At 49.8% G+C, this 57671-nt stretch carries 57 protein-coding genes (1 of these 57 running past the window's edge); 24 read left to right on the forward strand and 33 right to left on the reverse strand.

The genetic code is table 11. The features are described from left to right. Together I4W93_RS18715 and I4W93_RS18720 are read left to right on the forward strand one after the other, a co-directional pair. Positions 1-608: integron integrase (locus I4W93_RS18715; RefSeq protein WP_224673561.1), on the forward strand; the 608-nt coding region annotated here is incomplete at its 5' end. Between the two features lie 81 nt (positions 609-689). After that, on the forward strand, positions 690-1526 hold the full coding sequence (locus I4W93_RS18720) for an ion transporter (RefSeq protein ID WP_205313434.1): 837 nt from the start codon (positions 690-692) through the stop codon (positions 1524-1526). On the opposite strand, the gene I4W93_RS18725 is transcribed toward I4W93_RS18720, so the two are convergent. After that, positions 1513-2220 (reverse strand): VC0807 family protein, encoded by a 708-nt coding sequence (locus I4W93_RS18725; RefSeq protein WP_205313431.1) that lies wholly within the window; start codon positions 2218-2220, stop codon positions 1513-1515. The two genes, I4W93_RS18720 and I4W93_RS18725, sit on opposite strands and share 14 nt — an antisense overlap. Before the next feature lie 203 nt (positions 2221-2423). Between I4W93_RS18725 and ppc the strand changes: the two genes are divergently transcribed. Continuing rightward, entirely contained in the window at positions 2424-5054 is a 2631-nt protein-coding gene (gene ppc / locus I4W93_RS18730; protein WP_205313428.1) for a phosphoenolpyruvate carboxylase, read from the forward strand. Positions 5055-5319: 265 nt separating this feature from the next. Further along, positions 5320-6207, forward strand: a complete 888-nt coding sequence (locus tag I4W93_RS18735) for a DMT family transporter (protein ID WP_205313420.1) — start codon at positions 5320-5322, stop codon at positions 6205-6207. Positions 6208-6212: 5 nt separating this feature from the next. Here I4W93_RS18735 and msrA read toward each other — a convergent pair whose 3' ends face one another. From msrA to I4W93_RS18750, 3 genes are all read right to left on the reverse strand, one after another. After that, entirely contained in the window at positions 6213-7484 is a 1272-nt protein-coding gene (msrA, locus tag I4W93_RS18740) for a peptide-methionine (S)-S-oxide reductase MsrA (protein ID WP_205313417.1), read from the reverse strand. Between the two features lie 77 nt (positions 7485-7561). Then, positions 7562-8647, reverse strand: a complete 1086-nt coding sequence (gene ltaE, locus I4W93_RS18745) for a low-specificity L-threonine aldolase (RefSeq protein WP_205313409.1) — start codon at positions 8645-8647, stop codon at positions 7562-7564. A 136-nt stretch (positions 8648-8783) separates the two neighbouring features. After that, positions 8784-11024 (reverse strand): TonB-dependent receptor, encoded by a 2241-nt coding sequence (locus I4W93_RS18750; protein ID WP_205313401.1) that lies wholly within the window; start codon positions 11022-11024, stop codon positions 8784-8786. A 223-nt stretch (positions 11025-11247) separates the two neighbouring features. Here I4W93_RS18750 and I4W93_RS18755 point away from each other — a divergent pair, with 223 nt between their 5' ends. Continuing rightward, entirely contained in the window at positions 11248-13326 is a 2079-nt protein-coding gene (locus tag I4W93_RS18755; RefSeq protein ID WP_205313394.1) for a protein-disulfide reductase DsbD family protein, read from the forward strand. Between the two features lie 36 nt (positions 13327-13362). Then, complete coding sequence (locus I4W93_RS18760) at positions 13363-13962, forward strand: redoxin domain-containing protein (protein WP_205313388.1); 600 nt, start codon at positions 13363-13365, stop codon at positions 13960-13962. 48 nt (positions 13963-14010) lie between these two features. Here I4W93_RS18760 and I4W93_RS18765 read toward each other — a convergent pair whose 3' ends face one another. From I4W93_RS18765 to mtnK, 6 genes are all read right to left on the reverse strand, one after another. After that, positions 14011-15246: an ABC transporter permease gene (locus tag I4W93_RS18765; RefSeq protein ID WP_205313385.1), complete on the reverse strand. Its 1236-nt coding sequence runs from the start codon at positions 15244-15246 to the stop codon at positions 14011-14013. After that, positions 15246-16439, reverse strand: coding sequence for an efflux RND transporter periplasmic adaptor subunit (locus tag I4W93_RS18770; RefSeq protein WP_205313376.1), 1194 nt, complete (start codon positions 16437-16439; stop codon positions 15246-15248). Before I4W93_RS18770 ends, I4W93_RS18765 begins: the two co-directional genes overlap by 1 nt. Continuing rightward, a complete protein-coding gene (locus I4W93_RS18775; RefSeq protein WP_224673563.1) occupies positions 16429-17346 on the reverse strand; it encodes an HlyD family secretion protein in 918 nt (305 codons plus the stop codon). The genes I4W93_RS18770 and I4W93_RS18775 overlap by 11 nt, the downstream gene beginning before the upstream one ends. Positions 17347-17441: 95 nt before the next feature. Continuing rightward, positions 17442-18386 carry an HlyD family secretion protein gene (locus I4W93_RS18780; protein WP_205313358.1) on the reverse strand — a complete coding sequence of 315 codons (945 nt, stop codon included), beginning with the start codon at positions 18384-18386 and terminating at the stop codon, positions 17442-17444. After that, positions 18380-19054: an ABC transporter ATP-binding protein gene (locus I4W93_RS18785; RefSeq protein WP_205313354.1), complete on the reverse strand. Its 675-nt coding sequence runs from the start codon at positions 19052-19054 to the stop codon at positions 18380-18382. The genes I4W93_RS18780 and I4W93_RS18785 overlap by 7 nt, the downstream gene beginning before the upstream one ends. 119 nt (positions 19055-19173) lie before the next feature. Continuing rightward, on the reverse strand, positions 19174-20376 hold the full coding sequence (mtnK, locus tag I4W93_RS18790) for an S-methyl-5-thioribose kinase (protein ID WP_205313350.1): 1203 nt from the start codon (positions 20374-20376) through the stop codon (positions 19174-19176). Positions 20377-20462: 86 nt separating this feature from the next. Here mtnK and mtnA point away from each other — a divergent pair, with 86 nt between their 5' ends. Beyond that, entirely contained in the window at positions 20463-21491 is a 1029-nt protein-coding gene (mtnA, locus tag I4W93_RS18795; RefSeq protein ID WP_205313342.1) for an S-methyl-5-thioribose-1-phosphate isomerase, read from the forward strand. 327 nt (positions 21492-21818) lie between these two features. Here the strand turns inward: mtnA and I4W93_RS18800 are convergent, their stop codons facing one another. The 5 genes from I4W93_RS18800 to I4W93_RS18820 form a co-directional block, all read right to left on the reverse strand. Then, positions 21819-22346: a hypothetical protein gene (locus I4W93_RS18800; RefSeq protein ID WP_205313332.1), complete on the reverse strand. Its 528-nt coding sequence runs from the start codon at positions 22344-22346 to the stop codon at positions 21819-21821. A gap of 160 nt (positions 22347-22506) precedes the next feature. Further along, positions 22507-23394 (reverse strand): LysR family transcriptional regulator, encoded by an 888-nt coding sequence (locus tag I4W93_RS18805; protein ID WP_205313325.1) that lies wholly within the window; start codon positions 23392-23394, stop codon positions 22507-22509. Between the two features lie 184 nt (positions 23395-23578). Beyond that, on the reverse strand, positions 23579-24121 hold the full coding sequence (locus tag I4W93_RS18810; RefSeq protein WP_205313322.1) for a 1,2-dihydroxy-3-keto-5-methylthiopentene dioxygenase: 543 nt from the start codon (positions 24119-24121) through the stop codon (positions 23579-23581). Then, positions 24118-24801, reverse strand: coding sequence for an acireductone synthase (mtnC, locus tag I4W93_RS18815; protein ID WP_205313319.1), 684 nt, complete (start codon positions 24799-24801; stop codon positions 24118-24120). Before mtnC ends, I4W93_RS18810 begins: the two co-directional genes overlap by 4 nt. Before the next feature lie 3 nt (positions 24802-24804). After that, entirely contained in the window at positions 24805-25437 is a 633-nt protein-coding gene (locus I4W93_RS18820; RefSeq protein WP_205313317.1) for a methylthioribulose 1-phosphate dehydratase, read from the reverse strand. Positions 25438-25570: 133 nt separating this feature from the next. Here I4W93_RS18820 and I4W93_RS18825 point away from each other — a divergent pair, with 133 nt between their 5' ends. Both I4W93_RS18825 and I4W93_RS18830 read left to right on the forward strand, forming a co-directional pair. Continuing rightward, positions 25571-26689, forward strand: coding sequence for a methionine aminotransferase (locus tag I4W93_RS18825; RefSeq protein ID WP_368735637.1), 1119 nt, complete (start codon positions 25571-25573; stop codon positions 26687-26689). After that, positions 26677-27462, forward strand: a complete 786-nt coding sequence (locus I4W93_RS18830; protein ID WP_205313305.1) for an amidohydrolase — start codon at positions 26677-26679, stop codon at positions 27460-27462. Before I4W93_RS18825 ends, I4W93_RS18830 begins: the two co-directional genes overlap by 13 nt. Here the strand turns inward: I4W93_RS18830 and I4W93_RS18835 are convergent. Next, positions 27459-27962, reverse strand: a complete 504-nt coding sequence (locus tag I4W93_RS18835; protein ID WP_205313304.1) for a YgjP-like metallopeptidase domain-containing protein — start codon at positions 27960-27962, stop codon at positions 27459-27461. The genes I4W93_RS18830 and I4W93_RS18835 overlap by 4 nt on opposite strands. Before the next feature lie 147 nt (positions 27963-28109). On the opposite strand from I4W93_RS18835, the gene I4W93_RS18840 reads away from it, so the two are divergent. From I4W93_RS18840 to I4W93_RS18850, 3 genes are read left to right on the forward strand one after another with little or no spacing between them, the layout of a single operon-like run. Then, positions 28110-28535 (forward strand): cytidine deaminase, encoded by a 426-nt coding sequence (locus I4W93_RS18840; protein ID WP_205313302.1) that lies wholly within the window; start codon positions 28110-28112, stop codon positions 28533-28535. 3 nt (positions 28536-28538) lie between these two features. Next, complete coding sequence (gene deoA / locus I4W93_RS18845; RefSeq protein WP_205313299.1) at positions 28539-29849, forward strand: thymidine phosphorylase; 1311 nt, start codon at positions 28539-28541, stop codon at positions 29847-29849. Between the two features lie 25 nt (positions 29850-29874). Beyond that, entirely contained in the window at positions 29875-30738 is an 864-nt protein-coding gene (locus I4W93_RS18850) for a hypothetical protein (RefSeq protein WP_224673566.1), read from the forward strand. Positions 30739-30768: 30 nt separating this feature from the next. Here I4W93_RS18850 and rho read toward each other — a convergent pair whose 3' ends face one another. Further along, on the reverse strand, positions 30769-32034 hold the full coding sequence (rho, locus tag I4W93_RS18855) for a transcription termination factor Rho (protein ID WP_205313286.1): 1266 nt from the start codon (positions 32032-32034) through the stop codon (positions 30769-30771). 193 nt (positions 32035-32227) lie between these two features. Continuing rightward, a complete protein-coding gene (gene trxA, locus I4W93_RS18860) occupies positions 32228-32554 on the reverse strand; it encodes a thioredoxin TrxA (RefSeq protein WP_205313283.1) in 327 nt (108 codons plus the stop codon). A gap of 102 nt (positions 32555-32656) precedes the next feature. On the opposite strand from trxA, the gene rhlB reads away from it, so the two are divergent. Both rhlB and gppA read left to right on the forward strand, forming a co-directional pair. Beyond that, the gene (rhlB, locus tag I4W93_RS18865) at positions 32657-33943 is read left to right on the forward strand and encodes an ATP-dependent RNA helicase RhlB (protein WP_205313281.1); all 1287 of its coding nucleotides are present in this window, start codon (positions 32657-32659) and stop codon (positions 33941-33943) included. Further along, positions 33909-35450: a guanosine-5'-triphosphate,3'-diphosphate diphosphatase gene (gppA, locus tag I4W93_RS18870; RefSeq protein ID WP_205313274.1), complete on the forward strand. Its 1542-nt coding sequence runs from the start codon at positions 33909-33911 to the stop codon at positions 35448-35450. Before rhlB ends, gppA begins: the two co-directional genes overlap by 35 nt. Before the next feature lies 1 nt (position 35451). Here gppA and hemB read toward each other — a convergent pair whose 3' ends face one another. The 11 genes from hemB to I4W93_RS18925 form a co-directional block, all read right to left on the reverse strand. Then, on the reverse strand, positions 35452-36459 hold the full coding sequence (gene hemB / locus I4W93_RS18875) for a porphobilinogen synthase (protein ID WP_205313271.1): 1008 nt from the start codon (positions 36457-36459) through the stop codon (positions 35452-35454). Next, a complete protein-coding gene (locus I4W93_RS18880) occupies positions 36449-37195 on the reverse strand; it encodes a GGDEF domain-containing protein (protein ID WP_205313268.1) in 747 nt (248 codons plus the stop codon). The genes hemB and I4W93_RS18880 overlap by 11 nt, the downstream gene beginning before the upstream one ends. Further along, complete coding sequence (locus I4W93_RS18885; RefSeq protein ID WP_205313266.1) at positions 37188-37994, reverse strand: TatD family hydrolase; 807 nt, start codon at positions 37992-37994, stop codon at positions 37188-37190. The genes I4W93_RS18880 and I4W93_RS18885 overlap by 8 nt, the downstream gene beginning before the upstream one ends. A 1-nt stretch (position 37995) precedes the next feature. Next, a complete protein-coding gene (locus I4W93_RS18890) occupies positions 37996-38469 on the reverse strand; it encodes a hypothetical protein (protein ID WP_205313264.1) in 474 nt (157 codons plus the stop codon). Further along, entirely contained in the window at positions 38469-39224 is a 756-nt protein-coding gene (tatC, locus tag I4W93_RS18895; RefSeq protein WP_205313260.1) for a twin-arginine translocase subunit TatC, read from the reverse strand. The genes I4W93_RS18890 and tatC overlap by 1 nt, the downstream gene beginning before the upstream one ends. Further along, a complete protein-coding gene (gene tatB / locus I4W93_RS18900) occupies positions 39208-39534 on the reverse strand; it encodes a Sec-independent protein translocase protein TatB (RefSeq protein ID WP_205313258.1) in 327 nt (108 codons plus the stop codon). The genes tatC and tatB overlap by 17 nt, the downstream gene beginning before the upstream one ends. Next, on the reverse strand, positions 39535-39780 hold the full coding sequence (gene tatA / locus I4W93_RS18905; RefSeq protein WP_205313255.1) for a twin-arginine translocase TatA/TatE family subunit: 246 nt from the start codon (positions 39778-39780) through the stop codon (positions 39535-39537). A gap of 77 nt (positions 39781-39857) precedes the next feature. Beyond that, complete coding sequence (gene ubiB / locus I4W93_RS18910; protein ID WP_205313253.1) at positions 39858-41483, reverse strand: ubiquinone biosynthesis regulatory protein kinase UbiB; 1626 nt, start codon at positions 41481-41483, stop codon at positions 39858-39860. Then, positions 41483-42091: a ubiquinone biosynthesis accessory factor UbiJ gene (locus I4W93_RS18915; RefSeq protein WP_205313244.1), complete on the reverse strand. Its 609-nt coding sequence runs from the start codon at positions 42089-42091 to the stop codon at positions 41483-41485. The genes ubiB and I4W93_RS18915 overlap by 1 nt, the downstream gene beginning before the upstream one ends. Continuing rightward, positions 42091-42846: a bifunctional demethylmenaquinone methyltransferase/2-methoxy-6-polyprenyl-1,4-benzoquinol methylase UbiE gene (ubiE, locus tag I4W93_RS18920; RefSeq protein WP_205313233.1), complete on the reverse strand. Its 756-nt coding sequence runs from the start codon at positions 42844-42846 to the stop codon at positions 42091-42093. Before ubiE ends, I4W93_RS18915 begins: the two co-directional genes overlap by 1 nt. Positions 42847-42933: 87 nt before the next feature. Then, on the reverse strand, positions 42934-43956 hold the full coding sequence (locus tag I4W93_RS18925) for a GGDEF domain-containing protein (RefSeq protein WP_205313230.1): 1023 nt from the start codon (positions 43954-43956) through the stop codon (positions 42934-42936). Between the two features lie 296 nt (positions 43957-44252). Here I4W93_RS18925 and I4W93_RS18930 point away from each other — a divergent pair, with 296 nt between their 5' ends. Beyond that, positions 44253-46004, forward strand: coding sequence for a DUF885 domain-containing protein (locus I4W93_RS18930; RefSeq protein ID WP_205313228.1), 1752 nt, complete (start codon positions 44253-44255; stop codon positions 46002-46004). 66 nt (positions 46005-46070) lie between these two features. Here the strand turns inward: I4W93_RS18930 and I4W93_RS18935 are convergent, their stop codons facing one another. Beyond that, the gene (locus I4W93_RS18935) at positions 46071-46307 is read right to left on the reverse strand and encodes a hypothetical protein (protein WP_224673568.1); all 237 of its coding nucleotides are present in this window, start codon (positions 46305-46307) and stop codon (positions 46071-46073) included. Between the two features lie 54 nt (positions 46308-46361). Further along, complete coding sequence (locus I4W93_RS18940) at positions 46362-46820, reverse strand: EVE domain-containing protein (RefSeq protein ID WP_205313226.1); 459 nt, start codon at positions 46818-46820, stop codon at positions 46362-46364. A gap of 70 nt (positions 46821-46890) precedes the next feature. Between I4W93_RS18940 and tesB the strand changes: the two genes are divergently transcribed. Further along, positions 46891-47760, forward strand: a complete 870-nt coding sequence (gene tesB, locus I4W93_RS18945; RefSeq protein WP_205313218.1) for an acyl-CoA thioesterase II — start codon at positions 46891-46893, stop codon at positions 47758-47760. On the opposite strand, the gene plsB is transcribed toward tesB, so the two are convergent. Beyond that, positions 47757-50234: a glycerol-3-phosphate 1-O-acyltransferase PlsB gene (plsB, locus tag I4W93_RS18950; RefSeq protein ID WP_369408129.1), complete on the reverse strand. Its 2478-nt coding sequence runs from the start codon at positions 50232-50234 to the stop codon at positions 47757-47759. The genes tesB and plsB overlap by 4 nt on opposite strands. 103 nt (positions 50235-50337) lie before the next feature. On the opposite strand from plsB, the gene lexA reads away from it, so the two are divergent. The 5 genes from lexA to I4W93_RS18975 all read left to right on the forward strand — a co-directional run bounded on the left by lexA (position 50338) and on the right by I4W93_RS18975 (position 55450). Next, a complete protein-coding gene (gene lexA / locus I4W93_RS18955; protein ID WP_205313216.1) occupies positions 50338-50955 on the forward strand; it encodes a transcriptional repressor LexA in 618 nt (205 codons plus the stop codon). Between the two features lie 306 nt (positions 50956-51261). Continuing rightward, on the forward strand, positions 51262-52404 hold the full coding sequence (gene coxB, locus I4W93_RS18960; RefSeq protein ID WP_368735636.1) for a cytochrome c oxidase subunit II: 1143 nt from the start codon (positions 51262-51264) through the stop codon (positions 52402-52404). A gap of 3 nt (positions 52405-52407) precedes the next feature. Continuing rightward, positions 52408-53997 carry a cytochrome c oxidase subunit I gene (ctaD, locus tag I4W93_RS18965; RefSeq protein WP_205313214.1) on the forward strand — a complete coding sequence of 530 codons (1590 nt, stop codon included), beginning with the start codon at positions 52408-52410 and terminating at the stop codon, positions 53995-53997. A gap of 9 nt (positions 53998-54006) precedes the next feature. Further along, entirely contained in the window at positions 54007-54567 is a 561-nt protein-coding gene (locus I4W93_RS18970) for a cytochrome c oxidase assembly protein (RefSeq protein WP_205313205.1), read from the forward strand. A gap of 1 nt (position 54568) precedes the next feature. Further along, positions 54569-55450, forward strand: coding sequence for a cytochrome c oxidase subunit 3 (locus tag I4W93_RS18975; protein WP_205313203.1), 882 nt, complete (start codon positions 54569-54571; stop codon positions 55448-55450). Positions 55451-55452: 2 nt separating this feature from the next. Here I4W93_RS18975 and I4W93_RS18980 read toward each other — a convergent pair whose 3' ends face one another. Next, the gene (locus I4W93_RS18980; protein ID WP_205313200.1) at positions 55453-55662 is read right to left on the reverse strand and encodes a DUF2909 domain-containing protein; all 210 of its coding nucleotides are present in this window, start codon (positions 55660-55662) and stop codon (positions 55453-55455) included. A 26-nt stretch (positions 55663-55688) separates the two neighbouring features. On the opposite strand from I4W93_RS18980, the gene I4W93_RS18985 reads away from it, so the two are divergent. The 3 genes in view from I4W93_RS18985 to I4W93_RS18995 are tightly spaced (each overlapping or abutting the next) and all read left to right on the forward strand, a layout consistent with a single transcriptional unit that may run on beyond the window. Further along, positions 55689-56420 (forward strand): SURF1 family protein, encoded by a 732-nt coding sequence (locus I4W93_RS18985; protein WP_205313197.1) that lies wholly within the window; start codon positions 55689-55691, stop codon positions 56418-56420. Beyond that, positions 56413-56928, forward strand: a complete 516-nt coding sequence (locus I4W93_RS18990) for a redox-active disulfide-containing membrane protein (protein WP_205313195.1) — start codon at positions 56413-56415, stop codon at positions 56926-56928. The genes I4W93_RS18985 and I4W93_RS18990 overlap by 8 nt, the downstream gene beginning before the upstream one ends. Then, on the forward strand, positions 56925-57671 hold the 5' portion of the coding sequence (locus tag I4W93_RS18995) for a COX15/CtaA family protein (protein ID WP_205313193.1). The gene runs 270 nt beyond the window's last position; only the first 747 of its 1017 coding nucleotides appear in the window; it begins with the start codon at positions 56925-56927; its stop codon lies beyond the right edge, outside the window. The genes I4W93_RS18990 and I4W93_RS18995 overlap by 4 nt, the downstream gene beginning before the upstream one ends.

Below are 57671 nucleotides of genomic sequence, written 5' to 3' on the forward strand. Positions count from 1 at the left end.
CACGCTATAAACTGCTGGCGCAGTTGATGTACGGCAGTGGCTTAAGGCTGATGGAAGCTGTTAGGTTGCGGGTGCATGCAATAGATTATGACTATTTGTCGGTAATGGTATGGCAAGGTAAAGGCAATAAAAACCGCCGCACTACCTTGGCACCAGAATTGGTTGCATCGCTTAAGCAGCAAAGTCAATTTGTGTTGCAGTATTTTCAGGCAGATCTGGCTAACCCCGATTATGTCGGCGTATGGCTACCTTTTGCGTTGGCGCGTAAATACCCTAATGCACCGAAAGAGCTGGGCTGGCAGTATTTGTTTCCGTCACTGCAGCTTAGCGTCGATCCCGATTCTAAGCTTCTGCGCCGTCACCATCTGGACGAGAGTTGTGTCAGGCGCGAAATTAAAATTGCCTCCAAAAAGGCTGGCATTAGCAAAAATGTTACCTGTCATACGCTGCGCCACAGTTTCGCCACCCACTTACTAGAGTCCGGTTCCGATATTCGCACTGTGCAAGAGCAGCTGGGGCATACCGATGTCCGTACTACGCAAATATACACCCACGTACTACAGCGTGGTGCAGCTGGGGTAAAAAGCCCTTTATCACAGTTGCTATAAAGCCAATGTAAAGCCATTGACGGCTATTGCGGCTGGCATACAATAGCGGCATTTATCCACTTGTTTGCTTAAGGTAGCCGTATGAGCAGTGACACCGTGATAGTAGCCCCGACCGTGCGTGAACGATGCCGGCAATTTATTGAAAACGGCCAGGTACAGCGTATCTTGCTGACACTGATTTTAATAAATGCCGTTATTTTAGGCATGGAAACCATGCCAACGGTGATGGCGGCCATTGGCATTTACTTAGTTATGCTGGATAAGGCCATACTGGCGGTGTTTGTGGTTGAAATTGCTATCCGTTTGTTTGTACACCGGCTGGCGTTTTTTAAAGACGGCTGGAGTGTGTTTGACTTTATCGTGGTGGGTATTGCCTTAGTGCCGGCCAGCGGGCCTTTTGCTGTGCTGCGTGCGCTTAGGGTATTACGGGTGCTTAGGGTGCTCACTTTTGTGCCAGCTATGCGCAAAATTGTTGGTGCGTTAATTAAATCGCTAAACGGTATGTTGTCTATTGCCATGGTGCTGGGGCTGGTTTACTACGTGGCGGCAGTTATGGCGACCAAGTTGTTTGGTGAAGCCTTCCCGGATTGGTTTGGCAGTCTGGGCGCGTCCTTGTATACCTTGTTTCAGGTGATGACGCTGGAAAGTTGGTCCATGGGCATTTCACGGCCGGTGATGCAGCAGTTTCCCTTTGCCTGGGCGTTTTTTGTGCCGTTTATCTTAATTGCCACCTTTACCATGCTGAATTTATTTATCGCCGTTATCGTTAACGCGGTGCAAAGCATGCACGACGAAGAGCACAAAGAAGAGCACGATGCCGATGCTGCGACGCAGCAACAGTTATTACTGCAGATGCAGCAGCTGCAACAGGAGTTGCAACAGCTGCGGCGCGAGCTAAAAAAACCTACTGCAGAATAAACTCTTCCAGCGATTGGCCGGTTAAACGGCCAATTTGCATAAACATATAAATAATAGCGCCCATTAGCATCACCATGCTTGGCAGCACTATCACCGGGTAGCTAAGCCAAGTCATGCGGCCTAGCTCTTCGGCATAGGCAGTGGTACCGGGTTGGCTTACCACTATCGCTTTGGCCAAAATATAATTCAGCACTGCCGACATAAAGAACGACGCCGCTACGATATAACCGGCACGGGCCATGCGCTGGTTGAATGCTTCGGCATTGTTTTGCTGTGCTAACGCCTGCTCCAGTTTGGGCATATCCAGCAGCTCGGGGTTAATTAGCAGTTTTTTTACCAACGGATAGGGGGTGTATTGGCTTACCAGCACAATAACGCCAATTAATCCGGGTATTAGTGCCTCTTTAATGGCGATATAAGACGGTGGTAACTGCAGTAAACTAATACCGCCGGTTAACAGCACGCTGATAATGCCCAGCACCGAGAAAAAATTCACTTTACCGGCGTGTTTCAGCTCCCACAAACCAAAGCCCAGCGGAAACGCCAGCGCTACCACTAATGCCCACACCGGACCTAAGACGTCGTCGCCACTGAGTTTGCTTAAAATCAGCGCTGGTATCGCTACATTAATAATAAGGTTGCTAAGCAAGCCAGATTTTTTCTTTTTAACGGCAGGGGAAGCAGTTGTATTCATTATATATGTCGTCCAAAACCCAGAATGCCGCACTATAACATGGCTGGACGTGGTATTTATTGTCATTTTGCAGGTCGGCCTGCGTCGCCGAAATGGTTATTTGGTCTTACCAATTGCGTTGCCCACTTTGTAATCAATCAGTGTTGAGTACCAATTGATTACAGGCTAGGGTGGTAGCATACAGGGTAACTGAGGTAAGTAAAATGGACCATTATTCAGCATTAAAAGCCAATGTCGGTTTACTGGGCACTAAGCTGGGCGACACCATCCGCAGCCAGTTGGGTGATGCGTTGTTAGAACGGGTAGAGCAAATTCGTCAGTTATCCAAAGCCGCGCGCCAGGGCGAAGAGCTGCAAGCCGATAAGCTAAAGCAAGTACTGCAAAGCTTAACCGACGATGAGTTGTTGCCGGTAGCGCGCGCTTTTGCCCAGTTCCTTAATTTAGCCAACCTGGCCGAGCAACACCACAGCATCAGCCGTATTGGCCATGCCAGCATTGAAAAACCCGAACCGTTGGAAGAGCTGTTCAGCTTGCTTGATAGCAAAAAGCTTGATGCGGCAAAAGTAGAGCAGGCGGTTGCCGGTTTATCCATCGAGCTGGTGCTAACTGCGCACCCAACCGAAGTGTCACGGCGCACTTTAATTCACAAACTAACCGAAATTGCTGCCTGTTTAGCCGAGCTGGAGCAGGATTTAACCGCACTGCAGCAGCAAAAAGTTGAACTGCGCTTAAGCGAGCTGATTGCCCAGGCCTGGCACACCAATGAAATTCGTGAGCAGCGGCCTACGCCTGTAGACGAGGCTAAGTCGGGCTTTGCCGTAATTGAAAGCTCGCTGTGGCAGGCGATACCCGATTTCCTGCGTGAGCTCGACACCAAATTGGTTAACGCCACTGGCAAGGGCCTGGCATTAAATGCGGCGCCAGTGAAGTTTTCCTCCTGGATGGGTGGCGACCGCGATGGCAACCCCTTTGTTACCTCTAAGGTTACCCGACAGGTGCTGTTACTCAGCCGTTGGAAAGCCGCTGATTTATTTGCCAAAGATTTAGATTTCCTCAGCAGTGAATTGTCGATGTATCAGGCCAGCAGTGCGCTGCGCGACGTGGCAGGCGATGCCAGTGAGCCGTACCGTTTGGTGCTGAATAAACTGCGTAGCGGTTTGTTGCAAACCCGCGACTGGCTGACTGAAGCGTTAAAACACGACCGCTTGCAACGGCCACAGGACCTTATTTGGCACAATGCCCAGTTACTTGAACCTTTGCTATTGTGCTATCAGTCGTTACTTGACTGCGGTATGAGCGTTATTGCCAATGGCAGGTTGCTCGATACCGTGCGCCGTGCTTATGCCTTTGGTGTCACCTTACTCAAATTAGATATTCGCCAGGACGCCGGGCGTCATGCACAGGTATTTAGCGAGCTGACGCAGCATTTGGGTTTAGGCGATTACGGTGCCTGGGATGAAAGCGCCCGTCAGGCGTTTTTATTGGCTGAGCTAGCTAACCGCCGGCCGCTGTTTCCAAAAAGCTGGCAACCGGGCGCCGACGTACAGGAAGTGCTGGATACCTGCGAAATTGTCGCCCGCCACGGCAGTGAGGCGCTAAGCACCTATGTCATTTCGATGGCCGGTAAACCGTCCGATGTACTCGCTGTGCAACTGCTGTTAAAAGAAGCCGGCATCAGCTTCCCAATGCCGGTAGCGCCGCTGTTTGAAACACTTAGTGATTTACAAAACGCACCGGATTGCATGCGTAAGTTACTCAGCATCGATTGGTACCGCGGCTACATTAACGGCAAACAGGAAGTGATGATTGGCTACTCTGATTCTGCCAAAGACGCCGGTGTGTTCGCTGCCGCCTGGGCGCAGTACAGTGCGCAAGAAGCCTTAGTGGCGATATGTCAGCAGGCTAAGGTGCAACTAACCTTGTTCCATGGTCGTGGCGGTACTATTGGCCGTGGCGGTGGCCCGGCGCATGCCGCGATTTTATCGCAGCCGCCAGGCTCGTTGGCCGGCGGTTTGCGGGTAACTGAGCAAGGTGAGATGATCCGCTTTAAGTTTGGTTTACCCAAACTGGCCGAGCGCAGCCTTGCGCTGTATGCCAGCGCCGTACTGGAAGGTATGTTGTTACCACCGCCGGTGCCGAAACAAAGCTGGCGCGAGCTGATGAGCCAGCTGGCAGAAGACTCCTGCGAGGCTTACCGTGCCGTGGTCAGGCACAACAAAGACTTTGTGCCGTATTTTCGTGCAGCCACCCCAGAGCAAGAGCTGGGGCAGTTACCACTGGGCAGCCGGCCGGCTAAACGCAACCCCACCGGCGGCGTAGAAAGCCTGCGCGCGATACCGTGGATTTTTGCCTGGTCGCAAAACCGCTTAATGTTACCGGCCTGGCTCGGTGCCGGCTCGGCACTGGCCAAAGCTGCCGAGCCAGACAAAGCCGCTTTGTTAGATGAAATGCAGCAACAGTGGCCGTTTTTCGCCACCCGTATGTCGATGCTGGAAATGGTTTATTTAAAAGCCGATAGCGATATTGCTGCTTATTATGACAAGGTGTTGGTGCCGGCGGAGTTACAACATCTGGGGCAGGCACTACGCGCACAATTAACCGCCGATCGCGAGCTGCTGCTTAAGCTTATTCACAGCGATACGCTAATGGCCCGCGAGGGCTGGATCCGCGAATCGATTATGCTACGCAACACCTATGTCGACCCGTTGCATATTCTGCAAGCCGAGCTGTTACACCGGGTAAGGCATCAGCCGGAGCGGGTAAATCCGATGATTAGCCGGGCGTTAATGGTGACCATCGCCGGTATTGCTGCCGGTATGCGCAACTCTGGTTAAACAAAAGCGGTTAGGCTACTCGTTAGTAACAGATAAAACCGGCATACTGTGAATCCGATTTTACAAAGAGGGACAGGGTTTACTCTAAGCCGACCGTTGCAGGCCTGGATGCCTGACAAATTCGTCTGGAACGAATTTGAACAGCTCCGCTGGTCCGCAGGACAAACTTCAAGGATGAAGTTTGTAATCGAGCCTACAGGGACGTATTTACGGCGTGTCGGTGTGAGTAAACCCTGTTCCGACTTCACCAGGATTGTGCAGCAATATGGGTCCTTATGCGTTATTGGCGTTAATTTCGGCGGTAGCGATGGCCAGCAGTGGCATTATTGCCCGCTTTAGTGGCCTGGCTGCGGCTGAGTTAACCTTTTACCGGCTGGCGGTTGGCGCGCTGTGTTTGCTGTTGTTTGTTGGCCTAAGCGGCCGGCTTGCGCTGCTAAAAGGCAAGCCCGACTGGCGTATGGCGCTAAACGGCGTGCTGCTGGCCAGTTTTATGCTGTGCTTTTTATCTGCCATTGAATATATCAGCCTGGCTAACGCCATTATGCTGGTGTATCTGGCGCCGCCACTGTCCGCCTTTATTGCCCACTGGCTGCTGAACGAAACCCTCGATTTACCCGATGCCAGCCTGATCGTGCTGTCGTTTTTCGGCTTTGCCATGCTGCAGCAGTTTAAGTTCGATCTGGTACTAGACGCGACGCAGCTGCCCGGTTTGCTGCTGGGGATATTGTCGCTATGTGCTTACAGCAGTTTTTTGCTGCTAAACCGCCGATCCTTGCCGGCGCATTCACAATTACAGCGCACCTTTTACCAGCTGATTATTGGCGCTTGCTGTGTGCTGCCGTTTTTAACTGGCATCAATATGCCCAGCGCCGATGACCTGCTGTGGATAGCACTGGCCGGTATCTTTCCTGGTTTTATCGCTATTTACTGCGCCATTATCGCGCTGCAACATTTGCCTACCCGGGTCTATGCCACGCTGGCGTATTTAGAGCCGGTCACGGTAATACTGGCCGGCTGGTGGCTGTTTAATGAACGCTTAACCACGCTGCAACTGGGCGGTGTGCTGCTGATTATCCTCACCGGCCTATTGCTGGCGCGGCGGCATAAACCGGCCAAAGCCGTGCTGGCCGTGGCCGAAGCGGTAAGGTTGTAGCCTCGCTAACCGCGGGGCACAAAATCCAGCACGGTAGCGTTAATACAGTAGCGCGGTTTGCCACCGGGGCCGTCATTAAACACGTGGCCTAAGTGTATACCGGACACGGCGGCACGAATTTCGGTGCGGCGCATGCCGTAGCGGTTATCCGGCTTTTCGATTACCGCACCGTCTACCGGTTGGGTAAACGATAACCAGCCGGTGCCAGAGTCGAAGCGGTGGCGGGTATCAAACAGTGGCGCGCCGCTTAATTTATCAATAAAGACGCCTTCGGGGGTGTTTTTAAAAATTTCATATTGCTGGCAAAAACGGCCGTCGGTGCCTTCATCAAAAGCCACATTAAAGGCTTCGCTGTCACCGAGTTTAAATTTACCTAGCAGCAGGTAAAACTCGTCCGGGTTTAAATAACCCTGGTGACCAAACACTTCTTTACCATTCTCCAGCAAAATAATGGTCGGTGTGGCCCAGGTAGCGGTTTTTAGTGTTAAGCCGCTGAGCTGGCTGGCATAGCGAAAGTGTAATGGGATATCGCCGCTGTATTTACTGGCCACCTCGGCTTTAAATTTTTCACAGTACGGGCAGTAGCTTTCTGAGTCGATCACCAAAATCTGCTTACCTTGCTGCAGTGCGCTGTTGTCGGCGCTGGCCACTTGTGTTTGCTGCTGCGGGTTAAAACGCACGCCGGTACTGTGATCCGGGCAGTAGCCATTAGGGTTTTTCGCGATATAGTCCTGATGATATTGCTCGGCTGGAAAAAACTCGCGCAATGGCTTAATTAGCGTGGTGATGCTGCCATAGCCGGCCTTGCTCAACAGTGGCTGGTATGCGGTCATCACTTGTTGCGCGGTGTCATATTGCGCTTGGCTGTTAGTCAGGACGGTAGAACGATACTGAGTACCAATATCATTGCCCTGCCGGTTAAGCTGGGTTGGATCGTGCATTTCAAAATAACGTTGCAGCAAGGTCGTCAGGCTTATTTGCGCCGGGTTAAAGCTTACTTTAACCACTTCGGCATGGTTATTCGGGTTGTGCTGATTGCGCCGCTGCGTAATAGCGCGATACGTTGGTTCGACACCGTTGCCATCGGCATAGCCAGACACTGCATCAACGACACCGGGCATGGCTTCAAAACGTTTTTCTACGCCCCAAAAGCAGCCGGCACCGACGACGATACTATCAAGGTGCGCGGTGGCGGGCATAGTGTCGGCAGCTGCCTGTGCTGTGCCGCCCAGCAGTAATGCGCTGGCACACAATTTTAAAAAGGAGGATAGGGCCATAGTTACCTCTGCCTGTTGTTATATGCTTAGTTATACGCATTAGACAGGCAAATAGGGCAATGGCTTTCAACCGACGGTTAATTAACCTCAGCAGCAAAAGCGGAAATATGCTGCAGAGCCTGGTCAACATCCTCGCGGCTGATATCCAGATGACATACCCAGCGCAGCCGTTTAATGCTGCCGTTGACGCTTTGATAATTGCTGCCGGTGAGCTTGATACCGCGCTCGGCCAGATAGGGCAGCAACTTTTCTGCCAGTTGCAGCTCAACATCAGTAAACAAAATATTGGTCTGTACCGGCAGTGCCGTTAGCTTGCCCTGCAATGCCGGTAGTTGCTGGGCTAAGTGTGTTAAACCGTCGGCTAAACGCCGGCAATTGGCGTGATCGTCGGCTAAGCGGTTAATATTGTTTTCCAGCGCATATAAACCAGCAGCGGCTAACATGCCGGTTTGGCGCATACCGCCACCTAGCATTTTGCGCACCCGCTTGGCGCGGGCAATAAAAGCATGTGAGCCCAGCAACAACGAGCCGACCGGGCAGCCTAACCCCTTCGATAAACACAACGACACCGAGTCATAACCCTTGCACAGCTCTCGGGCCATTTTTTGTGGCGTCAGGTTATGCTGTGGCGCTAACGCCACAGCCGCGTTCATCAAACGGGCGCCGTCGATATGGCAAGCCAGGCCTTTGTCTTTAGCCAGCGCCGCCACATCGCGCATATAGCCAAGTGGTAGCACTTTACCGCCAACGCTGTTTTCAATCACGATAAGGCGCGTACGGGCAAAGTGTGGGTCATCGGGCTTTATCGCCGCCGCAATATCGCTTAGCGCCAAGGTGCCATCGCTTTGTAATTCCAGCGGCTGCGGCTGAATAGAGCCCAACACCGCCATGCCGCCGCCTTCCCATTTGTAGGTGTGCCACTGCTGGCCAACAATGGCTTCATCGCCGCGCTGGCAGTGGCTCATCATGGCAATCAGATTAGTTTGGGTGCCGCTGGGAGCAAATAACGCCGCTTCAAACCCCAGCATGTCTGCAGCATAGTGCTGTAATTCAAGTGTGGTGGGGTCGTCGTTAAACACGTCATCGCCCAGCGCTGCATTTAACATACGCTGCTTCATTGCGACAGAGGGTTGGGTAACGGTATCACTGCGAAAATCAGCCATGCTTTGCTCCATAATTATGCAGCAGACAGACTAAGGCGGCGTTCAATGTTGCGCAATCAGAATGGGTTAAATAACCGGATTTGTCGCTGAAATAAAAAGGGCAGCCTAAGCTGCCCTTGCACTAAACGATAGCGAATTAATAAAAGCTGATCTTAAAGTCGACACCAAAGGTGCGTGGCTCGTTAACAAAACCGGTCAGGTTATTGAAATCGATAGCGCCTTTTAAGTTGTCTTCATCAGTGATGTTGCGACCAAATACACCAACTTCGTAATTGCTATCGTAGTTGATATAAGCGATACGTAAACCGGCTTCAAAATTGTTGTTCGACTTAAATTCGGCAGATTCATACAGGAACAGGTTAGTTTTGCCCTGTAGCTGGTAATCGCCATAAACATAAATCTCACCGCTTTGGATTGGGAAATCGTAACGGCCGTTTAATGTCAGGATAGTTTCTGGTGCCTGCGGGAACGGATTGCCGTCAATTAACGCCAGGTTTTGCGCGTTACGCGGGTCCAGTACAGTACACATGCCTGAACCGCAAGGTGCTACGGTTAAGGTGTCATCCTGCAACTCGGTGTTGTTATAGCTAAAACCACCGCCCAGGCTCAGGTTTGGCAACACGCGGTAGTCAAAGTCCATTTCAAAGCCGTAACCTACACCTTTATCGGCGTTGATTAGCTGATTACCCTGTGTTTGACCACCGATGGCTGATAACTGAATGTCGTCGATGGTGTAATAAAACAGCGCAGCATTTAAGCGCAGCGTGTTATTGAGTAAATCAGATTTAGCACCAATTTCGTAAGATAAAATTGTTTCTGAATCGGCAACTGATGGTGGTGCTTCGAACGCCACATCACGGCCCTGAATTGACTGCGCTCGGAAGCCATCTGCAACGCGGGCGAATAAGCTGGTTTTGTCGGTTAAGCGATAATTAGCGCTTAGCTCCCAGCTAATTTGGTCGTCAGATACTCGGATAGGGAAATACTGCTGAATTTGTGCTGCACCAATTACCAGCGCAAAGCCGTCGACATTTTGCTGGCCAACAGAGAAGGTTTTCACATCGTCGGTGTAGCGAACACCGGCGGTGATATCCAGCTTGTCGTTCAGCTTGTACGATGTTTGGCCAAACAAGGCCCAGCTGGTGTTGCCGTGAAACACTTCGGTGGCACCGAAGAAGCCGTCGATACTGTTTACACCAAAGCTGGAGTCAAAGTAAAAGCCACCCACCTGCCAGCTTAATGCGTCGCTGGTGTCGCTGGCTAAACGAATTTCCTGGGTGAATTGCTCTAAATCCTTTAACTGATCTTCAGTTACCGCCTGAAACGGGATAACGCCGGGCCCTGTCGGTGTGCCGCCGTCAATATCACCGATACCACCGCCGTCCGCCCGCTCCAGCGCGGAAATGCTGGTTAGGGTCATGCCGTCTAACTGAATATCCAGTTTTAGTGAGGTACCCCAGGCGTCATAGCTTTGGCTGTTGCTAAGTGGGTTGTCATAAAACACGCGGTCACGGTTGTAGCCGGTATTTAATTCATCGCTGCCAGCCGATAAAATATTTGCTCTAAATAACGATGAGGTACCGTCATAGCTACGAGTATGTACATTTAATAGCGCATCAAACTCGTCGGCTTCATATAAAAACTGCAAGCGGCCGGCGCGCTCGTTATAGCCACCCATGGCATTTTTTTGCTCGTTGAAGCCGTTATCTACCCAGTCACTGCGATGCTGCGATAACAACGAAATACGCGCTGACAGTGCATCAGTTAAACCACCACCCACGGCGCCTTCTAAGTTAAACTGGCCAAAGGTGCCGGCTGTACTTTTAACGTAAGCATCAAATTCCTGCCGCGGTTTAACACTGTCAAATTTAATGATACCGGCGGTGGTGTTACGGCCAAACAGCGTGCCCTGCGGGCCGCGAATTACTTCTACCTGTTGTACGTCAAACAACGGGAAGCTTTTTAAAATAACGTTTTCCATTACCACGTCGTCCATAATAATGGACACCGGTTGTGACGCAGCTAAATCAAAATCGGTATTACCTAAACCACGGATATAAAAACGCGGTGCAGCCCGGCCGTTTGACGTTTCTGCGTATAGGCCCGGCACTTTTATTGCCAGTGCAGTAATATCATCGCCGGAAGAGAAAATGGCATCAAACTTTTCGCCCGACAGAGTGGCAATAGAAATAGGCACTTCCTGAATACTTTGGCTGCGCTTTTGGGCAGTTACCGTGATGGTTTCCAGTTCCTGTTCTTTTGCATCTTGATTTTTGTCACTTTCCTGCGCGAATAGCACCGGAGAAAAACCAACTGCAGCACCAAACAGGGCAGCTTGCATAGCTGCGGACAACGCTGACTTAGTAAATGGCTTCATTAAGGTAGACCTTATATTGATAGTTTTAATAAATGGTGTGCCTGGCGTAACACGGCTATTGCTGGAGTGACCACAGCGGCTGTTACGCTTAATCGCTGGCTAATATAGCAGTTTGTCGCAGAAAATGCTCAATTTAGCCCACTTTAACTGTTATTTAATCAATACTTTGAACCAAACCGGTGTAGGCTCGTATGATTAATTAGCCCCTATGTAAGAGATTGATATGCCGAAGCTGATTTTACTGCTGTTGTGCTGTTTGTTGCCCGCCAGCGTGCTTGTTGGCCAGGCACAGGCTGCCAGCAGCGGCTGGCAAAGCGCCAGCCATTTACAAGCTGAATTAGTCAGCGAGTACCAGCAAGTGGTACCCGGCCAGCGCTTACAGTTAGCGCTGCACTTTGTACCGGACCCGCATTGGCACACCTATTGGCAAAACCCGGGCGATTCGGGTTTACCTACCACACTTAGCTGGCAGTTGCCGCAGGGCGTTAGCGTGGGCGATATCCGCTGGCCGACACCGCAGGCCATTGCGTTACCGCCGCTAATGAATTACGGCTTTGAAGGCCAGACTATTTTGTTGTCTGAGCTAAGTATTGCGCCGGATTACAGCGCGGACAGTATCGACATTCAGCTTCAGGCCGACTGGCTGGTGTGCGAAGAAATTTGTATTCCGGCTGAGGCGCAGTTTAGCCTGATCTTGCCGGTGGCATCACAAGCCATTGCTGCCGCAGATTATCAGCCGTTATTTGCCGAAGCCGTAGCGCGTTTGCCGCAGCCCCTAAGCGTGCAAGGCCAGTTTGATGTATCAGGCGGTGCTTTTTCGGCCGCTATAACATTGCCGGAAGCAAAAAGTATCAGTGGTTTTTTTGTCGCCGCCAGCGAATTAGTTGACCATGCAGCGGTACAACAAATTAGCCTGAACGGTAACCAGCTGTTGCTACAGCAAGCATTAAATACCTATTTTTCGTCTGCGCCAACGCAACTAGAATTGGTGCTGCTTGCCGACGATGGCGCGTACAGCGTGCAATTGCAGCAGGCAGTACAAGCCAGTACGGAAATTTTAGTCACCCAGGGCCAGCAAAGCGACACTGCGCTGTGGCTAGTTTTGCTTATGGCTGCTGCCGGTGGCCTGATCCTGAATTTAATGCCCTGTGTGTTTCCGGTGCTATCGCTTAAAGCACTGAGCATAGCGGCAAACAGCCAGCAACAGCATAAACGCGATGCAGTTTTCTACAGCCTGGGAGTGGTATTAAGTTTCGTGACGCTGGCGCTAGTGTTAATAACTTTGCGCAGTGCCGGTGCAGCTGTAGGCTGGGGCTTTCAGCTACAAAACCCGTATTTGGTTGCATTGTTAGTCTACTTATTGTTTGCGCTGGGGCTAAGTTTGTCTGGTGTAGTGCAGTTTGGTTTGGGGTTAATGAATAGCGGCAGCAATCTGGCCGCGGCTAAAGGCAGCAAAGGATCGTTCTTTACCGGCGTGCTGGCAGTTGTGGTAGCCAGCCCTTGTACGGCACCTTTTATGGGCACTGCGCTGGGTTATGCCGTCGGCCAAAGTGCCGCCGTGGCGTTGCTGGTGTTTGTTGCACTGGGGTTGGGTATGGCGCTGCCATTTTTGTTGTTAGGCTTGGTACCCGGCTTTGCCCGTTTATTACCGCGTCCCGGTGCCTGGATGGACACATTAAAGCAATGGCTGGCGTATCCGCTTTATTTAAGTGCAGTCTGGCTGCTATGGGTTTATGGCCGGCAAAGCGGCGTTGATGCTCAGGCGATGTTGTTGATTGGCGTGGTATGTATTGGCGCAGCATGCTGGCTGTGGGGGCGTAAGCAGCTGGCGCAGGCCGGTATTGTTAGCATGGTTATCGCCTTATTGCTGCTAGTGCTGGCGCTGGCAATGCCGGCACTGGCGCCAGCGCCGCAACCGGCGGTAAAAAGCCCGACCCAGACTAATACTAACCAACATTGGCAGCCCTGGTCGGCAGATACACTGCAACAACTGCGAGCTCAGGGCAAGCCAGTACTGGTAAATATGACCGCCGATTGGTGCATTACTTGTCTGGTTAACGAGCGCGTAGCATTAAACACCCAGAGCAGCAAAGCGGCAATGGCGCTGTACGATGTGACCTATTTAAAAGGTGACTGGACCCTGCGCGATGGTGCTATTACTGAATATTTGCGTCTGTATCAGCGTGATGGCGTGCCCTTGTATGTGCTTTACTGGCCGGGGCAGCCGCCCGAAGTATTACCGCAGATTTTAACCCCTGACACGCTTTCCAGCACCCTGGAACGGCTAAGTCAGCAACCCTAACGTTATGTTACACAACATGAAACAGGAGTAATGAAAATGAAATTACGTAATTTGGTACTGGCTGCCTCAGCCGCGTTGTTGTCATTGGGTTTATCTGCTGCGCTGCAAGTCGGTGCACCGGCTCCCGACTTTACTGTTGTCGACTCCAAAGGTAATAGCCACAACCTGAAAGACTTCGCCGGTAAAAATGTGGTGCTGGAGTGGACTAACCACGATTGCCCGTTTGTGGTTAAGCACTACAGCGGCAACATGCAGGCGCTGCAGGCTGAGATGACCGCGCAGGATGTGGTGTGGCTGAGTGTCATTTCTTCAGCGCCAGGCAAGCAGGGCCATGTTAGTGGCGCCAAAGCCGATGAACTCACAGCCAGCCGCAATGCCGTACCCACAGCCGTAGTATTTGATGAAAGCGGTGTGGTAGGTAAAGCCTATGATGCCAAAACGACACCGCATATGTACGTGATAGACAAAGCCGGTGTGTTGCAATACATGGGTGGCATAGACAGCATTCCGTCAGCTAAAGTAGACGATATTACCAAAGCCACACCTTACTTTGCCAACGCGGCCAAAGCGGTACTGGCAGGTAATACGCCTGATCCGGCCGTGACCAAACCTTATGGTTGTAGTGTTAAATATTGATAATCTAAACGCTGCCACCGCTAAAGGTGGCGGCCCGCCTGCAGTTTGCTACTCGCTTTGTAGCGCGGTTATAGGATCAAGCTGTGAGGCTTTAATCGCCGGATACACACCAAAAGCGATACCGATGAGCGCACAAATACTAAACGACAACACTATGGCCAGCAGCGACCAGCTTACCGCCCAGTCAGAGTAAAAGGCGATAAGTTCGGACAATAAAATACCAAACACTATGCCCAGCAAGCCGCCAAGAATAGCAATGGCAAAGCTCTCTGCGACAAACTGCATTTTTATATCACGCTGAGTTGCGCCGATGGCACGTAACAGGCCAATTTCTTTCGTTCGCTCCAACACTGTGGCTAGCATAATATTCATAATACCAATGCCGCCAACCAGCAATGAAATGCCGGCGACACAGGACATAACAATATTGAAAATTTGCTGGGTTTGCTTTTGTTGCGCCAGCAACGCGGCGGGCATAATGATGCTGTAATCGTCGGTATCGTTGTGACGTTGTTTTAACAGGTAATCAAGAGCTTTGGCACTTAAAGCGCTATTACTGTTTTCACTAAGTTGCAGCCGAAATGACGTTAACTCAGCACTAAGCGGTGCCGCTTTAAAACGGCTTTGCGCAGTGAGTAACGGCATAAATAGTTGGTTTTGCTCACCGCCTAGCTTAATACCCTGAAACTCATTACTGCCAGCGTAAGGTTCTGCCAGTACGCCCACTACCTGCAACCATACATGATTTACTTTGACGGGCTTACCCAACGCATCGCCTTCCGGGAACAGGCTTTGTGCAACCCTGGCACCCAGAATGGCAACCTGAGCTGCGTAAAGGTTCTCTTGCTCGGTAAAATGACGCCCGGCGGCAAACTGCAGTTTACTCAGCTGCATATAACTTGGCGAAATGCCAATGGCGCTGCCATCGCTTTTGCCGTAATGGCTGTATAGCGAATGTGTTTCAATTTTGCGCTCGGCGCTGTAGCCGGTAATACCCGGAATAGTAGCAACGGCAATATCAATGTCACTTTGGCTTAACCCCAGCGAATGCTTGCGTTGCTCTTGTAGTGCTTTTTCTTCAAAGGTTTTACCTTCAACTATCAAGTTACGCAGCCCCATGGTTTCTATGGTTTTAAGGGCTTCACGCTCAGCGCCTTCACCAATGTTTAGCATGGCAATAACAGCACCTACACCAAAGATCATGCCTAACAAGGTGAGAAAGGTTCGCAGTTTATGTTGTGCCAGCTCTGCCAGTGTATCGTTGATCAGGACTGCAACTTTCATCAGATTGTCGACTCCGGGTTAAGTAGCGCTATTTCCTCGCCAGTTTGTAAGCCAGTAAGTACTTGGGCATGGCTAAGGCTTTTTTGACCAATTTGAATGGCTTGTTTTACAAAACGGGAATGCTCACGTTTATATACATACAGCTGTTGTTGTTCGCTAAAAATGGCTTGCAGTGGCACCAGTAAAGCATCGGGTATGCTATTGACTAAGATTTCTGCTCTTATTTTATTGCCCGGCAAAAAGCGCGGGTCTTGCACTGTCGGCGCTACGACAACTTCAATGTATTTGCGAGGATCTCGTCGTTCCCGCGACTGTGCCACCGGTGCGACAGACACTATGCTGCCGCTTAGCGTTTCGTCTGGCCAGGCTGTTAATGAAAATGTAACCGGTTGGCCGGCTAACAAGCCAACAGCTTCTTGTTCAATCACCTGTAATTTAACGTGTTGCAGGTTTAAATCTGGGATACTGCCAATACGGTTACCAGGAAAAACCATACCACCTACTTCAGGTTTTTCACCCCGCCAGTTGGTTTCATACAAAATGATACCCTGGTGTGGCGATCTGACTTCAAGCTGCTCTAAGCCGCTTTGTGCCTGATGCAATAAGCTTTGTTGTTGGCCGCGTTGTAACTGCAGTAACTCCAGTTCGCCCGCGCTGCGCTGGCTAAAGCTGTGCTCTTGCCAGTCCAAATATTCACGTTTGTTGCCCAGATACTCTTTATTCTGCAACGAGTCGATGATCTCTAACCTCGAACGTATTTGCACGTCATCTATATTAAACCGGTCAGCAAAAGAGAATTCATGGCTATTTAAGGTTTGCTCCAGGCCCAGCGCAGTTTGTTCATTGTACTGTTCTGCCAGTTTTTGTTGTTGGTCTGCGACGACTGCAGCTAAACCGGTACTAGCTTTGACCTGTGCCTTTTGCAATTGGCTGGCATCAAAGGTAACCACCACATCGCCAGCCTGAACCTCACTATATTCCGCTGCCAAAGTGGCAATAAAGCGCGGCCCCTGTAAGGTACTGGGCGCACTGATGCTCACGGCGTTCACCGCAAAAAGCTCTCCTTCGGTGCTAACTTTATGTATCAGGGTGTTTTTGGCAACCCGGTACACCGGTACCTGAGATGGCGGCTCAGTACAGGCTGTTATTAATATCGCGGCCAAGCTGATAAATAATAGTGCTTTAGTTTGCATTGCTGACTCCGTCTGCGGCACTTAGATTGATGGCCAGTCGTGCCGTCATGCCCGGGCGCATAATCTCTGTATCCAGATTGTGCAGTTGCACGGTGGCGTCAATTACGCGGCGTAAATTATCGCGGGATTTGTCTCGCACGGCATTGCCCAGGCTTTGTAACACACCACTGAAGCGGCGCTCAGGGTAAGCGTCCAGCGTAATTTCTACCGCCAAACCGGTACGTAATTGTTGTAAATCAATTTCGTCGATTTCGGCTTTAACATACAGGCTGTCTAATTGACTAACCTCAGCAACGGGCTGGCCAAACTGCACGCTATCACCGGCAGAAAATTTTTCACCTTCAAAGTTTTGGCTATAAACCATTACTCCGGCGAAAGGTGCTTTAACCTGCATACTGCTGATGCTGAGTTTTAGTTCGTTGACTTCTGCTTGCAATCTACTCACTTTGGCCTGCAGCATGAGTTTTTCTGCTATGCGTTGCTGCTGATGGCTGGCCAACCGCGCATTAGCGAGTTCAAGTTGGCTAGCGGCGATGGTAAAGTCTATTTGTGCCTTGCGCCGATCGTTTTCGGAGCGAGATTGATCGACAATGGTGGCCTTACGCTGGTTTTTATCGTATTGCATGTTGCTCTCGGCCAGCGCCAGTTTTAACTCTTCGTATCGTTGTTCATCACTGCGTAAGCGGTTTGCCAGCTCCTGTTCGGCGCTTTGAAATTCAATGGTTTTATTTTTTAGCTCATCAACCAGGCTTTGGGCGTCGAAGGCCACCACAGTATCTTGTTGTTTTAGCAAGCTGCTCTCGGGCGTTAGCTGCTTAATATTGTATTGCCACAATCTTTTGACGCTGGGGGGCGAGGCTTTAAATGTCTTGGCGGCAGTCAGTTCACCGGTTGCCCTAATCTGCACAGTACTGTGTTCACTGGTTGCAGTAGGCGGCTTCTGACAAGCCGTTAATAAAAGTAGTGCACCTAGGCTAAGGCAACAAATCAATGGCTTGCTATTCATGGCTGTTGTACCTCAATTAACAAGCCCATACCTAGCATGGGGTGGCTTAATGGCATCTTGTCGGAGGTAAAAACGGCTTTATAGTACAGTGCGTTGCCCCAGTTTTGCCGTTTCTCACCCTGGCTGGCCATTTTACTCAGCTGGAGTGGAAAAGCGGCATGCGGCGCGATATCAAAGCGGGCCGTTAAACCGGAATTAAGCTGTAAGCGCGGTACATCAATTTCATGGACCCAGGCTTCAATAAACAGATTGTCGCTGCGATTGAGCTCTGCAATAGTCCACCCCAGCTGCGCGGTTACCCCGGCATATATTTTAGTGCCGTACCATGGGTGGCTGCCGTAACTTATCGTACCATCTTGCATGGCAGTGACGCTCATCAGGCCAAGCTGGGTTTCGGCGGCATCGAGCTCTGCCTTGGTTTGCTCAATTTGCAATTGTTGCTTGGTTAATGCACTTTCTGCTGCGATACGCGCCACAACTAATTGCTCGGCAGCCTTTCCTGCTTCTGTGCGGGCACGTTTCAGCTCTAACTGATACTGCTCATAATCATACTGGCTCAGGTTGACCACAGGAACTGCCGCGTCTATACCGGCTTTTTCAAGTAACAGTTGTCGCCGTTGCAGTTCGTACTCTGCCTCCATTACTTTTTGTTTATGTTCGCTGTTAAGTTGATTTAACCGTTCTTCATGGTTAATTAAGGTGCTTTTTAGCTGCTCAATTTGGCTTTTAACATTGCCAGCATCGAATACGGCAATTAAATCACCGCGTTGTACCGGCTGATCTTCAGGATGCAGCCACTGCACCTGTACCCGCCAATTGTCACTCATGGGTGAAATAACACTTTGTTTATCCGCAGATTGCAAGGTGCCGGTGAGTAGTAACGGAACGGCCTGTTCACCGGGGATAGTTAGCGCCAGTAAGGCGCAAAGTACGCTTAGCATTTACTGTCCTCCAGGATCTGCCCGTCGCGCATTCGTATTATCCGTTTGGCGTAAGCGGCAATTTCGTCTTCGTGTGTAACCATAACAATGGTGTTGCCTTTACTGTGCAATTCGCACAGTAGTTGCATTATTTCTTTTGATGTTTTGCTGTCCAGGTTGCCGGTTGGCTCATCCGCAAATATAACTTTTGGGCTGTTTACTAACGCGCGGGCAATGGCTACCCGTTGCCTCTGGCCGCCTGACATTTCGTGTGGTTTGTGCTCTTTTCTATGGCCCAGGCCTACCTGATCTAACAGAGCATTAGCTCGCGCCAGCGTGGTCGTTGCGTCAATCTCGCTATATCTTAGCGGTAGGGCAACGTTTTGTGCTGCGGTTAGGCGTGGTAATAAATGAAATGACTGAAAAATAAAGCCGATGTGCTGGTTGCGCAGCGCGGAGAGCTGAATATCATCGAGTTGGCTAATCTGTTGATTATTGAGTTGATAGCGCCCTGAACTGGGGGTGTCGAGACAGCCGAGAATGTTCATTAGGGTAGATTTACCAGAACCAGAACTGCCCATTATGGCGACAAACTCGTTCTCGGCGATATGCACACTGACATTTTGTAGCGCTGTTACGGCAGTTTCGCCTTGGCCAAATATGCGGCACAGACCTTCGGCAGTTATCATCACAACATCCTGTTATTAATCAATAAAACAGGATGCCATACAGTCGCATTAACTGGAACATTGTTGTGCTATGGTTTTATGTTAAAAATGTAACAAGCCATGTCGACACTGTATCGACACTATGCTTGCTGATATTGGATAAGCGCGACCAGCTGCGCCATATTGGCCAGTTCATGGCGCTGCAATATCAGCTGCCGGCCAAGTTTCAACGCTTTGGCTTCGCATTGGCCACGTAGGGTACTGTCGCTGATACTGTCCAGGTCGGCGACATGCGCTAAGCCAACCGTGCGACGGATTAGCTCGCAGCCGGCATAACCCAGGGTGTCGGCCCAAATTTGCTGCATAAAACGCTGCTGGTAAAGGCTATTTTGCAAGCTGGGTTCGCGGCACTCTTGCTCCATTAGCTGTTTAAACTGGCTACTAAACTGCTGCCACAGGCAGGTAATTTGCTCCAGCAGATACTGCTGTTGCGTTTCGCGTGCGCTGCTATCGGCAGTTAAACCGAAATGGCTTAGATAGCTCAGCAATAAATTACCCACCAGGCTGCCCACGTCAAAGCCAATAGGGCCATAAAAGCCAAATTCGGCATCAATGACTTTGCAGTTTTCATCGTTGATAAAAATACTGCCGCTGTGCATATCGCCGTGCAGCAGGGCCTGCGGTTTGGACAAAAAGTCAGCTTTGAGCTGCGCTACCTCTGCTTGCAGCACTTCGTCATGCCACAGTTGCTGAGCTTCAGTGCGAATTTCGCTGTGCACATTATTGCGTTCGTGGTTGCAGTACGGGTCGGTAAAAAATAGGTCTTCGGTTATCAGGCACAGTTCCGGGTTCAAAAACTGGCTCACCTGCTGCTTTTTTTTCGGCCCGGTCAGGGCGAAATCACTGGTGTAATACAGTGTATTAGCTAAGTAGGCGGCTAGTTGTGCTGCCAAATGCGGAAATTGCTTGGCGGCTATAAGCTCGCTGCGCAAAATACGGTAATCGCTTAAGTCCTCCATTAAAATGGCGGCGTGCTCAGCGTCGTAGTGCAACACCTCTACGGTATGTTCGGGACACAGCTTGCGGTGTTTAATTAGCACCTCTGCTTCAATGCGGGCACGGTCTATGGTCAGTGGCCAGCTTTCACCCACGCAACGGGCATAGGGCAAGGCTTGTTTTACAATCAGACTGGTGCCTTTATCGTTCTCCACCCGAAACACCAGGTTTAGGTTACCGTCACCAAATTCTTCACAGCTTAATTTACTATGCTCGCCAAACAAGCCGCTGTGCTCATCAGCAAATCGCATTGCATCGTCTGTGGTAAAGGTACGGTATTCGGCCATAACGGGTCTCTTACTTGTGTTGATAATTGCAGAGCTGCATAATCGCAAACCTGAAACAAGGCTGCAACGCCAAACAGGAATAAGCTATGCAAAACTTAACCGCACTAAGTCTGAAAACCGAACTGGGTAAGCTGTATGTGCTGGATCAAACGCTGTTACCGCAGCAGCAAAAGTGGCTGCTGTGCCAAACCGTGGCGCAAATGATTGGCATGATTAAAGCGTTGCAACTGCGTGGCGCACCCGCTATTGGTATTGGTGCCTGCTTATTATTAGCCTACCGTGCCAGTGTCGGCGAGAGCCGCGAGCAGCTTTTGCAGGACGCTGAAGTACTGCGCGCGGCACGGCCCACGGCAGTGAACCTAATGAACAACCTCGATAGCATGGTTATTGCATTGCAACAGGCAGATTTTAAGGGCGCGGCTATTGCCTGTGCAGAGCACTTGTTTGCTGAAGATGTGGCGCTGTGTCAGCGCATGGCCGAATTTGGTGCTGGTTTAGTGCAAGACGGCGAGCAGTTGTTAACGCATTGCAATACCGGCGGCCTGGCGACTGCGGGCGTAGGTACCGCATTGGGGGTCATTAATCTGGCGCATCAGCAGGGTAAAAATATCCGCCTTTGGGTCGATGAAACCCGGCCGCTGCTACAGGGCGGGCGCTTAACGGCGTGGGAGTGTCAACAGCTGGGTATTCCGTACCAGCTTATCTGCGACAATATGGCGGCAATGTTAATGGCGCGCGGCCAGGTCGACCGTATTTTTGTTGGCTCAGATCGTATCGCCGCCAACGGTGATTTTGCCAATAAAGTAGGCACATACTCGTTAGCGGTGCTGGCGCAGTATCACCAGGTGCCATTTTATGTGGTGGCACCGCATACCACGGTAGATTTAGCCTGCACCGATGGCAGTGCAATACCGATAGAGCAGCGCCACGCCGACGAAGTGCGCGGTGTCAGCGGCGGCTTCGGCAGCGCAATATGGGCACCGGAAGATGCTCCGGTATTTAACCCGGCGTTTGACGTCACCCCTGCGGCACTCGTCACCGGCTGGGTGCTGGACAGCGGCGTGTACTCACCGGCGGATATTGCCGCAGGCGTGCTGCAACAGTTTAATAACTAAACAAGATAGGCAACAGCAGCAACACTCGCTTTGGCTCGTCACAGCAACTCGTTCACGCTGGCGCGCTCACTCAGACACTCTGTGACGCCCAATTCGAGGTTCCTGCTGTTCGCTATCGCTAAGATCCAAGCGCAAAAAAAAGCAGAGTTACACCGGGGAGTAGTAACTCTGCATACACACGGGGGAGTGTAATTTGTAGCCCCGGTGCGGGCGCTTACTCCGAACCGGGTAACAGGTAACCGCAGGCGCTTACTCTGCCGATACCTTCACCGTTGTATCAGCAGGCGCTTACTCTGCAGATACGTTTATTGCGTTATCAGCAGGTGCTTATTCCGCAGATACCATGGCAATGTCTAAGCCATTTTGTGCGTTGTTTAGTGCCAGTTCTAACCGTTGCAGGTTGTGCACGCTTACTGCGCTGCGGCTTAACTCTGCGGCGCGGCTAAAATCGGCCAGGGCGGCCAGGTTGTTGTTTTGTAACAGGCGTAGTACGCCACGGTTGGTTAAGGCATAAGCACGCATTTCGCGCTTGTCGCTGCTGCTGACATGGCTGAACTGCTGAGCAGCAGAGACAGCGCTATCGCATGCTGTTGTTGCTTGATCCAGCTTAGCACTTTTAGTAAAACCAACGCACAGGCTCATTTGACGGGAGAAGTTATCCACTTCTGCGCTGTTGCTGGCTAATGTTTCGCTGATACCCTGGTCAAATTGACCGGCCTGTAAGGCGGCCACACCAGGTGTATCTTCAATCAGTACCATTTTATAGCCGTTGGTGTTGGCTGATGCGAGGAATGAACCTGAGGCCATCAGCATCAACGCCAAAGAACTGCCTAATTTAAATGCTCTCGCTTTCATAGTGTGTTGCTCCCAATTTCCCATCCAGGCAGCCGCTATCGGTCTGCAGGTGTAGTTTGAGCAAAAGCACTAGAACTGACAAACGATAAAAAAACACCCGATAAGTGAAAAAAACTCACCTATAACGCCAGTGTTGGTGTCATAAATGGGCAATGCAGAATTATTTTTCCAGATGAAAGCTTTGCAGGATCCAATCGATTAGCAGTTGAATTTCGTTGCGATTGGCGTCGTTGTCGTGACGCACTAAATAGTAGCGGTCGCGGCTAAGCAACTCTTGTTCAAACAAGCGTTGCAAGCTGCCATTGCTAAACCAGCCAGCACTGATAGGTAGCGGGATCAAGGCGACGCCTAAGCCTTGTTGTGCGGCGCGGGCTACGCTGAACATGCTGTCGAGCTGGATAATTTGTTTTGGCTGGAAGTTGTGATAACCAACATGCTCGGCCCATTGGTGCCAGGCGTGTGGCCGCGCTTGATGCAATAGCAAGGGCACCTGCTCCAGCACCCGGTAACCCTTACTATGCCATTTTGTGTATTGCTGGCTATTACAGGCAGGAATGTAGCTTATAGGGAACAAGTCGTAAGCCACTATTTCTGTTGGTGTTTTACCTGATAGCACGATTGATAAGTCGGTGTGCTTCGTGCTTTCCCGACGCGACTTTACCGTTTCTAGTTTCAGGTTGATATTCGGGTATTGTTCTGACCAGCCAATTAGCCGTGGCACAAATAATTCACTGGCAAAAAATTCTGGCATCGAAATGCTCACTTCCAGCATGCGCTGGGCCTGGCTGAATTCGCTAATAGTGTTAGCCAGCTGCTCCATTTGTGGTGCTATGGCCTGATAAAAACGTTTGCCGGCTTCAGTTAACACCACGGCGCGGGTTTTACGCTCAAACAGCGGTAAATTCAGATTTTCTTCCAATTGCTTGATCTGATGGCTAACCGCCGACGGCGTTAAATACAGCTTTTTCGCGGTCTCTTTAAAGCTTAGACATTCGGCAGCGACACAAAAACATCGCAAGCCGCGCATTGGGGTATGCAGTGGTAACATAGTTAATCAGCTCTGGTACTAAACGCATGCTGCTCTAGTATGGCAGCAGAATATGACAAGCATAAGCAAATGCAGTACCAGTGCAAGCACCGGTACTAATTTATTGATATTTATTTGTTTTCAGCCAACAGGCTAGCTGGCTAGCTGCTGTTTTGCACGGTAATGGTGCGGTTTAAGCGCCACATCAGGCCAAAAGTGGGAAACGGCGGGCAATATCACTACCGGTAAAATTAGCCAGCCAGCCCTCGGGATTGCTAAATAAACGAATGGCGCTGAATTCCGGCTCGCTGCCCATATCAAACCAATGCGTAGTGCCGGCCGGTACGCTAATTAAGTCATTCTGCTGACACAAAACCTGATACACCTTGCCGGCAATATGCAGGCAAAATAAACCCTGGCCACGGACAAAAAACCGCACTTCATCTTCGCTGTGGGTGTGTTCGGCGAGAAATTTTTGCCGCAGTGCTGCCTTATCCGGATGGTTAGCGCTTAACGAAATTACATCGACGGTGATATAACCGCGCTCGGTTTTTAAACGGTTAATGTCGCCGGCGTAGGCTGCCTGGATCTGCTCGGCGCTGCTGTCAGCGTCAATCGGCGCTGTTGCCTGCCACTGCTCAAACCGCACGCCAGCTTTTTGCAGTTGCTGCTTAATTTCGTTGCTGTCGCTGGTGTGCAGCAGCGGCTGCGCCGGGTTATCGCTGTTAAAAACCGTTAGCTGGCTCATGCGATCTGCTCCGCAACGTCGCTAAAGTTATGCGCGATAGCATGGCTGCCAGCAGCCTGACCGTCGCGGATAAGTTGAATGGTGCCAAGGCCAAGTGGCGCTGCTGCGTCAAGTTCAGCGGCCACATCTGACAAAAACAACACTTGTTTTGGTGGCAATTGCAGCTGTTGCAAAATAGCGGCATAGGACGCTATGTCGCGCTTGGCGCCAATACGGGTATCAAAATAACCACTGAATAGCGACGTTAAATCACCGAAATCGCTGTAGCGGAATAACAACTGCTGCGCTTGCACCGAGCCGGAGCTGTAAATATACAGCTTAACGCCCTGCTGCTGCCAGTGGTTGAGTGCGGCATACACATCGGCATAAACATGGCCTTTAAAGGCGCCACTTTGATAACCCTGCTGCCATACCATGCCTTGCAGAGCTTTTAACGGCGTGATTTTCTGATCTTCTGCTATCCATTGCTGCAACTGAGTAATAATGCTATCGACAGAGGCATCGGCCTGCTGCATCAGTGCCCGGCAAGCGCTTAGCTGTTCAGCCACAGCAGGCTGCGCTGCATTAGCTTGAATAAATGCTGGCAACTCAGCTGCGGCATAGGGAAACAATACCTCTGTGACAAAGCTGATACGGCTGGTGGTGCCTTCAATGTCGGTGATAATGGCAGAGTACTTCACGGCTTACCTTGTTAGTTTTAACCTTTCAAGCTCGCAGTTTATAAGAAACTCCCAGCCTTCTAAATGCCTTTTTGCTTCATCCAGGCTGCGGCCCCAGACATAGAGGCCATGACCACGCACTAATAGCCCCCAATTTAACGGTTGCTGTTGCCAGCGCTGTGCTACCTGCTGTGCCAATAGCCCAATATCCTGGGTGTTGTCAAACAGTGCCAGGGCGCAGGGCGCGTCGTGAGTAGTGTTACCACTAATGGCTTTTTGCATTTCATAGCCATGAAACAGGTAGCTTTGTTCGCTAAACAAGCGGGAAAATACGGTTGCCTGTACCGAATGAGTATGCAATACCGCTTTTATCGCCGGGTCCAGTTGATACAGCCGGGCATGCAATGCAGTTTCAGCTGACGGTGTGCCGGCGCAGCTTAACTGGCCATCCTGCCAGCTTACAGGCAGTAAATCTTGTGGGCTTAGCTCGCCTTTATCTTTGCCCGAAGCGGTAACCAGCGCGCTGTGCTCGCCGCTTCGGATAGAAAAATTACCACCAGTGGCCGGTACCCAATGCCGGTTGGCGATCCAACGCCCCAGCGCGCACAAAGCGATGGCGTTTGGGTTAAGCTGATGCAGTTGGGCAGTATTATTCATAATAAGATAAACCTGATTGCTACACGTTCAAACGTTTAGATGTCTATACATAAAACGGGCTAAATGATAGCATTCAAGCCGGTTTTAGCAACTTTTTCTTGCCGATATGACATTCAAAAGCAAATTGCCTGCTGTGGGCACTACTATTTTCAGCCAGATGTCGCAACTGGCAACAGAGCAGCAAGCCATTAATTTATCTCAGGGTTTTCCGGATTTCCCTGCCAGCCCAAAGCTTGTTTCGGCGCTGGCACAATACAGCGCTCAGGGCCTGAATCAGTATGCACCCATGCCGGGTATTGCACCGCTGCGTGAACAAATTGCCGCGCTGATCCAGCGCTGTTATCGCCGCAGTGTTTGCGCACAGCAGGAAGTAACAGTAACCAGTGGTGCCACCGAGGCGTTGTTTGTTGCTATCAGCGCCATCGTAAGCCCAGGCGATGAAGTGATTATTTTTGACCCGGCGTACGACAGCTACGCACCAGCTATTGCCCTAAACGGCGGTAAAGCGGTACATATTGCGCTGACGGCGCCGGACTACCGCGTTAATTGGCTGCAGGTAGCTGATGCGGTAACAGCGCGCACTAAGCTGATCATTGTTAACAGCCCGCATAACCCCAGCGGTATGGTGTTTAGCCAGCAAGACTGGTTGGCGCTGCAGCAACTGGTGCTAGCGCATAATTTGTTTTGCATCAGTGATGAAGTGTACGAGCATATGGTGTTTGATGGCGCAGCACAGCTAAGCGCCAATGGTTTTAGCGAGCTGGCAGCGCGCAGCTTTATTGTGTCGTCGTTTGGTAAAACCTTTCATGTTACCGGCTGGAAGCTAGGCTATTGTGTGGCACCGCCAGCCCTGACGGTAGAATTTCGCAAAATTCATCAGTACGTCACCTTTGCCAGCTTTACCCCGGCGCAATATGCCATCGCCGATATGCTGGCGCAGCAGCGGCAACAGGTTAGCGGCTTAGCGGCGTTTTATCAGCAAAAGCGCGATAGCTTCGCCATGCTATTAGCCAACAGCCGTTTTAACTTGCTGCCCTGTCAGGGTACCTATTTTCAGCTGGCAGATTACAGCGCGATCAGTGAGCTGGATGATGTTAGCTTTTGCCGCTGGCTGGCCACTGAGCACAAAGTAGCAGCAATACCCTTGTCGGTGTTTTACCAGACGCCGCCACAAAGCCGCATTATTCGTTTTTGCTTTGCTAAACAACACGACACCTTGCAAGCAGCTGCGGAGGCGTTATGTCAGATTTAGCGCTATTGCAGGTTGCAGTGTTGCAGACCGCCCTGGTATGGCAAGACGCCCAGGCAAACCGTCAGCAACTGGCACAGCAGCTGCAACAAATTAACGCCGATTTGATTGTGCTGCCGGAAATGTTCAGCACGGGTTTTTCCATGCGAAGTGATGTTATCGCTGAACCTGAAGGCGAAACACTGGCCTGGCTTAAACAGCAAGCAGCGTTATGCGGTGCGGCATTGTGTGGCTCGGTGGCTACCCGCACAGAGCGCGGCTGTGTTAACCGCTGCTATTTTGTCACGCCACAGGGCGACGTCAGTTATTACGATAAAAAGCATCTGTTTCGCATGGCCGGTGAACATCAGGCCTATATCGCCGGTGAGCCGCGGGTGGTGGTGCAGTATCGCGGCTGGCGCGTGTTATTACAGGTATGTTATGACCTGCGCTTCCCGGTATTTAGCCGTAATCGCAATGACTACGATGTGGCGCTGTATGTCGCCAACTGGCCGGCTGCCCGCGCTCATGCCTGGCGCACTTTGTTGCAGGCACGGGCGATAGAAAACCAGGCCTTTGTGCTGGGTTGTAACCGGGTAGGTCAGGATGGTAATGGCGTAGATTATCGTGGTGATAGCCTGATAGTCGATTATCTTGGCCTGCTGCAGGCTGAGTTAGCGCCTAATGAGGCGGCTGTATTAACCGCTTCGCTGGATTTGAGCGCGTTAACGCAATACCGGCAGCAATTTCCGGCGTATTTAGATGCTGATGAGTTTTCTTTGTCAGGCTACGTTTAACACTCTGCTTTACTAATATCGCGCCAGAGCAACCAAAGCCGGGTGTCGAACTCCAGCTGGTGGTAAGCCGGCTCCATATGCTGGCACAGTTTGTAGAAGGCCTTATTGTGATCTTTTTCTTTAAAGTGGGCTAATTCGTGCACCACTATCATGCGTAAAAACGGCTCTGGCGCGTCTTTAAACAAAGCCGCGACACTAATGCTGTTATGGGCTTTAAGTTTGTTGCCCTGCACCCGGGAGGCAAAGGTATGCATACCCAGCGCCTGCTTTATCACATTAAGCTTGCTGTCGTAACGCACCTGGCTAAGCGATGGCGTGTTGCGCATATAGCTGTTTTTCAACGTATTAACATAGCTGTACAGCGCTTTATCGCTTTGCACCTGATGCGCTGCCGGGTACTTCTCTGCCAGATAGCTGCTTAGGCGGCCGCTGTGTAATAAGCCGGTTGCCTGCTGCTGAATTTGTTCCGGATAACCGGCAAGGTAGTTAATGCTGTTCACGTTTTGGCTGGTTAACAAAATAAAACGGCAGTATAGCGCTTGTTTAGCGTGTCGTCAGCCGTTGCGGCCACAGTTGGGTGCATCAAGCTTGACCAAAACGCCATTCGCAGTAACACTGTATGCCCATTACTAACATGAGTTTAACCAGTGAGCGAAATTAACTGGGCTGCCCTGCAGCAGGCCGCGAAACAAGCCGCCGCGCAGGCTTATGCGCCTTACAGCAAATTCCCCGTCGGAGTTGCCATATTGGCTGACAGCGGCAAAATTTATACCGGCTGCAATGTTGAAAACGCTTCTTACGGCGGTACTGTGTGCGCTGAGCGCAATGCCATTGGCGCAGCAGTAGTAGCCGGCGAGCGTAACTTCACTGCGCTGTTAGTGTATACACCGCAAGCTATGTTAACGCCGCCGTGCGGTATTTGCCGTCAGGTAATTGCCGAGTTTTTCACCCCCGATGCGCCGATCGCCAGCTGTAACCACTTACAGCAACAGCAAGATTGGACGTTGGGCGAGCTATTGCCGGCAGCTTTTACGCCGACATATTTAGCCAACAGCACTAAAGTTGGAGCTTAATAGATGATCCCGCAGGAAATTATTAAAACTAAACGCAATGGCGGCACTTTGAACCAAGCCGAAATTAAGCAGTTTGTCCGTGGTTTAACTGACGACAGTTTCAGTGAAGGCCAGGTAGCCGCTCTGGCGATGGCGATTTATTTAAACGGTATGCAAACCGATGAAATTGTGGCCTTAACGCTGGCAATGCGTGATAGCGGCACAGTACTAAACTGGCAAGGCAAGTTGAATGGTCCGGTGGTTGATAAACATAGCACCGGCGGCGTAGGCGATAAAGTAACGCTGATGTTGGCGCCAATGGTTGCTGCGTGTGGCGCTTATATGCCCAGCATTGCCGGTCGTGGTTTGGGCCATACCGGCGGTACTGTTGATAAACTGGAAACTATTCCGGGTTACAGCTGTACCCAACCTCTGGAGAAAATTCAGCGGTTATTGCCACAATTGGGTTGTGTGATTGTTGGCCAAAGCAGCCAGCTGGCGCCGGCCGATCGGCGCTTATATGCTATTCGGGATGTGACTGCCACGGTAGAGTCGATACCGCTTATTACCGCTTCTATCTTGTCGAAAAAGCTTTCTGAAGGTTTAGATGCGCTGGTAATGGACGTGAAAATTGGCAACGGCGCCATTATGCGCACCGTTGATGATGCCTCGGCGCTGGCTAACAGCATAGTTAATGTCGCCAACGGTGCCGGTGTTAATACCCGGGCGCTATTGACCGATATGAACCAGATTTTAGGCGCCACTGCCGGTAATGTGTTGGAGGTGATAGAAACGCTGGATTATTTAACCGGCAAATACCGTGAGCCACGCTTGCACCAGATCACGCTGGAGCTGGGTGCCAATATGCTAATGCTGGGCGGCTTACACCAGGATAAAGCCAGTGCAGTGGCGGCGCTGGAGCACAGTTTAAGTTCGGGCAAGGCGGCAGAAATTTTCGCCAAAATGATAACGGCACTGGGTGGTCCGGCCGATTTAATTGAAAAACCACAACAGTATTTGGCTAGTGCGCCGGTGGTGCAGGATATTATTGCGCCGCAAAGTGGTTATCTGCAGTATCACGATACTGTTGGCCTGGGTATGGCGGTGGTGCGCTTAGGTGGCGGCCGCTCACACCCTAGCCAACAAATTGACCCTGCAGTCGGTTTTAGCCATATTCTGCCAACGGGTAGCAAGGTACAGCAGGGCGATGTAGTTGCCAAAGTGCATGCGGCCAGTGCCGAAGCTGCGGCAGTAGCCAGCAAGGAATATCTGGTGGCACTTAGCATGGCAAACGTAACAAATGCTAATCCGCTGGTGCACCATACGATTGGCTGATTGGCTTTTTACTGGCAGCGTGGCTATGGTTAACGTATCGATTTGCCGGAAAATTACCATGTTGTTGCGTGCTATCTGTTTATTAGCTATGTGCTCAGTGCAGGCCCGTCTTGCTATCCACTGGTTGCAAGCTGATTTGCCCCCGTATTTTATTCAGCAGGGCGAATTTGCAGGGCAGGGCACGTTGCAACGTTTGCAACAGCTAGTACAGGCAGAGCTGCCGGACTATCAACATCATGAAGAGTGGCAATCACTGTTGCGCCGTGAACAAATGTTATTCGACACAGCAACAAGTTACTGCTCTTTTGGCATTGTTAAAACGCCAGAGCGTGCAGCAATAAAATTTTCTGCGCTGGTGTCGGTTGGGGCGGGTTACGCGGTAACCTTAACAGAACATGGCAAATTGTATCAACGCTGGCTGGAGGCAAAACAGCCGGCGTTGTTACCATGGCTTATTAAACTTCCTGATGTCATTGGTCTGATGGAATCAGGGCGTGCATTGCCTGAGTTAGTGAATCAATTGGCACCTGGCAACATGTTGACGTTACCGATAGCAACTAACCCACTGACGCTGTTGGCACATCAACGTGCAGACTTTTTAGTAGAATATCCGGCCCGAGCTGAATATCTTAAGCGTACTGCCGGCATGGCAAAGCTCAAACTGCATCATCATTTTTTGGATGAGCGAGATGTGAATCTGTCATATGTGGCATGCAGCCCGGCAACGTCAGATCAGATTATCAATGATATAAACGCAGCTATTGCCAAAGCCAAATTGCATCCTGCTTACCAGGATATTATGTTTAGTTGGCATGAGCCCAACCAAATGCCAGTGTTAGAACTGCTGTACCATCGTTATATTGGTTCAACCGACGGACAAGAACCATAAAAAACCGGCTGGCGCCGGTCTTTGTTGAGGTTAGCTCTTTTGCCGTTTCATGGCATCGAAGAACTCATCGTTGGTTTTAGTCATCAACAGACGGTCAATCAGGAACTCCATACATTCAGTCTCATCCATCGGGTTGAGAATTTTGCGCAGGATCCACATTTTTTGTAGCTCTTCCGGTGATGCCAGTAACTCTTCGCGGCGGGTGCCAGAGCGATTAAAGTCGATGGCAGGAAAGACGCGACGTTCAGCAATTTTACGTGACAGGTGTAATTCCATATTACCTGTGCCTTTAAACTCTTCGTAAATAACCTCATCCATCTTCGAGCCGGTATCGACCAACGCGGTAGCAATAATAGTTAAGCTGCCGCCTTCTTCTACGTTACGTGCTGCACCAAAGAAACGCTTAGGTTTATGCAGGGCGTTAGCGTCAACACCACCGGTTAATACCTTGCCAGAGCTTGGGATTACGGTGTTATAAGCACGGGCTAAACGGGTAATGGAGTCAAGCAGGATGATAACGTCTTTTTTGTGCTCAACCAGGCGTTTGGCCTTTTCAATAACCATTTCAGCAACCTGAACGTGACGGCTTGCGGGTTCATCGAAGGTTGAAGCAATTACTTCACCTTTAACCAGGCGCTGCATTTCAGTTACTTCTTCTGGTCGCTCATCAATCAGCAAAACCATTAACACACATTCAGGGTGGTTAGCGGCAATAGATTGCGCGATGTTTTGCAGTAAAATCGTTTTACCGGCTTTGGGTGGTGCCACGATCAAGCCACGCTGACCGCGGCCAATGGGGGACGCCAAATCCAGTACCCGGGCAGTGATATCTTCACGGCTACCGTTGCCACGCTCCATCCGCATGCGCGAGTTGGCATGCAGCGGGGTTAAGTTTTCAAAGAGAATTTTGTTACGTGCTTGTTCTGGCCGGCCGAAGTTAACTTCGTTTACTTTTAATAAAGCAAAGTAACGCTCGCCTTCTTTTGGCGGGCGAATTAAGCCAGAAATGCTGTCGCCGGTACGAAGGTTAAAACGGCGTATTTGGCTGGGGGAGACATAAATATCATCTGGACCAGCTAAGTATGAGCTGTCACTGGAACGCAGAAAACCGAAACCGTCCTGCAGGATTTCCAGCACACCATCACCGAAAATTTCTTCGCCGTTTTTGGCATGTGATTTCAAAATGGCGAAAATAATGTCTTGTTTACGCAGGCGGGCCATATTTTCCTGGCCCATAGACTCAGCCAATTCAACCAGCTCGCTAATTGGCTTTAGTTTCAGTTCTGTTAAATGCATATTGATTGGTTTTCTTGTTGATATATAAACAGGGTAATGCTTATCGGTTCGATAAAATAAGGTTTGGAAGTGGTTTTTTCGACAGACAAGCGTGGTTTAGAACGTGTTATTGGCTACACAATAGCAGCTGACTACAAAAGCGTCCAGCGCTGAAATAGAAAAGGCGTATAAAAATACGCCTTTTTAATTTTATTTAGATGTTGCCATCCAAAAATTCTTTTAGCTGAGTTTTCGACAAGGCGCCAACCTTGGTAGCCGCAACCTGACCGTTCTTAAACAGCAGCAGCGTAGGGATGCCACGAATACCAAACTTTGGCGGCGTGTTTGGGTTATGGTCAATGTTAACTTTGGCTATGGTTACTTTGCCAGCATACTCTTGTGCCACGTCTTCCAGCATTGGAGCGATCATTTTACAAGGACCGCACCACTCTGCCCAGAAGTCGACCAAAACCGGTGCGTCGGCTTTTAGTACGTCGGTTTCAAAACTATCATCTGAAACCTGTAAAATATGTTCGCTCATTTATCTCTCCGCTAGTGCTGTGCAGCCTGGCTGCAAAAAAGTGTTATCAATTTAAACGTGGCTGTTCCTTATTGCAAGCGTAACGGTTATGCTTAGCGCCGTATGAATAAAACACACTTAACTGCACATAAATTTGCCGATTTCGCATTGGCACCACAGGTTCTTGACGCTTTAAACGCGCAAGGTTTCGGCTATTGTACGCCCATTCAGGCGCAATGTTTACCACTGGCGTTAGCTGGCAAAGACATTGCAGGCCAGGCCCAAACGGGTACCGGCAAAACACTGGCGTTTTTAACCGCCACTTTTCATCATTTGCTTACCCACGAGCCCAAAGGCTCCGGCCAGCCGCGCGCTATCATTATGGCACCTACGCGGGAACTGGCGGTACAGATCCACCAAGACGCAAAAATGCTGGCAGAAAAAGCCGGCTTACGCCTTGGCCTGATCTATGGGGGCGAAGGTTATGATACTCAACGCCAGCTATTAGAAAACGGCGTAGATATTCTAATTGGTACCACAGGCCGCTTAATCGACTATTTAAAACAGGGCTTGTACGACTTATCACAAATTCAGGTTGTGGTGTTAGACGAAGCCGATCGGATGTTTGATCTGGGCTTTATCAAAGACATCCGCTTTATGTTTAACCGCATGCCGCCGGCGACAGAGCGTTTAAGCTTGTTGTTCTCAGCTACCTTGTCTTATAAGGTACAGGAGCTGGCATTTGAAAAGATGAATCAGCCGGTGCATATCCATGTCGCGCCGGATGAAATGACCGGCAGCCAGATCAGCGAAGAGCTGTTTTATCCGTCAGATGAGCATAAGCTACCGCTATTGTTAACGCTGATGGAAGAAGAGTGGCCGGATAAAGCCATTGTATTTGCTAATACCAAACATTGGTGTGAAGAAGTTCACGCCTGGTTGGAGGCCGACGGCCACCGCGTTGGCTTGTTAACCGGTGATGTGATACAGAAAAAGCGTTTGCGTATTTTGGAAGATTTCACCAGTGGCAAACTGGATATTTTGGTGGCGACTGATGTTGCTGCCCGTGGTTTGCATATTCCGAAGGTGAGTCATGTATTTAACTATGACTTGCCGGACGACTGTGAAGACTATGTGCACCGCATTGGCCGTACTGGCCGGGCCGGCGAAAGCGGCAAAGCCATTAGCTTTGCCTGCGAGCGCTACGCGCTTAATCTTACCGCGATAGAAGACTATATTCGCCATCCGGTGCCGGTAAGTCAGTATGACGCCAGCGCTTTGCTGGACGATATTAAAACACCGAAACCGCGGGTACGCCGCCGTGCCGGTCAGGCAAGAACCGGTAGCCGTTCAGGCTCTGGTGGACGCAGCAGTAATGGCGCAAGAGCTCCTCGCAACCGTCCTCGTTAATCCGGCTTTAACTGCCGACCAATCACCGCATCAGGATATTTATGCGGTGATTGATCTTGGCTCCAACAGTTTCCATATGTTGATGGTAAAAGTAGTGGGCGGCTCGGTGCAGGTGATTGGCCGGGTAAAGCGTAAAGTTCGCCTGGCGGCAGGGTTAAATGAAAGCCTGGTATTAAGCCGCAAAGCCATGAAGCGCGGCTGGGAATGTTTAGCGCTATTTGCTGAGCGTTTGCAGGACATCCCACCACAAAACATCCGTATTGTCGGTACCGCTACATTACGCTTAGCGAAAAACGTTAAAACCTTCCTCAAAGAAGCCGAAGCCATTCTGGGGCAAAAAGTTACCGTTATCAGCGGTGAAGACGAGGCCCGTATTATCTATCTTGGTGTAGCTCACACGTCAAATAGTGACAGCAACCGTTTAGTAATCGATATTGGCGGTGCCAGTACTGAAGTCGTGATCGGTGCTGGCTTTACTCCGCTACTGTTATCCAGCCTGAATATGGGCTGCGTTACTTATCTGGAGCGTTATTTCGCCGATGATGAGTTAAGTGAAGATAACTTTAACCGCGCCATCTCAGCGGCAGAGCAAGAAGCGCTAACGATTGCAGCGCAATACCAACAAACTGGTTGGCAGTTAGCTGTGGGCGCGTCTGGTACAGTGCAGGCCATGCAGGAGATATTGGTCGCGCAAGGTAAAGATGAAGTCATCACGCTAAGTCGGCTGGAAGATATTATGCAGCAGGCGCTGGCGTGCGGTCGGATGGAACAATTAACCATTACCGGGCTGGCACAAGAGCGTAAGCAAGTGTTCCCATCTGGTCTTGCAATTTTAATCGCGTTGTTTCGCACGTTAAATATTGGCGGTATGACGTTATCTGGCGGCGCACTGCGCGAAGGTGTGCTGTACAGCATGCTGCCACAATTGCAAAACAATGATGTGCGCAATCGTACGGTTAATAGCTTGATGGTGCGTTATTTTATTGACCAGCGCCATGCCGCGCGGGTGGCAGAAATGGCCGGCGAGCTGGCGAATCAGCTGCAAAGCCGTTGGGATTTAAACAAGTTTGAAGGCCACAGCATGCTGGCCAGCGGCGCTTTGCTGCACGAGCTGGGCCTGCTTATCGAATATAAAAATCATCATCACCACGGCGCTTATATTATTAACCACTCTGACTTACCCGGTTTTACCCGGGCCCAGCAGCAGTTGGTTATGGCGTTGGTGCACAATCACCGTGCGGATATCAGCCGCGAGATTATCGCCCGCCAAACCATGACATCAGTGCTGCTAACGGTGCGTTTAACGCGCATTTTACGCCTGGCAGTGATTTTATCGATGCGCCGGCGCCACGAAGTGCTGCCGCAAGTTAATATCAGCAGTAAAGGTGAGCAACTAACGCTGAGTATGCCGGAAGGCTGGTTAGAGCAACATCCGCTGATGCGGGCCGAATTAGAGCAAGAAGTGCAATATCAGCAGCAAACCGGTTGGGAGCTGCTGATCAAGTAAGTTAGCTACCCTGCTTTAACCAAATAGCCACTTTCTTGGCAAAGTAAGTCAAAATGCCATCGGCACCAGCGCGTTTAAACGCCAGCAATGATTCCATAATCACCGGCTGCTCAGCCAGCCAGCCGTTTTGAATAGCAGCCATATGCATGGCGTATTCTCCACTAACCTGGTATGCAAAAGTAGGCACGCCGAACTCGTCTTTTACCCGCCGCACGATATCTAAATACGGCATACCGGGCTTTACCATCACCATGTCGGCGCCCTCTTCTAAGTCTTGTGCTACTTCGTGCAGCGCTTCGTTGCTGTTGGCCGGGTCCATCTGGTAGGTTTTTTTATTGCCACCTTTTAAATTACCGGCCGAGCCTACCGCATCGCGGAACGGGCCATAGTAGCTGGACGCATACTTAGCTGAGTACGCCATAATACGGGTATTAACAAAGCCAGCGTCTTCTAGTGCTTCACGAATAGCGCCAATGCGGCCGTCCATCATATCGGACGGTGCAACTACGTCGGCGCCGGCTGCGGCGTGTGACAACGCCTGCTTAATCAATGCTGCGGTAGTAATGTCGTTCATGACATAGCCGCTGTCGTCAATAATGCCGTCCTGGCCGTGGGTAGTGAATGGGTCTAGCGCAACGTCGGTAATAATGCCCAGCTCTGGCACATGCTGTTTCAGCAGGCGTACGGCGCGCTGTGCCAATGCATCCGGGTTCCAGGCTTCTTCGGCCTGCAGTGATTTTTTATCGCTGGCTGTGACCGGAAATAGCGCAATAGCCGGAATGCCTAACTCGACCAGTTCTTTTGCTTCTGTTAGCAGTAAATCAAGGCTTAGGCGTTCGATGCCTGGCATAGAGGCGATGGCTTCACGTTTATTATCGCCTTCAATAATAAACATCGGGTAAATTAAGTCATTTACTGTTAGTTGATGCTCTGCCATCAAGCGGCGGCTAAAATCGTGTTCACGCATGCGTCGCAGGCGGGCTGCCGGGAAAAAGCGGTTAGTGTTCATTCAGTTCTCCTTCGGGCGCAGGTTGCGGGTTCATCAGGCCATGTGGATAAACATGTACCTGATTTCTTCCGGCAGCTTTGGCTTGATACAAGGCTTTATCGGCAAAGTTAATAAATTCGTCACTTTCGCTGGCAGGATCTGGGATTGCGGCAAAACAGCCGGCACTGATAGTCACCAACGGTTGTTGTTTATCTGCGGCCAGCTGTAAGCGGATATTTTCAGCCAGTGCCGCAGCGCCATCCGTAAAGGTATTGGGCAAAATTAAGGCAAATTCTTCACCGCCATAGCGACAAAGCTTATCAGCCGGTCTTTTAAGTTGCTGTTGCATAAGCCGGGCTACCTTTTTGATCACCTGGTCGCCGGTAACATGGCCGTATTGGTCGTTAATCTTTTTAAAGTGATCGATATCCAGCAATACCAGTGCCAGTGGTCTTTGCTCGCGTCGGCTGCGCTTCATTTCTGCTCGGAGTTGCCGGTCGAAATAGGCACGGTTGTAAATCCCTGACAGCGCATCCAGCTCGGTTTGTTGCTGTAACTGATGGTTTTTTTCTGCCAACTCTTCCAACGTAATTTGCAATTCAAAACTGTGGCTACGTAGTGCGCTTTCAAGATCTGCCGCGGTGCGTCGCCAACGTAATAGTTTTATTGCGCCAAGCCCTAACGTTATGGCCACGCCCACTAATACGCCGAGCGCAAAATAAGGCAGAAATTCGCTGAAGCTGCTTAGTTCAACCATGCTGAGGACCTGGCAGCGCAGCAAAGCCAAACAGGGCACGACTATTGCTCAGTGTTTGTGCTGCCAGAGTCTCGATATTGCTGCCGGTTAATTCAGCTATAACACTGGCTATAGCTGGCAAGAATGCCGGCTCATTGCGGCGGCTTGCAGGTTTGGGTAGCAGGGTTCTGGGTAACAGGTAAGGTGCATCGGTTTCCAGTAGTAATCTATCGGCCGGGATATAACGCAGCGCGTGTTGCAGCGCATGGCCACGTCGCTCGTCGCACACCCAGCCGGTAACACCGATATATAAGCCTAAATCCAAGTACGCCTTAAGCTGGACGCTGTCACCGGTAAAGCAATGGGCAACACCATGACTAATCTGATGCTCGAGCAGCATGGCCATTTGTGTATCAAACGCATCGCGTTCATGCAAATAAACCGGTTTGGCACAGGCTTTCGCCAGTTGCAGCTGCTCCGCAAATACCTGCTGCTGCAGTGGGCGGGGGGAGAAATCGCGGTTGAAATCTAATCCGCACTCGCCTACTGCAACAACTTGCGGCAGCATTAGCAACGCGCGCAGCTGCACTAGCCAGTCTTGCTCAACCTTTGCGGCTTGGTGTGGATGTACACCCGCCGTACTAAAGCAGTTGTTATGCTGGCGACACCAGTTAATATTTTGCTGGCTTTCGTTAATGTCACTGCCAATAAGTAGCATATGCACTATGCCTGCGTGCGTGGCGCGGCTCAGGACTGCATCGCGATCTATATCGAACTGTGTACTAAATAGATTAACGCCAATATCACTCCAGTTTGGCATGTCAATCTTCGCGGCGGACCCGGATGGCTTTGCGCCCATCGTCGCTGCCCAGCAAGAAAGAGTTCATTACACCACGTTTAATATAGTGTTTCTCGCCGGCCTTAATGCTGTAATATTCGGTGCCCAGTTGCTGCCAAACCTGGCCATTATCAAACTCTACAATCAATGATTTGTATGGGTCATAGCTAATTTTTCGCACCGTCATATACACTTGCTCAGGCGCATCTTCAGGTAAAAAATTGCGATGCTCTTTACCGAATTCCTGTGGTTGTTGTGCTGCCGTAGCAGGGGCTGTCGCCGAGGGGGCTACGCTGCTGTTTTGCGTGCTGCCGGTATTAATGGTGTCGTAACACAACAGACGCTTTAAAGCATTTTGCTCCGCGCGGCAAAGTTCCAGGGCTTGCTCTGTTGGTATTCCAGCAGCATGACTGCTGGTTGCGACTAACAGGGTGATCATTGCCAAGCGTTTCATCATTATTCTTCCTGCTTACTTTCAGCTACGTCGTTACTAGCCGGCTGATAGAACCGGCTTAGTGTTAAACCTAATTCAAAGAGTAACCACATTGGCACAGCCAATAGGGTTTGTGAAAGGACATCGGGTGGTGTGAGCAGCATGCCAAGGATAAACGCTCCCACTACAATATAGGGCCGCTTTTCTGCTAAGGCCGCTCGGGTAGTTACACCGGTCCAAACCATCAGCAAAATAGCGACCGGTATTTCAAATGACAAGCCAAAAGCGAAAAAAAGCTTCAGCACAAAGTCGAGATAATTGCTGATGTCTGTTGCTACGGTTACACCTTGTGGTGCAACACTGGTAAAAAAGCCAAAAATAATCGGAAACACGACAAAATAAGCAAAAGCAATACCACTATAAAACAACAGCGTGCTGCTAACGACCAATGGCGCCATTAAGCGCTTTTCTCTGCTATACAATGCCGGTGCAATAAACTGCCATACCTGTAGCAAAATATACGGAATAGCCAGGCAGATAGCGACCACAAAGGTTAGTTTAAACGGCGCGAAAAATGGTGCAGCAACGTCAGTTGCAATCATGCTGCTATTTGCCGGTAGTACGGCAATTAACGGCTTGGCCACTAAATGATAAATTTCCTGGGCAAAAGCAGCGAGCGCGGCAAATACCAGTACTACAGCTACGACACAGCGCAACAAGCGGTTACGTAGTTCTATTAGATGGCCAAGCAGGCTGTCAGGGCTAGCGTTCAGCGTCATGTTTATTATCTTTGCTACCGGTAATGGACGACAGTGGTGCGTTAACATCAGCTGCAGCCTGTTTCAATTCTGCCAACGCGGCCTTTTCCTGTTCTGTAAGATTGAGCAAGCCTTTAGCTTCGGCATCTTTTAATTTTTGGTGTAGCTCATGACTACGCAAATCGTTGCTTAATTCAGCCTGCATTTGCTGGCCAAATTGCTTAACGCTGCGCACGGTTTTGTGCACCGAGCGAATGGCGCCAGGCAGCCGCTCTGGGCCAAGCACCAGCAAGGCGACTACACCAATAACGACCAGTTCCCAAAAGCCCATTTACACTTTATCTTTGGCAGAATGTGAGGTGGCGTTGTCTTTGTCAGTCTGGTCTTTAGCCTTTTCTGACAGTTGCACGGCTGGCTGCTCTTCATCCTGCGCTGGTTCGTCTTTAATCGAGCTGCGAAAGCCTTTGATAGCGGATCCCAAATCTGTACCGATACCGCGCAGTTTTTTGGTGCCAAACAGCAGCACAATGATTGCCAGGACGATAAGTAACTGCCAAATACTGATATTGCCGAACATGGATACATCCTCGTTGAAATTAAGTTGCGGCCTTTATGCCACTAATTTGTTTCGCTATTGTGACAATTGGTTGCCATTTAGCGCAGTGCGCGAAGGCCAAATACCAGACTGCCTAGTAACAGCAATGCTGCAAAAACCGGGCTGTCAGCGCTGAACACTATACTAGCACCGATAAGGGCAGAACCGGACAGCGTTGCTGCAACAATTTGTGTTTTGGCTCTGTGCTGCTGCGTTGCCAGTTGCTGTAACTGTCCTAGCAACTGACGTTGTTGCTTAGGCCCCTGTTCCAGGTACTGATGCAGCAGGTTTGGCATTTGCGGCAGTTTTTCTGCCCAGAATGGCAAATTGTCTTTAATTTGGCGCCACACTGCCGGTAAGCCAACTTGTTGTTTGACCCAATTTTCTAAAAAGGGTTTAGCTGTTTTCCATAAATCTAGTTGCGGATACAGCTGACGGCCCAAGCCTTCAATATACAGTAAGGTTTTTTGCAGTAGCACCAATTGCGGCTGTACCTGCATGTCAAAGCGCCGGGCTGTGTTGAACAGGTTTAGTAGCACATGGCCAAAAGATATCTCAGCGAGTGGCTTTTGAAAAATAGGTTCACATACAGTACGAATGGCGCTTTCAAATTCTTCCACCTTGGTGTGGGCAGGAACCCAGCCTGAGTCGACATGCAGCTGGGCCACTTTTTTATAATCACGATTAAAGAAAGCGACAAAGTTTTCCGCCAAATAGCGTTTGTCTTCGTCATTCAGCGTGCCGACAATGCCGCAGTCAATGCCAATATATTTTGGATTTGCCGGTGTATCACGGCTGACAAAAATATTGCCAGGGTGCATATCGGCATGAAAAAAACTGTCGCGAAACACCTGGGTGAAAAATACTTCAACACCACGCTTTGCTAACAATTCCATGTCGGTACCTTGCGCTTGTAATGCGCTGATATCCGACACCGGAATGCCATAGATACGCTCCATCACCATAACATTGGTGCGGCTGTGATCACTGTAAACAAACGGAATATACAAAGAGTCAGAGCCGTCGAAATTACGCCGCAGCTGAATCGCGTTTGCGGCTTCGCGTTGTAGGTCAAGCTCATCAAGGATGGTTCTACGGTACTCCGAGACCACTTCACGCGGTCTTAAGCGTTTACCGTCGGGTAAAAAGCGCGCTGCAGCGTCTGCTAGCGTATCCATCAAGGCTAAATCAGCGAGGATTTGTTGTTTAATATCCGGCCGGATCACTTTAATGACTACATCTGCCAAGTTGCCATCGGCTAATTGCAATTGGGCCGTATGCACCTGAGCAATAGAAGCTGATGCCAGTGGCGTTTGGTTAAACTGCTGAAATAAATCGGCAATATCAGCCAACTCAAGCGCCTGCTCTATCAGTTGTTGCGCCTTAACACCATCAAACGGTGGCACTTTATCTTGTAATTTAGCCAGCTCATCTGCCAGATGGGCTGGAAACAGGTCACGCCGGGTAGACAGCATTTGACCAAACTTGACCCAAACCGGCCCCAGGCTCTGTAGTGCCAAGCGCAGTCGCACACCAACAGGCTGTTCTGGATGGCGGTTGCGCAACCAAAATAAACTGCGGCGCAACGTACGCGCATACCAAGGCTGCCATTGCGGTGGGATTAACTCATCCAGACCAAATTGCAACAAGGTCTTTTGGATTTGATAAAAGCGGCTGATACGCACTATAACTCCCGGAACAGCTGCAGTTGCTGCTGCAGTATATCGGCTTTGGCTGCCAGCAAGCTGACAGCGCTACTAAACTGAGCCATTTCTGCTGCAGTTGGGCTGAGTTGTAATTCATCTTGTGCCAACTCGACACTCATTTGCTGTAACGCAGCCGTTTTACTGCTGAGGTACTGATGAAGCTGCTGCAGGCTACTGCTAATTTTGTGGCTTAGGGCATCGCCGAAATAACGTGACAGGGTTTGCTGCCAGTCGGGGTCCAATTGCTGAAAAAAGGCACTGTATTGCTGAGCTACCTGAATATCACCGTCAATTTGCAGGGCATCGGCTTTAATTAGCCGCGTTAATTGGCTGGGGTCTCTTAACAAACGCAAGCTGGCCAGATCGGTTTGAATGGCGCAGTCAACGGTTTCGTCATGCTGATTAAATAATATGCTTTGGGTGTTAGCGCCAAGCACCAGCGTGGTGGGCCATTCTTTTAGCCGAAATGATAATTGCTTGCCTGCCAGACGCGTAAGCCGGCTCGATGCTGTCGGATCCATCGCTATCAATTGCGCGATGGCTTTTTCAGCTGTGGCACACAGCAGTTGAGGCAGCAGTGGTAGCATCAGAACTTGTAGCCCCGATGCAGAGCAACAATGCCACCACTGAGGTTGTGATAACTCACCTCAGCGAAGCCGGCATCCTGCATCATTTGCTTTAACGTATCCTGGTCTGGGTGCATACGAATAGACTCAGCCAGGTATTGATAGCTCTCTTTGTCGTTGGCAACCAGTTGCCCCATCGCAGGCAGTAATTTGAACGAGTACAGATCATAGATTTTGCCCAGCCACTCTTGTTCAGGTTTGGAGAACTCCAGTACTAGCAGTCGACCACCTGGCTTAAGCACTCGGAACATAGAACGCAGCGCCGCGTCTTTATCGGTAACATTGCGCAGGCCAAAGCCGATGCTGATAATATCAAAACTGTTATCGGCAAACGGCAACGCCTCGGCATTTGCCTGTACATATTCAATATTGTTTACCAGGCCAAGATCCCGCAGTTTATCGCGGCCAACATTTAGCATAGAAGCGTTGATATCGGCTAGTACGACTTTACCAGCAGCGCCAACCCGCTTAGAAAACAACGCCGTGATGTCGCCGGTACCGCCTGCTAAGTCTAGAACCTGCTGGCCTGGGCGCACGCCGCTGCAGTCAATGGTAAAACGCTTCCACAAGCGGTGAATACCCAGCGACATAAGATCGTTCATCAGATCATATTTAGCCGCAACGGAATGAAACACATCGGCGACCAATGACACTTTTTGCTCGGCAGCAACGGTTTTATAACCAAAATGAGTGGTGTGGGGATTATGATCTGTCATCAAACAGGCTCGTTGGCATGAGAATGCCGCTAGTGTAAAAGATAACGACCTGACAGCCAACTTATCTGTTGGCTTTTATAGCAGCGTTTATATCGTCAGCATGGCTTCACTGGCAACCTGATTACGGCCACGTTGTTTCGCTAGCTTTAAAACGTCGGTTGTTCGGGCCAAAAACTGATGCCAGTTTTCTGTATGCTGGAACATTGACACGCCAAGGGAGATAGTAACTTTAGGTAGGGCTCTTTTGCTTTTCGCTGAAACAAAACGCAGCTTTTCCACACCGCGGCGCACTTGCTCGGCAATCTCACTGGCGCTACGCAGATCAACATCAGGCAGCAGGATTAAAAATTCTTCGCCACCTGAGCGCACCGGTAAACCGCTACTTTGCACGTAACTGCTAATTTTACGCGCCACTTTAGACAGAATGACATCGCCTATTACGTTGCCGTAGTCTTGATTAAAGCGATTAAAATGGTCCAGGTTGACCGCAATTGCGGCTATTCGTCGTCCGGGCTGTTCGGTAAACCACAGGTCAAGTTGATTTTGCATAGCAAGCCTGTTGTACAACCCGGTTAGTGGATCCAGCAAACGTTGTTGCTTCAGTTGTTCTATTTCATGGCGTAATTGATGACTTTGCTGATTTGCTTGTTCTAACTGTTGTTGTAGCTGCTGCTGCTGCTGTTGGAAGCTTATGGTGTGTTGGCGTAGTTGCTCAACCAACGGCAAGCTGTTTTCACCATTGCTTTGTTGCAGCTGCATCAAGCTAAAATCGAGCTGCTGCAAATAGTCAGACACTTGCTCAGCGGCCAGATCGGTATAGCCAGTCAGGCGGCTGACGATACCAGCAGCGTCTTGCAATAACTGTTCTTGCTGTGGGTTGGCTGGCACCAAATAACGGCTGTATAGATCAGCCATAATAAAATCGTCCAGCGAGGTTTTCGCTGCCAGCTTTTGTTCAATAGCGATACACAATGCTTCGTTATGGCCACTGATGTAGTCATAACATACCGCGTAGTTTACCGGATGCGCCGCTAAACCGGCGCGTTGCAAAAAGACCTTTACCTGCGCGGCTTTTTCGCCAGCTAGCTCTAGTGAATCCTGATACTTCATAAGACCACGTATAACTCCGCAGTCAGGCCTATCGCATGGCCTGAAATGTTAACGAATAAAAAATCTGGTCTCATAGTACGCGATTCTCTGAGGCTGGCAACAGCTGTAACAGACAAAAATTTTCACGCGGCTAAATTAGCATCAGATCGCCGTTAAAATGCTCGGTACAGCCAGTCCGACCCTGCTATTTGACACTGGAAAATGGGATAAATAGCCACTTTGTCTGGTTTAGTTGGCTTTCTTCTGAGCGCAAAGCCGATACAATCTGAATATGTTTAATTTCCGGAATTACCAGTATGAAGTTGTCGACACAGGTTAAACGGCTGCTTGGCGGTGTTGTGTGTGTAATTGCTGTTACATCGTGCGCCGCATTGCAGCATGACGGCCAGTCATTTTCCCGCTTAGCTGAACAGTTGTGGCAAGCTGAGCAGCAATTGCAAAAAGCCCCTGCTGGAGAATTACCAGATATGTCGGCTGAGGCTCTGGCCAAACGACAACAACAACGACTGGATTGGCAGAAGAAGTTGCAGCAAGTGGATGTCGCCCAGCTCTCGGAGCAAGATCAGATTAATCATGCTATTTTGTCATACCGACTGGCTAATCATATTGATGAGTTCCACTATCAGGCCCATTTGATGCCGCTGACTGCCGAATCCGGCTTTCATACCAGTTTGGGGTTTATGCCGTCTAGCAGCAGTTTTAAGACCTTAGCGGATTATCAACAGTACTTAAGCAAGCTGTCGGCGATTCCGCGTTATATGCAACAACAAACTGACTGGATGAAATTGGGGCTGGCGACAGGCATGACGCAGCCCAAAGCGGTGCTAAAGGGTTTTGAGCAAAGCATTATTTCATACGTGGTGCAGGACCCTGCTCAAAGCGTATTTTATCAACCCTTTTTACAAAAACCGTCTTTTCTCGATGACACGCAGTGGCGTGCATTACGCACAGAAGCGCAGCAGTTGGTCACTGATGCCGTAAACCCGGCGTATCAAGCGTTTTATCAATTTATGCTCGATGAATATTTACCCGCAGCACGCGACACTATTGCTGCGAGCGCACTGCCAAATGGAGCCGCGTATTATCAAAACCGGTTGCAACATTACACCACGTTGCAGCTAACACCACAGCAGGTGCATCAAACCGGATTGGACGAGGTCAAGCGTATTCGGGCCGAAATGCAGCAGGTTATCGACCAGCTGGGTTTTCAGGGCAGTTTTGCTGAATTTATTCAGTTTCTGCGGTCTGACCCACAGTTCTATGCAAAAACACCTGATGAACTGCTGCGCTATGCCGCATTTTTGGCCAAACAAGCCGATGCTCAATTGCCAAAATTATTTAAATTGTTGCCGCGTACACCTTATGGCGTAGTGCCGGTGCCAGCTGAAATTGCACCTAAGTACACGACAGGCCGTTACTCTGGCTCGTCGCGAGATGATCAGGCCGGATTTTATTGGGTAAATACGTATGCGCTGGACCGGCGGCCGCTTTACGAAATGGAAGCCTTAACCTTGCACGAAGCCGTGCCCGGACATCACTTGCAGGTGGCGCTGGCAAGCGAACAAACAACGCTGCCGGATTATCGCCGCAGCTTTTATACTTCAGCCTTTGGTGAAGGTTGGGGGCTTTATGCAGAATATCTTGGGCTGGAGATGGGATTCTACCAAGACCCATACAGTAATTTCGGCCGCCTAACTTATGAAATGTGGCGCGCGGCAAGGTTAGTGGTCGATACCGGCATGCACAGTATGGGCTGGAGTCGGCAGCAAGCCATCGATTTTTTAGCTGCAAATACTGCGTTGTCGATGCATAACGTGACGACCGAGATTGATCGGTACATTAGTTGGCCGGCACAGGCGCTGTCTTACAAGTTAGGTGAAATTACCATCAGAAAATTAAGAACTGAAGCCGAGCAGAAGCTAGCTGAGCGTTTTGATGTGCGCGAGTTTCATGCGGTAGTGTTGGCTAATGGCAGTGTGCCATTGGCTGTGCTGGAGCAGCAAGTGAGCAAATATATTGCCAGCAAACAAAAGCAGCCTGGCAGCTAACAAAGTAACAGCCGGTAGCAATAGTGCGCCCGGCTGTTAGTTTACAAAGCAGAAAAAATGGCTGAGTTAGTAACTTGGTCTTAGTGTAACGCGGGGCTCGGTATCTATCTGCCCCTCAATATCTATTGCCGCTAATTTACTGCCCGCCGCAAGAATAGCCAGATTACCCTCTGTCATATGCCTTACAAACAGTAAGTCATAACCAAAGCGTTGTAATTCTGCAACCGAGAACTTTTGTGCCAGATTAAGATCTTCCCAGAAAAAATGTATATCCTTATCCATCTGGCGCCTTTCGTTTGTCATATCAGGCTCCAACCACCAGGGATAACAGGTTTCAGGTCACATCATATATGCCAACTAGCCGAGATGCAGTATGTCTTGCCACTGCGTGTCATTAACCGGCATAACAGAAAGTCTGCTGCCTTTTTGTACAACAGGCAGTGACCTCAGCTTAGCGGAGCTTTTCATTTTGTCCAGCGAAATAATCGCCGGCAGCTTGCGGGTAAATATCAGGTCCACAGCTACCCAGCGCGGCTTTTGTACAGAAGATTTCTCATCATAATAAGCGCTTAGCGGGTCAAATTGGCTCGGATCAGGGTAAGATTCGCGCACGACACGGGCAATTCCAGCTACTCCGATCAGTTTGCAGCTGGAATGATATATCAGTACCAGGTCATCTTTTTTAACCTCATCGCGCAGCATATTACGAGCTTGATAATTGCGCACACCCTCCCAAACTATTGCGCTGTTGGGGGCCTTGGCAAAATCGTCAATGCTGCATTCTGTCGGTTCGGTTTTAAATAACCAATGAGCCATCTTTGCTGATCTCCTTTGTTTACGGCAGAATATCACTATAGGTTAACTAAACGGAACTGAGAGGGCGTAAATGAGTCAGGTACTACAGAACTTACTGGCACTATTAAAGTTGGAAACGATAGAGCAAGGTTTGTATCGTGGTCAGAGCCAGGATTTAGGTTTTAAAGCAGTATTTGGGGGTCAGGTTATGGGCCAGGCGCTGTCGGCGGCGAAGGAAACCATTGCTGAAGATCGGAAAGTCCATTCGTTTCATTCCTATTTTCTACGTCCTGGCGACGCTGCCAGACCAATAGTTTACGAGGTGGAGAATATCCGTGATGGTAAAAGCTTTAGCACCCGCCGTGTTAGCGCTATTCAGTATGGTAAGCCTATATTTTATTTAACGGCGTCTTTTCAGGCTGAAGAAACAGGTTTCGAACACCAGGATGTAATGCCAGAAGTGCCAGAGCCGGAGCAGCTGGTATCCGATCTAGAATTTTATCAGCAACATGCAGCGTTAATCCCCGAGAGTCTGCGCAGTAAATTTATTTGCGAAAAGCCAATTGAAATGCGCCCGGTCGATTTTCAAAATCCGTTTAAAGCTCAGGTTAGCGCGGCAAAACGCTATGTTTGGTTTAAAGCCAATGGCGCCATGCCGGATGACTTGCGTGTACACAAATATTTGCTGGCCTATGCCTCAGATTTTAATTTTTTGCCAACGGCTTTGCAGCCACATGGCAAGTCATTTATGGCACCCAACATGCAGGTGGCAACTATTGACCACGCCATGTGGTTTCATCAGGACTTTCGCTTTGATGATTGGCTGCTGTACGCGGTGGACAGCCCCAGCGCGTCAGGTGGCCGGGGCTTGGTACGGGGCCAGTTTTACAGCCGTGATGGCAAGCTGGTGGCTTCTACTATTCAGGAGGGTGTGATCCGCTCTTACCCCACCAGCCGCTAAGGCGCGGCTGTCGGTAAAATACTGTGAATACTTTGCACCACTTCATTGCGCAGCAGCTGGCTGACTGTGTCATTTAGCTGGTGCAGCTGCGCAGTAGCACTGACACGACTATGCTCGTCAGTGTGGGTGTAGCCATTATCTTTTAAGGCATTGACCAGGGTAGCAAACAGCTGTTTATCATAGTACTCCGGAGCGGTAATGCCGTGCAGCTGCAACAAACGCTGCGCAAGTTCATGGCTTTGCTTCTCCAATGCGCCGCGGCTTTGCGGACCTTGGCTGGTAACCAGTTGTATAACCATGGCGTAACGCTGCAGTGTGTGTTCGGCATTATGTGCCAGTAAGCTGAGCATAAAGTAGCCTTTGCTATGCTGCACCGGAGCACGGTAGTTGTCACCGTGCTGCTCTGCCAGGCCGCTGGCAGTAAGTTGCTGCAGTATCGCTGCACAATAAGTTTCCACTGAACTGATCTGCAGAAACAACTCCTGTTGCAACAGCGGATACAGCTGCTGCACTATAGCGCTCAGTTGCGCCAAACTTAGATTGCGTTGATGCAAAATGGCGCTGGCTATAATGGCTGGCAGCATAAAGATATGCAAAATATTGTTGCGGTAGTAGCTCAGCAAAATGGCGTTATCGTCATTCAGGCTAATGAGTTGGCCAAAACTGTCGTTATGCTGCTGTATCTTCTGCAGGCTAAGCGCATGGTCGATAAGTTGTTCTGCACTGTCTTCTGGTTGTGTTATCTGCTGATGGTAAGGCACTGAGCGTTGTAGTTCTAGATAAAAACTGATTTGCTCTGACAGCTCTGCGCGGGTCAGGGTATGTTTATCTGTTGCCAGCAAACACAGCGCAATCAGGTTTATACTGTTTAACGCGGCGGCATGGTTAATGCGCTGCATCATCTGCTCTGCTAACTGTGCTACCACCGGGTTAAGCCATTGTGGCTTTTGCACTTCCATTGGATCAATATCTTGCTTCCAGTCAGGTACCTGCTGGTTTAAATAGTTGTTCAGTGTAACTGGCTCGCCAAAATTGACATAGCCATAGCCATAATCACGCAGATTGCGGATGGCTTTTATCACACCCCACACCGACTCCTTTTGTTTGCCAGAGCCTTTTAACTCGCGCAGGTAAGTGTTCACTTCCATTACATGTTCGTAGCCAAGATACACTGGCACTAAGGATACCGGGCGTTCAATACCACGCAGCATAGATTGCAAAGTCATCGCCAGCATGCCGGTTTTCGGCTGCAATAAACGGCCAGTGCGGCTGCGGCCTCCCTCGCTGTAGTATTTTATTGAATAGCCTTTACTGAACAGCTGGCACAGATATTCACGAAACACGGCAGAATAGAGCTTGTTACCGCTGAAACTACGGCGGATAAAAAAAGCACCTCCGCGGCGAAAAATAGGTCCGGCTGGCCAAAAATTCAGGTTAATACCGGCGGCAATATGCGGTGGTGCCAAGCCTTGTTGGTAAATAACGTAGCTCAAGAGTAAATAATCCATATGGCTGCGGTGGCAAGGCACATACACGATTTCATGGCCTTTCTGGGCTAAATCACGCAGCATATCGGCGTTGTGAACCTTAATGCCTTTATACAGTTTATGCCACAGCCAGCGTAGTATTCTGTCACCAACCCGCAGTGTTGACGCGCGGTAATCGGCGGCAATTTCCAACAGTAATTTACGTGCCTCCAGTCGGGCGGCTTTGACAGAAATGCGCTTACTCTTCGCTTCATCGTCAATGGCTTTTTTCAACGCCGGGGCTGCCAGCAGGGAGTTAAACAACTGTGCACGGTTGACCAACTTAGGCCCGGTAGCCGCCAGCCGCTGCCGGTAGAAGTGAAAACGTGACATACGCAGCAGTTTATGCGCTGTGGTTAATTCGGCGCCAAATTTTGCCGCCATTTTTTGCAGTGAGACTGGCTGGCTAAACCGCACTAAAGTATGGCGGCCAGAGATCAGCACAATAAGAATTTTAGCCAACCAGTTGGGTGCATGGGCCTCGCCCAGCAGCCATTTAATACTGTTTTCCTTACCCGGTGCCCGGCCCCAAAGCAAGGCTACTGGCATCAGTTGGGCATCTAAGTCTGCATCAGCAAGATGAGCTTGCAGCAATACCTGACCTTGTGCCAAAGCGCTGGTTTTGCCACGTTTGAATAGCAAAGTATGTGGCTTTTCCAGAAATAACGTGCGCGGATACTGAGCACCATTCAGGCTGACATCCGCGGCAGGGTCGGGTAGGCCTAGCTTGCTGCAGATACGACGGATAGCGGCAAAGTCTGCCGCTGACTCGGTTGCACAGACATATAGCAATGGCTTTTGTGGGTCTAGTGATAGCTCTGCTACGGGTTGCTCGGGTACAATTTTGTACTTAAGGAATGGCCACATTGGCCACTTCAATAAAGCTGAAAATAATTTTACCGGCCACAACATCGCTATCTCACTTTCGTTTGCAAAGTGGTATAGCATAACATGGCGCAGCAGTGTGGAAAATTGCGCGCTGCTACAGAAACTTGCATTTGTATTACGCCTGTATATACTCACAGTATTCACTGTACAGGTAACCAGCATTATGAGACCACTTACGCCTCGCCAGGCAGAAATTCTGCAACTGATCAAAGACTATCAACTAGACAGCGGTATGCCACCAACCCGCGCTGAAATAGCTCAACAGCTTGGGTTTAAATCAGCCAATGCTGCTGAAGAACATTTAAAAGCACTGGCAAAAAAAGGTGTAATTGAAATGATGCCCGGTACCTCACGTGGTATCAGGTTGGTTGATACCAGTGAGCCAGAGCAATTGGGGTTACCACTTATCGGTAAAGTAGCAGCAGGGCAGCCTATTTTGGCAACAGAACATGTGCAAGACTATTACCAGGTAGATGCTAATTTGTTTAAACCTCACGCTGATTTTTTACTGCGGGTACAAGGCATGAGCATGCAGGATATTGGTATTCTCGACGGTGACTTGCTGGCGGTGCATAAAACCAACCAGGCTCAGCCCGGCCAGGTTGTTGTCGCGCGGGTTGATGAAGATGTCACAGTTAAACGGTTTCAGCGAGATGGCAACACCGTACTACTGCAGAGTGAAAACAAAGATTTTAATGTAATTAAAGTAGACTTGCGAGCGCAGCATTTTGTTATTGAAGGTTTGGCTGTGGGCGTGATCCGCAACGGCAGCTGGTTATAATTTGTACTAAGCTCAATAGGTTAATTACTAAGGGGCGCTGGTATGACCACTAAGGTTTGCCGGCGCTTTTAGCATTTAGGGGTTTACACTGACCACGATTTGGATGATTCTTAGGCTGAAACTGATTAAATAATAACAATAGGGTCAGTTCCGGCGTCAGCGCTAGCCCTGCAGCCGATACTTACAATAACAATAATAAACTGATGAAACTTCATACATGGGTTCGGTGTGAGTGAGTAAGAACCGTGCGGTACTGTGTACTTAGTTTCTGCAGTTTGCTTTGCAAAATGACAGAGGAGAAGTCCAGTGACGAAAACGCGTAGTCTTCGTTGGTCGCTGCCAAGCCTGCTTTTAGCTGCAACAGCTAACGCAACGGATATGCCCCTTAATATGACCAAAGGGGTAACAGAGATAAGTCAGCAGGTTTACGATCTGCATATGACGATTTTCTGGATTTGTTGCGCTATTGGTGCAGTGGTGTTCGGGATCATGTTTTGGTCCATCGTTCGCCATCGTAAAGCGCGTGGTGTGCAACCAGCTCAATTCCATGAAAGTACTAAAGTAGAAATACTTTGGACCGCTATACCGGTAATTATTCTGATTATTATGGCTATTCCGGCCACCAAAACGCTAATTGCAATGGAAGACACTACAGAGGCCGATGTCACTGTGCTGGTTACCGGATCGCAGTGGAAATGGCACTACAAGTACCTCAATCATGATGTAGAGTTTTACTCGTTGCTGGCGACGCCAAGAGAGCAAATTATTAATAAATTTGCTAAAGGTGAAAATTACCTGCTCGAAGTTGACCGTCCACTGGTAATCCCTACTGGTAAAAAAGTGCGCTTCCTGATGACTTCTGATGATGTTATCCATTCCTGGTGGGTGCCGGCCTTTGCCGTGAAAAAAGACGCTAACCCCGGCTTTATTAACGAAGCCTGGACCAAAGTAGAGCAACCGGGCATATACCGTGGCCAATGCGCCGAGTTATGCGGCAAAGACCACGGCTATATGCCAATAGTGGTGGTTGCTAAAGCACCGGCCGATTACGATGCTTGGCTTAATGGTGAAGCAGAGCGTATTGCTAAAGCCAAAGCAGAAGAGCAAGAGTTACTGTCGATGAACATGTCGATGGAAGAGTTGATGAGCGTAGGCGAACGCACTTATACCGCATATTGTGCTGCATGCCATCAACCTAATGGCGAAGGCTTACCTGGTATATTCCCGGCGCTGAAAGGCAGTGCCATGGCACTGAATGATATACCTGGGCATATTAATATTGTGCTTAATGGTCAGGCCGGCACCGCAATGCAGGCTTACGCCAAACAACTTAGTTTAAAAGAAATTGCCGCCGTCATTACCTATGAGCGAAATGCCTGGGGTAACAATACTGGCGAACTGGTGCAGGCAGCTGATGTGCATGCAGTCATGCAAGGTAAAGGGGATTAACGGATGAGTGCAGCAGTGACAGATCATGAACATGATCACGAGCATCATGACCATAAACCCAGCGGAATAAAGCGCTGGTTCTACACCACCAACCATAAAGATATCGGTAGCATGTATCTGATATTTGCGCTGGTGATGTTCTTTATTGGCGGCGCCATGGCAATGGTGATCCGGGCTGAGTTGTTCCAGCCGGGTATGCAGTTTGTTGAACCTAACTTTTTCAATCAGATGACGACTGTACATGGTCTGATTATGGTGTTTGGTGCGGTTATGCCCGCCTTTACCGGCCTGGCTAACTGGATGATCCCGATGATGATTGGCGCGCCGGACATGGCGCTACCAAGGATGAACAACTGGAGCTTCTGGATTTTACCATTCGCTTTCTTAATCCTATTAATGTCGTTGTTTATGCCAGGCGGTGGCCCAAGCTTTGGTTGGACCTTCTATGCGCCGTTATCAACTACTTACAGTGGCGACAGTACAGCGTTGTTTGTGTTCTCCGTACACATAATGGGCATATCGTCGATAATGGGTGCCATTAACGTGATCGTGACCATTTTTAACTTGCGTGCCCCGGGCATGACCTGGATGAAAATGCCATTGTTTGTATGGACGTGGCTAATCACAGCGTTTTTGCTAATTATGGTAATGCCAGTGTTAGCCGGCGTAGTGACTATGGTATTAACCGATAAATATTTCGCTACCAGCTTCTTTGATGCTGCCGGTGGTGGTGACCCAGTGTTATTCCAACATATTTTCTGGTTCTTTGGTCATCCTGAAGTGTACATCATGATACTGCCAGCCTTTGGTATTGTGTCCAGCATTGTGCCTACATTCGCACGCAAACCACTGTTTGGTTATGCGTCTATGGTGTATGCAACCTCAAGTATCGCGCTATTGTCATTTTTGGTGTGGGCGCACCATATGTTTACCACGGGTATGCCGGTAGCAGGTGCGCTGTTCTTTATGTATTGCACCATGTTGATTGCAGTACCCACCGGGGTAAAAGTGTTTAACTGGGTGGCAACCATGTGGCGCGGTGCCATGACCTTTGAAGTGCCGATGATGTTCGCATTGGCATTTATCGTGCTATTTACCATTGGTGGTTTTTCTGGCTTGATGCTGGCAATAACCCCGGCAGACTTCCAGTATCACGATACCTACTTTGTGGTGGCACATTTCCATTATGTGCTGGTTACGGGTGCGGTGTTCTCGATTATTGCCGGTGCTTACTACTGGTTACCTAAGTGGACTGGCTTTATGTATGACGAAAAGCTGGGGCAATGGCATTTTTGGTGTTCATTAATTTCAGTAAACTTGTTATTTTTCCCCATGCACTTTGTTGGCTTGGCTGGTATGCCGCGGCGTATTCCTGATTATGCATTGCAATTTGCTGATTTCAATGCCTTTATCAGTATTGGTGGGTTCCTGTTTGGTGCCTCGCAGCTGATCTTTGTCTGGGTGTTGGTGAAATGCGCTCGTGGTGGTGAGAAAGCAACTGCCCAAGTATGGGAAGGTGCTGAAGGTTTGGAATGGGAAGTTCCGTCACCGGCGCCATACCATACCTTTGAAACGCCACCTGTGATTAAGTAGGAGCTGGCAATGGCACTGAAACATAAACCGTTAACCGTAAAATTAGCCGTCATTGCGCTGGCTATGTTCGGCTTTGGTTTTGCTTTGGTGCCACTTTACGATGTGTTTTGTGACCTGACCGGCTTAAATGGTAAAACGGCGGTAACTGCAGCAACCGCTGAAGCTGCACAGATTGATATCAGTCGAGAGGTGGTAATTGAGTTTATCGCCCGGCCCAATAAGCAGATGCCGTGGCTGTTTCAACCCGAAGTAACCCGCATGACAGTGCACCCGGGAGAGATTCATATCATGAACTACCTGGCTGAAAACCCGACCGACAAAATGATTGTTGGTCAGGCTGTGCCGTCCGTTTCGCCTGGTCAGGCTGCATTATACTTTCACAAAATAGAGTGTTTTTGCTTTACCCAGCAACAGCTGGCGGGCGGCAAAAACATGCTGATGCCGTTACAATTTTATGTGGACCCGGCACTGCCAAGCCAGTTCAGTACTATTACGCTGTCTTACACCTTGTATGATGTAACCAGCGCCTGGTCTGGCGACAGTGCAACGTCCTCCCAACTTGGGGAATAACATGAGTGATAAAGCTTACGAAAAGTACTATGTTCCCGCTCAGAGCCCGTGGCCGATTGTCGGCGCCGTGGCACTGTTTTTAATCGCCTTTGGCGCAGGCACCTTTGTCAATGAAGTAACGAAGCAACAACCGGGTTTTGGTGGTTATATGTTGGCCGCCGGTTTTGTGGTGTTGATTTTTATGCTGTTTGGCTGGTTTAAAAATGTCATAGATGAGTCGATGAGTGGCTTGTACAGCGCCCAGATGGATCGCTCTTTCCGTCAGGGCATGAGCTGGTTCATTGTATCGGAAGTGATGTTTTTTATGGCGTTCTTCGGAGCGCTGTTTTACGGTCGCGTGATTGCATTGGACTGGTTAAGTGGTGGCAGTAACAATGCCATGACATTTGAAATTCTATGGCCTAGTTTTGAAGCCATGTGGCCTTTACTGAAAACGCCGGGTGGTATAGAAACGCAAGCGATGCCTGCCACGGGATTGCCATTAATTAACACAGCAATTCTGATAATTTCGTCTATTACGCTGCATTTTGCGCATACTGGTTTAGAACAGAATAAGCGCGGCCAATTAAAGCTAATGCTGCTGGTTACGTTATTGCTGGGTGCTGTGTTCTTGTGCTTACAAGTGTATGAATATATTCATGCTTATCGTGACCTGGGCCTGACGTTGGCATCTGGCTTTTATGGTAACACCTTCTTTTTGCTCACCGGTTTTCACGGTATGCATGTAACTTTAGGTGCCATTATCCTGTTGTTTGTATTTTTCCGCGTTTTAAAAGGACATTTTACGCCAGAGAAGCACTTTGCGTTCCAAGCCGCGGCTTGGTACTGGCACTTTGTTGATGTCGTCTGGCTTTGTCTATATGTGTTTGTGTACGTAATTTAGTACTAGTAAGGCCTGGGGTTGGCGTCGATCAGCCCCAGAGCCTGTGCAACAAGAATAATTAGTAACACTATGGCGGAGTACATTACCCGTCGACCCAGATAACGTGACATTCTAACCTCTGGCTGAGGTTGTCTAACCATCACCAACCCGGCACGGGCAAGGTTAATAATAATAAAAAGTAGTAGTGCGATGATAATAAGTTTAATCAACATCGGTTATAGCCTCCGGAGTCTTGGTTATGCGCATTAAACTGGCGCAACAGATTTTCGCCTTCAATACGCTATGGCTCTGCCTCACTTTGACCGCTTTTGCTATTTTAATCAACTTGTCCTGGTGGCAGCTAAGCCGCGCCGGCGAAAAAACCGAACAACTGCAGCGCCTGGCGCAATTACAGGCCAATGGCGCTTTGCAACCGGCGCAGCTAAGCCTGTTGGCCGCGGAAGATATTGACGGTGCGCCATTACAAGGCGAGGCGCGCTGGCTGGCGCCTTACATTTGGCTACTCGACAATCAGATTGTTAGTGGCAAAGTGGGTTATGACGTTATTGTGGCTGTGCAAGCTACAGGCTTGGCCACACCGCTGCTGGTAAACCTGGGCTGGCTGGCCGGAACTAGCAGCCGTGATCTGCTGCCGCAGCCTGAGATAGCCGAACAATTTCAGCTCCAGGGCTTGCTGCGGGTTAACGTTGACGGCTTAATGTTACTGGGTCAAAACGCGGAAGATAATGGCCAATGGCCCATGCGGATACAACAAATAGATTATGCAGAGTTGTCGCGCCATAGCGGTTTAGCGCTGTTTCCGGCATTGTTGTATCAACAGCAAAACAGTAAATTTGAACCGCACTACCAACCAGTAGTTTTACCGCCAGAGAAGCATCGGGGGTATGCATTGCAATGGTTTTTGTTAGGCGTAGCGGTGCTCGGCGTGGCACTGGCAGCAAGCCACCAGGGGAGAGCCAAAGGTGAATAAGAAAAAATTTCTGCTGTTATTTGTTTTGTGCTGTGGCGTGCCGCTGCTTGCTGCGAAGATAGTGTTGGAAATGGGCTGGTTTAATGGCGGTGTCTCGAGCAAAGGGCTGTGGCAGACCAGCGAAGTGTTTCTGCTTCCTGCCAGTGCAGAAAAGGCACATTGGCGTTTAGCAGTAGCACCGGCTGCAGATAGCTGTGACAAGTTGTGTGAGCAGGGGCTATATACTGTAAAACAACTGTACTTGGGGTTAGGAAGAAAGCAGCAACATGTACAGCCGCTGCTGCTGGGTTCGTTTGCATTGCCAGCTGAGTATGCTGCATTTATCAGCCAAGATGCGACTCAGACGATACCACAGTCACTGCAAAATCATATTTTGTTAATAGATCAGCAAGGTCTGGTGCTGTTGAGTTATCCCATGCCAATGGTTGAAACCGACATGGCGGCAATAGCGAAAGCGATAAGACAAGATTTACTTAAACTTCTTAACTACGACCGGACCAGCGTATGAAACAGCAACAATGGCTGGCGACTATCGCCATTTTTCTGACTATGGGCGTAATTTTACTTGGTGCCTATACGCGTTTAACTGATGCAGGCTTAGGTTGCCCAGATTGGCCCGGCTGTTATGGTTTCCTGAAAGTACCAGTGCAGGACCATCATGTTGCAGCGGCGCAGCAAGCGTTCCCAGAGCGGCCTCTGGAGCCACATAAAGCCTGGAATGAGATGGTGCATCGTTATTTCGCAGGTAGCCTTGGGCTGCTTATCGCGACGATATTTTTTGTTGCCTTGTTTAACCGCCAAAGCCCTAAGCTGTTGCCCTGTGTATTGCTGGCACTGGTAGTATTTCAGGCGGCATTGGGCATGTGGACGGTGACACTAAACTTATTGCCGCTGGTTGTTATGGGACATTTGTTAGGCGGGTTTACCCTGCTTAGCTTGCTTGCTGTACATTGGTTGCGGTTGCATCCACAGTATAGGGTGCAAGAGCCAAAGTTATTGTCGTTAAAACCTTTCGCGGCATTGTCTATTATTGTGTTAGTTGCCCAAATCGCATTGGGGGGCTGGACTGCAGCAAACTATGCTGCGCTAGCCTGTATCGAATTGCCCGTGTGTGAGGCCGGTTGGCTGCAGCGGATGGATATCAATGAAGCCTTTGATTTACATCTCGGGCATGATGACTACGAATACGGCGTAATGTCAGCCGAGGCGCGTCAGACGGTGCATGTGTTTCATCGTTTTGGCGCTATTATT

This window comes from Rheinheimera maricola, from assembly GCF_016918075.2.
Taxonomy (GTDB): Bacteria; Pseudomonadota; Gammaproteobacteria; order Enterobacterales; family Alteromonadaceae; genus Alishewanella; species Alishewanella maricola_A.

What these genes read in the sequence shown, in the direction of transcription:
- I4W93_RS18810 (WP_205313322.1), bottom strand. Translation starts at nt 24,121, where the DNA reads ATGAGCCAGCTAACGGTTTTTAACAGCGATAACCCGGCGCAGCCGCTG.
- mtnK (WP_205313350.1), bottom strand. Translation starts at nt 20,376, where the DNA reads ATGGCCGAATACCGTACCTTTACCACAGACGATGCAATGCGATTTGCT.
- tatB (WP_205313258.1), bottom strand. Translation starts at nt 39,534, where the DNA reads ATGGGCTTTTGGGAACTGGTCGTTATTGGTGTAGTCGCCTTGCTGGTG.
- lexA (WP_205313216.1), top strand. Translation starts at nt 50,338, where the DNA reads ATGAGACCACTTACGCCTCGCCAGGCAGAAATTCTGCAACTGATCAAA.
- I4W93_RS18805 (WP_205313325.1), bottom strand. Translation starts at nt 23,394, where the DNA reads ATGTTACCACTGCATACCCCAATGCGCGGCTTGCGATGTTTTTGTGTC.
- I4W93_RS18880 (WP_205313268.1), bottom strand. Translation starts at nt 37,195, where the DNA reads ATGGTTGAACTAAGCAGCTTCAGCGAATTTCTGCCTTATTTTGCGCTC.
- rhlB (WP_205313281.1), top strand. Translation starts at nt 32,657, where the DNA reads ATGAATAAAACACACTTAACTGCACATAAATTTGCCGATTTCGCATTG.
- trxA (WP_205313283.1), bottom strand. Translation starts at nt 32,554, where the DNA reads ATGAGCGAACATATTTTACAGGTTTCAGATGATAGTTTTGAAACCGAC.
- deoA (WP_205313299.1), top strand. Translation starts at nt 28,539, where the DNA reads ATGATCCCGCAGGAAATTATTAAAACTAAACGCAATGGCGGCACTTTG.
- hemB (WP_205313271.1), bottom strand. Translation starts at nt 36,459, where the DNA reads ATGAACACTAACCGCTTTTTCCCGGCAGCCCGCCTGCGACGCATGCGT.
- I4W93_RS18780 (WP_205313358.1), bottom strand. Translation starts at nt 18,386, where the DNA reads ATGCTAAGCGTACTTTGCGCCTTACTGGCGCTAACTATCCCCGGTGAA.
- I4W93_RS18725 (WP_205313431.1), bottom strand. Translation starts at nt 2,220, where the DNA reads ATGAATACAACTGCTTCCCCTGCCGTTAAAAAGAAAAAATCTGGCTTG.
- I4W93_RS18930 (WP_205313228.1), top strand. Translation starts at nt 44,253, where the DNA reads ATGAAGTTGTCGACACAGGTTAAACGGCTGCTTGGCGGTGTTGTGTGT.
- mtnA (WP_205313342.1), top strand. Translation starts at nt 20,463, where the DNA reads ATGCAAAACTTAACCGCACTAAGTCTGAAAACCGAACTGGGTAAGCTG.
- I4W93_RS18985 (WP_205313197.1), top strand. Translation starts at nt 55,689, where the DNA reads ATGCGCATTAAACTGGCGCAACAGATTTTCGCCTTCAATACGCTATGG.
- I4W93_RS18750 (WP_205313401.1), bottom strand. Translation starts at nt 11,024, where the DNA reads ATGAAGCCATTTACTAAGTCAGCGTTGTCCGCAGCTATGCAAGCTGCC.
- I4W93_RS18760 (WP_205313388.1), top strand. Translation starts at nt 13,363, where the DNA reads ATGAAATTACGTAATTTGGTACTGGCTGCCTCAGCCGCGTTGTTGTCA.
- ppc (WP_205313428.1), top strand. Translation starts at nt 2,424, where the DNA reads ATGGACCATTATTCAGCATTAAAAGCCAATGTCGGTTTACTGGGCACT.
- I4W93_RS18755 (WP_205313394.1), top strand. Translation starts at nt 11,248, where the DNA reads ATGCCGAAGCTGATTTTACTGCTGTTGTGCTGTTTGTTGCCCGCCAGC.
- I4W93_RS18800 (WP_205313332.1), bottom strand. Translation starts at nt 22,346, where the DNA reads ATGAAAGCGAGAGCATTTAAATTAGGCAGTTCTTTGGCGTTGATGCTG.
- I4W93_RS18885 (WP_205313266.1), bottom strand. Translation starts at nt 37,994, where the DNA reads ATGCCAAACTGGAGTGATATTGGCGTTAATCTATTTAGTACACAGTTC.
- I4W93_RS18770 (WP_205313376.1), bottom strand. Translation starts at nt 16,439, where the DNA reads ATGCAAACTAAAGCACTATTATTTATCAGCTTGGCCGCGATATTAATA.
- I4W93_RS18975 (WP_205313203.1), top strand. Translation starts at nt 54,569, where the DNA reads ATGAGTGATAAAGCTTACGAAAAGTACTATGTTCCCGCTCAGAGCCCG.
- I4W93_RS18830 (WP_205313305.1), top strand. Translation starts at nt 26,677, where the DNA reads ATGTCAGATTTAGCGCTATTGCAGGTTGCAGTGTTGCAGACCGCCCTG.
- I4W93_RS18925 (WP_205313230.1), bottom strand. Translation starts at nt 43,956, where the DNA reads ATGAAGTATCAGGATTCACTAGAGCTAGCTGGCGAAAAAGCCGCGCAG.
- rho (WP_205313286.1), bottom strand. Translation starts at nt 32,034, where the DNA reads ATGCATTTAACAGAACTGAAACTAAAGCCAATTAGCGAGCTGGTTGAA.
- tatA (WP_205313255.1), bottom strand. Translation starts at nt 39,780, where the DNA reads ATGTTCGGCAATATCAGTATTTGGCAGTTACTTATCGTCCTGGCAATC.
- I4W93_RS18890 (WP_205313264.1), bottom strand. Translation starts at nt 38,469, where the DNA reads ATGATGAAACGCTTGGCAATGATCACCCTGTTAGTCGCAACCAGCAGT.
- ubiE (WP_205313233.1), bottom strand. Translation starts at nt 42,846, where the DNA reads ATGACAGATCATAATCCCCACACCACTCATTTTGGTTATAAAACCGTT.
- I4W93_RS18785 (WP_205313354.1), bottom strand. Translation starts at nt 19,054, where the DNA reads ATGATAACTGCCGAAGGTCTGTGCCGCATATTTGGCCAAGGCGAAACT.
- I4W93_RS18820 (WP_205313317.1), bottom strand. Translation starts at nt 25,437, where the DNA reads ATGAATAATACTGCCCAACTGCATCAGCTTAACCCAAACGCCATCGCT.
- I4W93_RS18765 (WP_205313385.1), bottom strand. Translation starts at nt 15,246, where the DNA reads ATGAAAGTTGCAGTCCTGATCAACGATACACTGGCAGAGCTGGCACAA.
- I4W93_RS18970 (WP_205313205.1), top strand. Translation starts at nt 54,007, where the DNA reads ATGGCACTGAAACATAAACCGTTAACCGTAAAATTAGCCGTCATTGCG.
- I4W93_RS18935 (WP_224673568.1), bottom strand. Translation starts at nt 46,307, where the DNA reads ATGACAAACGAAAGGCGCCAGATGGATAAGGATATACATTTTTTCTGG.
- ctaD (WP_205313214.1), top strand. Translation starts at nt 52,408, where the DNA reads ATGAGTGCAGCAGTGACAGATCATGAACATGATCACGAGCATCATGAC.
- I4W93_RS18720 (WP_205313434.1), top strand. Translation starts at nt 690, where the DNA reads ATGAGCAGTGACACCGTGATAGTAGCCCCGACCGTGCGTGAACGATGC.
- I4W93_RS18940 (WP_205313226.1), bottom strand. Translation starts at nt 46,820, where the DNA reads ATGGCTCATTGGTTATTTAAAACCGAACCGACAGAATGCAGCATTGAC.
- I4W93_RS18915 (WP_205313244.1), bottom strand. Translation starts at nt 42,091, where the DNA reads ATGCTACCACTGCTGCCTCAACTGCTGTGTGCCACAGCTGAAAAAGCC.
- I4W93_RS18850 (WP_224673566.1), top strand. Translation starts at nt 29,875, where the DNA reads ATGGTTAACGTATCGATTTGCCGGAAAATTACCATGTTGTTGCGTGCT.
- I4W93_RS18980 (WP_205313200.1), bottom strand. Translation starts at nt 55,662, where the DNA reads ATGTTGATTAAACTTATTATCATCGCACTACTACTTTTTATTATTATT.
- plsB (WP_369408129.1), bottom strand. Translation starts at nt 50,234, where the DNA reads ATGCTATACCACTTTGCAAACGAAAGTGAGATAGCGATGTTGTGGCCG.
- I4W93_RS18735 (WP_205313420.1), top strand. Translation starts at nt 5,320, where the DNA reads ATGGGTCCTTATGCGTTATTGGCGTTAATTTCGGCGGTAGCGATGGCC.
- ltaE (WP_205313409.1), bottom strand. Translation starts at nt 8,647, where the DNA reads ATGGCTGATTTTCGCAGTGATACCGTTACCCAACCCTCTGTCGCAATG.
- tesB (WP_205313218.1), top strand. Translation starts at nt 46,891, where the DNA reads ATGAGTCAGGTACTACAGAACTTACTGGCACTATTAAAGTTGGAAACG.
- tatC (WP_205313260.1), bottom strand. Translation starts at nt 39,224, where the DNA reads ATGACGCTGAACGCTAGCCCTGACAGCCTGCTTGGCCATCTAATAGAA.
- gppA (WP_205313274.1), top strand. Translation starts at nt 33,909, where the DNA reads ATGGCGCAAGAGCTCCTCGCAACCGTCCTCGTTAATCCGGCTTTAACT.
- msrA (WP_205313417.1), bottom strand. Translation starts at nt 7,484, where the DNA reads ATGGCCCTATCCTCCTTTTTAAAATTGTGTGCCAGCGCATTACTGCTG.